The sequence below is a fragment of the Streptomyces sp. NPDC003327 genome, from assembly GCF_053589515.1.
Genome location: NZ_JBSFSA010000002.1, coordinates 284,171 through 339,957 on the forward strand (window position 1 = coordinate 284,171; position 55,787 = coordinate 339,957).

General features: G+C 72.5%; 54 protein-coding genes and 2 riboswitches (2 of these 56 running past the window's edge). Of the genes, 20 read left to right on the top strand and 34 right to left on the bottom strand.

Annotation, left to right across the window (positions count from 1 at the left end):
- From thiE to ACWDVG_RS02880, 3 genes are all read right to left on the bottom strand, one after another.
- Positions 1-380 carry the 5' portion of a thiamine phosphate synthase gene (gene thiE / locus ACWDVG_RS02870; RefSeq protein ID WP_451695519.1) on the bottom strand. 274 nt of this gene lie to the left of the window's left edge, so 380 of the gene's 654 nt are visible here — the first part of the coding sequence; its start codon is at positions 378-380; its stop codon lies off the left edge, out of view.
- Between the two features lie 111 nt (positions 381-491).
- Complete coding sequence (locus tag ACWDVG_RS02875) at positions 492-857, bottom strand: Rv2175c family DNA-binding protein (protein WP_451695521.1); 366 nt, start codon at positions 855-857, stop codon at positions 492-494.
- A gap of 43 nt (positions 858-900) precedes the next feature.
- On the bottom strand, positions 901-2,115 hold the full coding sequence (locus ACWDVG_RS02880) for an NAD(P)/FAD-dependent oxidoreductase (RefSeq protein ID WP_451695523.1): 1,215 nt from the start codon (positions 2,113-2,115) through the stop codon (positions 901-903).
- 151 nt (positions 2,116-2,266) lie between these two features.
- Positions 2,267-2,380: riboswitch (TPP riboswitch) on the top strand.
- Between ACWDVG_RS02880 and thiO the strand changes: the two genes are divergently transcribed.
- The 6 genes from thiO (at position 2,378) to ACWDVG_RS02910 (ending at position 8,130) form a co-directional block, all read left to right on the top strand.
- Complete coding sequence (gene thiO / locus ACWDVG_RS02885; RefSeq protein WP_451695525.1) at positions 2,378-3,562, top strand: glycine oxidase ThiO; 1,185 nt, start codon at positions 2,378-2,380, stop codon at positions 3,560-3,562. (Overlaps the previous riboswitch by 3 nt.)
- Positions 3,559-3,759: a sulfur carrier protein ThiS gene (thiS, locus tag ACWDVG_RS02890; protein ID WP_451695526.1), complete on the top strand. Its 201-nt coding sequence runs from the start codon at positions 3,559-3,561 to the stop codon at positions 3,757-3,759. Before thiO ends, thiS begins: the two co-directional genes overlap by 4 nt.
- A gap of 2 nt (positions 3,760-3,761) precedes the next feature.
- Positions 3,762-4,556, top strand: a complete 795-nt coding sequence (locus tag ACWDVG_RS02895; RefSeq protein WP_451695528.1) for a thiazole synthase — start codon at positions 3,762-3,764, stop codon at positions 4,554-4,556.
- 165 nt (positions 4,557-4,721) lie between these two features.
- Positions 4,722-6,641: a Stk1 family PASTA domain-containing Ser/Thr kinase gene (gene pknB / locus ACWDVG_RS02900; RefSeq protein ID WP_451695530.1), complete on the top strand. Its 1,920-nt coding sequence runs from the start codon at positions 4,722-4,724 to the stop codon at positions 6,639-6,641.
- Between the two features lie 5 nt (positions 6,642-6,646).
- Complete coding sequence (locus tag ACWDVG_RS02905) at positions 6,647-7,498, top strand: deoxyribonuclease IV (protein ID WP_451695531.1); 852 nt, start codon at positions 6,647-6,649, stop codon at positions 7,496-7,498.
- 83 nt (positions 7,499-7,581) lie between these two features.
- Positions 7,582-8,130 (top strand): DUF4396 domain-containing protein, encoded by a 549-nt coding sequence (locus ACWDVG_RS02910; RefSeq protein WP_451695533.1) that lies wholly within the window; start codon positions 7,582-7,584, stop codon positions 8,128-8,130.
- A gap of 4 nt (positions 8,131-8,134) precedes the next feature.
- Here ACWDVG_RS02910 and ACWDVG_RS02915 read toward each other — a convergent pair whose 3' ends face one another.
- Entirely contained in the window at positions 8,135-8,803 is a 669-nt protein-coding gene (locus ACWDVG_RS02915; protein WP_451695534.1) for a sulfite oxidase-like oxidoreductase, read from the bottom strand.
- A gap of 184 nt (positions 8,804-8,987) precedes the next feature.
- On the opposite strand from ACWDVG_RS02915, the gene bfr reads away from it, so the two are divergent.
- Positions 8,988-9,464 carry a bacterioferritin gene (gene bfr, locus ACWDVG_RS02920; RefSeq protein ID WP_015032978.1) on the top strand — a complete coding sequence of 159 codons (477 nt, stop codon included), beginning with the start codon at positions 8,988-8,990 and terminating at the stop codon, positions 9,462-9,464.
- 33 nt (positions 9,465-9,497) lie between these two features.
- On the opposite strand, the gene ACWDVG_RS02925 is transcribed toward bfr, so the two are convergent.
- Both ACWDVG_RS02925 and ACWDVG_RS02930 read right to left on the bottom strand, forming a co-directional pair.
- The gene (locus ACWDVG_RS02925) at positions 9,498-9,746 is read right to left on the bottom strand and encodes a (2Fe-2S)-binding protein (RefSeq protein WP_451695536.1); all 249 of its coding nucleotides are present in this window, start codon (positions 9,744-9,746) and stop codon (positions 9,498-9,500) included.
- A 137-nt stretch (positions 9,747-9,883) separates the two neighbouring features.
- Entirely contained in the window at positions 9,884-11,236 is a 1,353-nt protein-coding gene (locus ACWDVG_RS02930) for a class II 3-deoxy-7-phosphoheptulonate synthase (protein ID WP_451695538.1), read from the bottom strand.
- 209 nt (positions 11,237-11,445) lie between these two features.
- Here ACWDVG_RS02930 and ACWDVG_RS02935 point away from each other — a divergent pair, with 209 nt between their 5' ends.
- From ACWDVG_RS02935 to ACWDVG_RS02945, 3 genes are all read left to right on the top strand, one after another.
- Entirely contained in the window at positions 11,446-14,211 is a 2,766-nt protein-coding gene (locus ACWDVG_RS02935; protein ID WP_451695540.1) for an N-acetylmuramoyl-L-alanine amidase, read from the top strand.
- 95 nt (positions 14,212-14,306) lie between these two features.
- Entirely contained in the window at positions 14,307-14,363 is a 57-nt protein-coding gene (locus ACWDVG_RS02940; RefSeq protein ID WP_071528813.1) for a trp operon leader peptide, read from the top strand.
- Between the two features lie 106 nt (positions 14,364-14,469).
- A complete protein-coding gene (locus tag ACWDVG_RS02945; RefSeq protein ID WP_451695542.1) occupies positions 14,470-16,338 on the top strand; it encodes an anthranilate synthase family protein in 1,869 nt (622 codons plus the stop codon).
- Positions 16,339-16,354: 16 nt separating this feature from the next.
- Here the strand turns inward: ACWDVG_RS02945 and ACWDVG_RS02950 are convergent, their stop codons facing one another.
- From ACWDVG_RS02950 to ACWDVG_RS02965, 4 genes are all read right to left on the bottom strand, one after another.
- Positions 16,355-17,353, bottom strand: a complete 999-nt coding sequence (locus ACWDVG_RS02950; protein ID WP_451695544.1) for a 2-hydroxyacid dehydrogenase — start codon at positions 17,351-17,353, stop codon at positions 16,355-16,357.
- 129 nt (positions 17,354-17,482) lie between these two features.
- Positions 17,483-18,130, bottom strand: coding sequence for a response regulator (locus tag ACWDVG_RS02955; RefSeq protein WP_451695644.1), 648 nt, complete (start codon positions 18,128-18,130; stop codon positions 17,483-17,485).
- Between the two features lie 32 nt (positions 18,131-18,162).
- On the bottom strand, positions 18,163-19,401 hold the full coding sequence (gene macS / locus ACWDVG_RS02960) for a MacS family sensor histidine kinase (RefSeq protein ID WP_451695546.1): 1,239 nt from the start codon (positions 19,399-19,401) through the stop codon (positions 18,163-18,165).
- A gap of 37 nt (positions 19,402-19,438) precedes the next feature.
- On the bottom strand, positions 19,439-20,170 hold the full coding sequence (locus ACWDVG_RS02965; RefSeq protein WP_451695548.1) for a lysophospholipid acyltransferase family protein: 732 nt from the start codon (positions 20,168-20,170) through the stop codon (positions 19,439-19,441).
- Positions 20,171-20,359: 189 nt separating this feature from the next.
- Between ACWDVG_RS02965 and ACWDVG_RS02970 the strand changes: the two genes are divergently transcribed.
- Positions 20,360-21,142: an alpha/beta hydrolase gene (locus ACWDVG_RS02970; RefSeq protein WP_451695549.1), complete on the top strand. Its 783-nt coding sequence runs from the start codon at positions 20,360-20,362 to the stop codon at positions 21,140-21,142.
- Positions 21,135-21,935, top strand: coding sequence for a hypothetical protein (locus ACWDVG_RS02975; protein ID WP_451695550.1), 801 nt, complete (start codon positions 21,135-21,137; stop codon positions 21,933-21,935). The genes ACWDVG_RS02970 and ACWDVG_RS02975 overlap by 8 nt, the downstream gene beginning before the upstream one ends.
- Before the next feature lie 29 nt (positions 21,936-21,964).
- Here ACWDVG_RS02975 and ACWDVG_RS02980 read toward each other — a convergent pair whose 3' ends face one another.
- The 6 genes from ACWDVG_RS02980 to ACWDVG_RS03005 form a co-directional block, all read right to left on the bottom strand.
- The gene (locus ACWDVG_RS02980) at positions 21,965-22,723 is read right to left on the bottom strand and encodes an endonuclease/exonuclease/phosphatase family protein (RefSeq protein WP_451695551.1); all 759 of its coding nucleotides are present in this window, start codon (positions 22,721-22,723) and stop codon (positions 21,965-21,967) included.
- Positions 22,724-22,793: 70 nt separating this feature from the next.
- Complete coding sequence (locus ACWDVG_RS02985; RefSeq protein WP_451695552.1) at positions 22,794-23,735, bottom strand: ROK family glucokinase; 942 nt, start codon at positions 23,733-23,735, stop codon at positions 22,794-22,796.
- Positions 23,736-23,801: 66 nt separating this feature from the next.
- The gene (locus ACWDVG_RS02990) at positions 23,802-24,245 is read right to left on the bottom strand and encodes a DUF5304 domain-containing protein (protein ID WP_451695554.1); all 444 of its coding nucleotides are present in this window, start codon (positions 24,243-24,245) and stop codon (positions 23,802-23,804) included.
- Positions 24,246-24,288: 43 nt separating this feature from the next.
- Positions 24,289-25,587 carry an ArsA family ATPase gene (locus tag ACWDVG_RS02995; protein ID WP_451695556.1) on the bottom strand — a complete coding sequence of 433 codons (1,299 nt, stop codon included), beginning with the start codon at positions 25,585-25,587 and terminating at the stop codon, positions 24,289-24,291.
- 46 nt (positions 25,588-25,633) lie between these two features.
- The gene (locus tag ACWDVG_RS03000; protein WP_451695558.1) at positions 25,634-26,074 is read right to left on the bottom strand and encodes an SRPBCC family protein; all 441 of its coding nucleotides are present in this window, start codon (positions 26,072-26,074) and stop codon (positions 25,634-25,636) included.
- A 113-nt stretch (positions 26,075-26,187) separates the two neighbouring features.
- Positions 26,188-26,955: a metallophosphoesterase family protein gene (locus ACWDVG_RS03005; RefSeq protein WP_451695560.1), complete on the bottom strand. Its 768-nt coding sequence runs from the start codon at positions 26,953-26,955 to the stop codon at positions 26,188-26,190.
- 255 nt (positions 26,956-27,210) lie between these two features.
- On the opposite strand from ACWDVG_RS03005, the gene ACWDVG_RS03010 reads away from it, so the two are divergent.
- A complete protein-coding gene (locus ACWDVG_RS03010; protein ID WP_451695561.1) occupies positions 27,211-29,007 on the top strand; it encodes an AMP-dependent synthetase/ligase in 1,797 nt (598 codons plus the stop codon).
- Positions 29,008-29,118: 111 nt separating this feature from the next.
- On the opposite strand, the gene ACWDVG_RS03015 is transcribed toward ACWDVG_RS03010, so the two are convergent.
- Positions 29,119-30,261: a glycosyltransferase family 4 protein gene (locus ACWDVG_RS03015; RefSeq protein WP_451695563.1), complete on the bottom strand. Its 1,143-nt coding sequence runs from the start codon at positions 30,259-30,261 to the stop codon at positions 29,119-29,121.
- Between the two features lie 94 nt (positions 30,262-30,355).
- Here ACWDVG_RS03015 and ACWDVG_RS03020 point away from each other — a divergent pair, with 94 nt between their 5' ends.
- Entirely contained in the window at positions 30,356-31,612 is a 1,257-nt protein-coding gene (locus ACWDVG_RS03020; protein WP_451695565.1) for a glycosyltransferase 87 family protein, read from the top strand.
- A gap of 70 nt (positions 31,613-31,682) precedes the next feature.
- On the opposite strand, the gene ACWDVG_RS03025 is transcribed toward ACWDVG_RS03020, so the two are convergent.
- From ACWDVG_RS03025 to ACWDVG_RS03045, 5 genes are all read right to left on the bottom strand, one after another.
- Positions 31,683-32,906: a hypothetical protein gene (locus ACWDVG_RS03025; protein WP_451695567.1), complete on the bottom strand. Its 1,224-nt coding sequence runs from the start codon at positions 32,904-32,906 to the stop codon at positions 31,683-31,685.
- 60 nt (positions 32,907-32,966) lie between these two features.
- Complete coding sequence (locus ACWDVG_RS03030) at positions 32,967-33,989, bottom strand: NlpC/P60 family protein (RefSeq protein WP_451695568.1); 1,023 nt, start codon at positions 33,987-33,989, stop codon at positions 32,967-32,969.
- Between the two features lie 198 nt (positions 33,990-34,187).
- Positions 34,188-35,234 carry an NlpC/P60 family protein gene (locus ACWDVG_RS03035; protein WP_451695570.1) on the bottom strand — a complete coding sequence of 349 codons (1,047 nt, stop codon included), beginning with the start codon at positions 35,232-35,234 and terminating at the stop codon, positions 34,188-34,190.
- A gap of 256 nt (positions 35,235-35,490) precedes the next feature.
- Positions 35,491-36,855 (bottom strand): NYN domain-containing protein, encoded by a 1,365-nt coding sequence (locus tag ACWDVG_RS03040; protein WP_451695572.1) that lies wholly within the window; start codon positions 36,853-36,855, stop codon positions 35,491-35,493.
- A 33-nt stretch (positions 36,856-36,888) separates the two neighbouring features.
- Positions 36,889-37,131, bottom strand: coding sequence for a hypothetical protein (locus ACWDVG_RS03045; protein WP_451695574.1), 243 nt, complete (start codon positions 37,129-37,131; stop codon positions 36,889-36,891).
- A gap of 158 nt (positions 37,132-37,289) precedes the next feature.
- On the opposite strand from ACWDVG_RS03045, the gene ACWDVG_RS03050 reads away from it, so the two are divergent.
- Together ACWDVG_RS03050 and ACWDVG_RS03055 are read left to right on the top strand one after the other, a co-directional pair.
- On the top strand, positions 37,290-38,024 hold the full coding sequence (locus ACWDVG_RS03050) for a rhomboid family intramembrane serine protease (RefSeq protein ID WP_451695576.1): 735 nt from the start codon (positions 37,290-37,292) through the stop codon (positions 38,022-38,024).
- Positions 38,021-38,302, top strand: coding sequence for an Lrp/AsnC family transcriptional regulator (locus ACWDVG_RS03055; RefSeq protein ID WP_017238849.1), 282 nt, complete (start codon positions 38,021-38,023; stop codon positions 38,300-38,302). The genes ACWDVG_RS03050 and ACWDVG_RS03055 overlap by 4 nt, the downstream gene beginning before the upstream one ends.
- Positions 38,303-38,404: 102 nt before the next feature.
- On the opposite strand, the gene ACWDVG_RS03060 is transcribed toward ACWDVG_RS03055, so the two are convergent.
- The 6 genes from ACWDVG_RS03060 to ctaE form a co-directional block, all read right to left on the bottom strand.
- Positions 38,405-39,772: an aminotransferase class V-fold PLP-dependent enzyme gene (locus ACWDVG_RS03060; protein WP_451695578.1), complete on the bottom strand. Its 1,368-nt coding sequence runs from the start codon at positions 39,770-39,772 to the stop codon at positions 38,405-38,407.
- 186 nt (positions 39,773-39,958) lie between these two features.
- Positions 39,959-40,075: riboswitch (SAM riboswitch) on the bottom strand.
- 100 nt (positions 40,076-40,175) lie between these two features.
- Positions 40,176-41,240, bottom strand: coding sequence for an anthranilate phosphoribosyltransferase (trpD, locus tag ACWDVG_RS03065; protein WP_451695580.1), 1,065 nt, complete (start codon positions 41,238-41,240; stop codon positions 40,176-40,178).
- 143 nt (positions 41,241-41,383) lie between these two features.
- Positions 41,384-43,009 carry a cytochrome bc1 complex cytochrome b subunit gene (gene qcrB / locus ACWDVG_RS03070; protein WP_451695582.1) on the bottom strand — a complete coding sequence of 542 codons (1,626 nt, stop codon included), beginning with the start codon at positions 43,007-43,009 and terminating at the stop codon, positions 41,384-41,386.
- The gene (gene qcrA, locus ACWDVG_RS03075; RefSeq protein ID WP_451695583.1) at positions 43,006-44,058 is read right to left on the bottom strand and encodes a cytochrome bc1 complex Rieske iron-sulfur subunit; all 1,053 of its coding nucleotides are present in this window, start codon (positions 44,056-44,058) and stop codon (positions 43,006-43,008) included. Before qcrA ends, qcrB begins: the two co-directional genes overlap by 4 nt.
- On the bottom strand, positions 44,055-44,864 hold the full coding sequence (gene qcrC, locus ACWDVG_RS03080) for a cytochrome bc1 complex diheme cytochrome c subunit (RefSeq protein WP_451695585.1): 810 nt from the start codon (positions 44,862-44,864) through the stop codon (positions 44,055-44,057). Before qcrC ends, qcrA begins: the two co-directional genes overlap by 4 nt.
- A 77-nt stretch (positions 44,865-44,941) precedes the next feature.
- On the bottom strand, positions 44,942-45,562 hold the full coding sequence (gene ctaE, locus ACWDVG_RS03085; RefSeq protein ID WP_125658266.1) for an aa3-type cytochrome oxidase subunit III: 621 nt from the start codon (positions 45,560-45,562) through the stop codon (positions 44,942-44,944).
- 191 nt (positions 45,563-45,753) lie between these two features.
- Between ctaE and ACWDVG_RS03090 the strand changes: the two genes are divergently transcribed.
- On the top strand, positions 45,754-46,155 hold the full coding sequence (locus tag ACWDVG_RS03090) for a hypothetical protein (RefSeq protein ID WP_451695587.1): 402 nt from the start codon (positions 45,754-45,756) through the stop codon (positions 46,153-46,155).
- 132 nt (positions 46,156-46,287) lie between these two features.
- Here ACWDVG_RS03090 and ACWDVG_RS03095 read toward each other — a convergent pair whose 3' ends face one another.
- The 4 genes from ACWDVG_RS03095 to ctaC form a co-directional block, all read right to left on the bottom strand.
- Positions 46,288-47,544 (bottom strand): Ig-like domain-containing protein, encoded by a 1,257-nt coding sequence (locus ACWDVG_RS03095; RefSeq protein ID WP_451695589.1) that lies wholly within the window; start codon positions 47,542-47,544, stop codon positions 46,288-46,290.
- A gap of 118 nt (positions 47,545-47,662) precedes the next feature.
- Positions 47,663-48,061 carry a cytochrome c oxidase subunit 4 gene (locus ACWDVG_RS03100; protein WP_451695591.1) on the bottom strand — a complete coding sequence of 133 codons (399 nt, stop codon included), beginning with the start codon at positions 48,059-48,061 and terminating at the stop codon, positions 47,663-47,665.
- A complete protein-coding gene (gene ctaD / locus ACWDVG_RS03105) occupies positions 48,058-49,794 on the bottom strand; it encodes an aa3-type cytochrome oxidase subunit I (protein WP_451695593.1) in 1,737 nt (578 codons plus the stop codon). Before ctaD ends, ACWDVG_RS03100 begins: the two co-directional genes overlap by 4 nt.
- Complete coding sequence (gene ctaC / locus ACWDVG_RS03110) at positions 49,791-50,756, bottom strand: aa3-type cytochrome oxidase subunit II (protein ID WP_451695595.1); 966 nt, start codon at positions 50,754-50,756, stop codon at positions 49,791-49,793. Before ctaC ends, ctaD begins: the two co-directional genes overlap by 4 nt.
- Positions 50,757-51,189: 433 nt before the next feature.
- Here ctaC and ACWDVG_RS03115 point away from each other — a divergent pair, with 433 nt between their 5' ends.
- Positions 51,190-52,578, top strand: coding sequence for an aminotransferase class V-fold PLP-dependent enzyme (locus ACWDVG_RS03115; RefSeq protein WP_451695597.1), 1,389 nt, complete (start codon positions 51,190-51,192; stop codon positions 52,576-52,578).
- Between the two features lie 77 nt (positions 52,579-52,655).
- Here the strand turns inward: ACWDVG_RS03115 and ACWDVG_RS03120 are convergent, their stop codons facing one another.
- Positions 52,656-53,630 (bottom strand): carbohydrate kinase family protein, encoded by a 975-nt coding sequence (locus ACWDVG_RS03120; RefSeq protein WP_451695599.1) that lies wholly within the window; start codon positions 53,628-53,630, stop codon positions 52,656-52,658.
- 131 nt (positions 53,631-53,761) lie between these two features.
- On the opposite strand from ACWDVG_RS03120, the gene ACWDVG_RS03125 reads away from it, so the two are divergent.
- Together ACWDVG_RS03125 and ACWDVG_RS03130 are read left to right on the top strand one after the other, a co-directional pair.
- Positions 53,762-53,968: a hypothetical protein gene (locus ACWDVG_RS03125; protein WP_451695601.1), complete on the top strand. Its 207-nt coding sequence runs from the start codon at positions 53,762-53,764 to the stop codon at positions 53,966-53,968.
- A 70-nt stretch (positions 53,969-54,038) separates the two neighbouring features.
- The gene (locus tag ACWDVG_RS03130) at positions 54,039-55,502 is read left to right on the top strand and encodes a hypothetical protein (protein ID WP_451695604.1); all 1,464 of its coding nucleotides are present in this window, start codon (positions 54,039-54,041) and stop codon (positions 55,500-55,502) included.
- A gap of 104 nt (positions 55,503-55,606) precedes the next feature.
- Here ACWDVG_RS03130 and ACWDVG_RS03135 read toward each other — a convergent pair whose 3' ends face one another.
- Positions 55,607-55,787 carry the 3' portion of an iron-sulfur cluster assembly accessory protein gene (locus tag ACWDVG_RS03135; protein WP_451695606.1) on the bottom strand. 176 nt of this gene lie beyond the right edge of the window, so the window shows 181 of its 357 coding nt (coding positions 177-357); the start codon falls outside the window, past its right edge — the gene reads right to left on this strand; its stop codon occupies positions 55,607-55,609.

Below are 55,787 nucleotides of genomic sequence, written 5' to 3' on the forward strand. Positions count from 1 at the left end.
GGCTCGGCGGCCGCCGCGGCGACCTCCTCCTCGGCGTGGCAGGAGCGGCCGACGAGGACCTCCTCGCCGAGGATCGCGCGGGCGGCGGGGACCGGCAGGTCCCGCTGGCCGAGGTGGAGGACGTCGGAGCCGATGGCGTGGGCGACGTCCGCCCGGTCGTTCACGGCGAGGAGCTTGCCGTGGCGGCGGCAGGCGTCGGCGAACACGGCGAGGTTCTCCAGCTCCTCGCCGGCCTCCATGCCCTTGTCGCGGAGCTGCACGATGTCCACGCCGGAGGAGAGCACGGCGTCGAGGAAGGCCGGCAGGTCGCCCTGGCGCTTCCTGGCGTCGGTGCAGAGGTAGAGCCGGGCGTCGGCGAGTCGCTCACGAGGCGTGGGCATGGATGGGTCCCCCCGTCGGATGGCGCCGGTGCCGGGGCGGCCGCGCGGCCCGGAAGGGCCGGCGGGGTCCGCCACGGCACCCGCGAATGGATCGGTCGCTCTTCGGTCGTGTCAGACGGCGAGCGCCTGGGCGCGGCGCTTCACCTCCGTGCCGCGATTCTCGCCGAGCGCCTGGGCGGGCGTACCCGGAAGGCTCGGGTCCGGAGTGAAGAGCCACTCCAGCATCTCCTCGTCGGTGAAGCCGTCGTCCCGCAGCAGCGTCAGGGTCCCGGAGAGGCCCTTGACGACCTTGTCGCCCTGGATGAAGGCGGCGGGCACCTGCAGCGCGTTGTTCTCTCCGCGGCGCACGGCGATGAGCTGGCCGTCCTTGACCAGCTGCCGCACGCGCGTCACCTCGATGTCGAGCATCTCGGCGATGTCGGGGAGGTAGAGCCACTCGGGGACGAGGGCATCGATCTTTGCGTCAATCTCGGTCACAGGACAAGCCTGCCACCTGCGACTGACACCCGGTAGTCGGGTCCTACGCCACCGCCGCCTTGAGGGGGACGGACGGGTCCGCCGCGCGGGCCGGGTCGACCGGGGTGCCGGTCTCGATCAGCCTGCGGCCCTGGGCCAGGTCGCGGGGCCTGCCGACGGCGAGCAGCGCAACCGGCACCCCGCGGCGCAGCCACAGCACGGACCAGGCGTCCTGCGACTCGTCGCCGCGCCTGACCTGCTCGTCGGCGCCCGCGTGGTGCCCGGCGTACTGGACGAAGCGGCCGAACTGCTCGGACCAGAAGTACGGCACCGGGTCGTACGGCGCGTCGGCGGCGCCCAGGATGTCGGCCGCGACCGTGCGCGGCCCCTGGAGCGCGTTGTCCCAGTGGTGGACGAGGAGCCGGGTGCCGTAGCGGGCCGAGGGGAAGGAGGCGCAGTCGCCGACCGCGTACACGTCGGGCAGGGAGGTGCGGAGCCGGTCGTCGGCGGTGACGGCGCCGCCCGGGTCGAGGGCGATGCCGGATCCGGCCAGCCAGTCGGTGGCCGGGCGGGCGCCGATGCCGACGACGACGGCCTCGGCGGCGAGTTCCCGGCCGTCCTCCAGGGCGACCGCGCCGGGCCGGACGGCGGCCACGCGCGCGTGGGTGAGGAGTTCGGCGCCGCTCTCCCCGTACCAGCCGGCCATGCAGGTGGTGATCTCGGCGGGCAGCGCGTCGGCGAGGGGTCGCTCGGCCGCCTCCACGACGGTGACGGCGCAGCCCGCCGCGCGCGCGGCGGTGGCGAACTCGGCGCCGATCCAGCCGGCGCCGACGACCACGACGGTCTGCCGCCGCTCCAGGACGGGGCCGAGGCGGACGGCGTCGTCGAAGGTGCGCAGCAGGTGGACGCCGGGGACGCCCTCGGAGCCGGGGAGGGTGAGGGGGTGGGCGCCGGTGGCGACGACCAGCGTGTCGTACGGGACGGGCCCCGCCTCGGTGTCGATCTCGTGGTCGGCGGCGCGCAGTCCGGTCACGTCCACGCCGAGCCGGAGCTCGACGTCGAGGTCCTCGAAGTCGATGTCGAAGGCGGAGTGCTCGGCGGTGCCGAGGAGGACCGCCTTGGAGAGCGGGGGCCGGTCGTACGGCTGGTGGGGTTCGGCGCCGAAGAGGGTCACGGGGCCGGAGAAGCCCTGTTCGCGCAGGGCGACGGCGGTCTGCACGCCCGCCATCCCGGCGCCGACGATCACGACGTGCCGCGGTGTCTGCTTCTGCTCGCTCACTCGTCCACCTTACGCACCTGACGCCGCGTCAGGCGGCGTGGGCGGTGGTCTTTCCGCGGCGCCGTAGCGGGACGCGACCGGGAACAGATCCGGCCACGAGCCGGGCTCCCCTACCGGGCGCGGGTGGCCGGGGTTAGTCTGACCGTCAACGTAAAGCACACGCGGGAGCCCGGACGCACCGGGCTGAGAGGGAGGCTGTCGCGGCCTCCGACCGTACGAACCTGATCCGGGTCATGCCGGCGAAGGGAGGGGCTGGACGCCCATGCGTTCTTCCGATGTCCTCGTGGTCGGGGGCGGCATCATCGGCCTGGTCACGGCCTGGCGGGCGGCGCAGCGCGGGCTGCGCACCGCGGTCGTCGACCCGGACCCGGGCGGCGGCGCCGCGCGGGTCGCGGCCGGGATGCTCGCCGCCGTCACCGAACTGCACTACGGCGAGGAGACCCTCCTCGGGCTCAACCTCGCCTCCGCCCGCCGCTACCCCGACTTCGTCGCCGAGCTGGCCGAGGCCACCGGCCACGACGTCGGCTACCGCTCGTGCGGCACGCTCGCCGTCGCCCTCGACGCCGACGACCGGGCCCACCTGCGCGAACTGCACGCCCTGCAGAGCCGGTGCGGCCTGGAGTCCGAATGGCTCAGCGGCCGCGAGTGCCGACGCCTGGAGCCGATGCTCGCGCCGGGCGTCCGGGGCGGGCTCCGGGTCGACGGCGACCACCAGGTCGACCCGCGCCGCCTCGCCGCCGCGCTGGTCACCGCCTGCGAGCGGGCCGGGGTGGTCTTCCACCGGGCGCTCGCGGACCGGCTGACAGTCGTACGGGACCGGGCGCGCGGTGTCCGGCTCGCCGACGGCACCGGTGGCGGCGCCGGGGCGGCCGGGGGCGTCGAGCTGGCGGCCGACCAGGTCGTCCTCGCGGCCGGCAGCCTCAGCGGCCGGCTCGCGGGCGTGCCGGCGGACGTGCTGCCGCCGGTCCGCCCCGTGAAGGGCCAGGTGCTGCGGCTGCGGGTGCCCGCTCCGTACGCCCCCTTCCTGTCCCGGACCGTCCGGGCCGTCGTCCGCGGCAGCCACGTCTACCTCGTGCCGCGCGCGAACGGCGAGCTCGTCGTCGGCGCCACCAGCGAGGAGCTCGGCTGGGACACGACCGTCACCGCGGGCGGGGTCTACGAACTCCTCCGCGACGCGCACGAGCTCGTCCCCGGCATTACCGAGCTGCCGCTGACCGAGACGCTCGCCGGGCTGCGCCCCGGTTCGCCGGACAACGCGCCGCTGCTCGGCCCCAGCACCCTGCCCGGCCTCCAGCTGGCCACCGGCCACTACCGCAACGGCGTGCTGCTGACGCCCGTGACCGGCGACGTCATGGCCGAGGCGCTCGCCACGGGCCTGCTGCCCGACGAGGCACGCCCCTTCTCCCCCCGCCGTTTCTCCTCCGTCCGACTGGAGCAGCCCGCATGAACGTGTCCGTGAACGGCGAGCACCGGGTGCTCTCCGGCCCCCTCTCCCTCGACGCCCTCGTCGCCACCCTGACCGCGGCCCCCTCCGGCGTGGCCGCCGCCCTCAACGAGACCGTCGTACCGCGCGGCGAGTGGGCGTCGACGGTCCTCGGCGAGGGCGACCGGGTCGAGGTCCTCACCGCGGTGCAGGGAGGCTGACGATGTCCGACGACGTGTTCGCCCTCGGCGGTACGGAGTTCTCCTCCCGTCTCATCATGGGCACCGGCGGCGCCCCCAGCCTGGACGTCCTGGAGCGCTCCCTGCTCGCCAGCGGTACGGAGCTGACGACCGTCGCCATGCGGCGCCTGGACCCGACGGTCCAAGGCTCCGTCCTCTCCGTCCTCGAACGGCTCGGCATCCGGGTCCTGCCCAACACCGCGGGCTGCTTCACCGCGGGCGAGGCCGTCCTCACCGCCCGGCTCGCCCGGGAGGCGCTCGGCACCGACTGGATCAAGCTGGAGGTCGTCGCCGACGAGCGGACGCTGCTCCCGGACACGGTGGAGCTCCTCGACGCGGCGGAGACCCTCGTCGACGACGGCTTCACCGTCCTCCCCTACACGAACGACGACCCGGTCGTGGCCCGCAAGCTGGAGGACGTCGGCTGCGCGGCGATCATGCCGCTCGGCTCGCCCATCGGCTCCGGGCTCGGCATCCGCAACCCGCACAACTTCGAGCTCATCGTGGAGCGGGCCGGGGTGCCGGTGATCCTCGACGCGGGCGCGGGTACGGCCTCGGACGCGGCGCTCGCGATGGAGCTGGGGTGCGAGGCGGTCATGCTGGCCTCGGCCGTGACGCGGGCGCAGGAGCCGGTCCTCATGGCGGCGGCCATGCGGCACGCGGTCGAGGCGGGGCGGCTCGCGCGGCGGGCGGGCCGCATCCCGCGCCGCCACTTCGCGGAGGCCTCCTCCCCGACGACCGGCCTGCCGCACCTGGACCCGGAGCGCCCCGCCTTCTGACGGCTCGGCCGTGCCTCCCGTACGGCACGGCCCGGCCGCGGCCGACGGCGGATGTCCGCCGCCGGAGCCCGGTGGGGGGCCGCGCGCGAGGGGATCGTCACAGGTCGGGTGCAGTCGAGGGCGGGCGGGCGGGGGGGCCGCCGGGCGGCTCGTAGACTCGACGGCGTGGACACGACCCTTCAGGACCCCCTCGTCGGGCGGCTGCTCGACGGCCGCTACCGCGTCGACGCGCGCATCGCCGTCGGCGGGATGGCCACGGTCTACCGGGCCGTCGACACCCGCCTCGACCGCGTCCTCGCGCTCAAGGTGATGCACCCCGCCCTCGCCACCGACGCCGCCTTCGTCGAGCGTTTCATCCGCGAGGCGAAGTCGGTCGCCCGGCTCGCGCACCCGAACGTCGTCGGCGTCTTCGACCAGGGCGCCGACGGCGCCTACGTCTACCTCGCGATGGAGTACGTCGCCGGCTGCACCCTCCGCGACGTCCTGCGGGAGCGCGGCGCGCTGCGGCCCCGCGCGGCCCTGGACATCCTGGAGCCGGTGCTCGCCGCGCTCGGCGCCGCGCACCGGGCCGGGTTCGTGCACCGGGACATGAAGCCGGAGAACGTCCTGATAGGGGACGACGGCCGGGTGAAGGTCGCCGACTTCGGCCTCGTGCGCGCCGTGGGCTCGGCGACGGCGACCACCGGCTCGGTCCTCGGCACCGTGTCGTACCTCGCTCCGGAGCAGATCGAGCACGGCACCGCGGACACCCGCGCGGACGTGTACGCCTGCGGTGTCGTCCTGTACGAGATGCTGACCGGCGCCAAGCCGCACGCGGGCGAGACGCCCGCCCAGGTGCTCTACCAGCACCTCCACACCGATGTGCCCGCCCCCTCCGCCGCGGTCCCGGGCCTCGCCCTGGAGCTGGACGAGCTGGTCGCGGCGGCCACCGCCCGCACCCCCGAGGTACGGCCGCACGACGCCGTCGCGCTGCTCGCCCTGGTGCGGGAGGCGCGCGCCGCGCTCACCGAGGAGCAGCTGGACGCGGTGCCGCCGCAGTCGCTCGGCGAGGTCCGGGACACCGCCGAGGACCGTACGAGCGTGATCGCCCGCTCCGTACCGGCGCCGGCCGAGCCGGACGCGCGCGACCCCCGGCCGGTGGAGCACACCAGCCGGCTCGTCGCTCCGGAGGCGCCGCCCGCCGCCCCCCTGTGGCGGGCGCCCCGCGGTCCGCTGGCGATCGTCGTCGCCGTCCTCCTGGCGCTCGGCCTGGGCGCGGGCGTCTGGTACATCAATTCCGGCCAGTTCACCCGCGTCCCCGCCGTCCTCGGCCAGACGGAGGCGGTGGCGACCGAGCGCCTGAAGGACGCCGGCCTCGAGGTCGGCTCGACGAAGCGGGACTTCAGCGAGGTGTACGAGCGCGGCGCGGTGATGGCCGTCGACCCGGCGCCCGGCGAGCGGGTCCGCGGCAACGCCACGGTGACGCTCACGCTCTCCCGGGGCCCGCAGGTCGTGAAGGTCCCGAACCTCCGGAACAAGCCGCTCGCGGAGGCCCGGCGCCTCCTCCGGCAGGAGGGCCTGGCGGCGGGCGTCGTCTCGTCGGCGTTCAGCGACACCGTCGCCCGCGGCGCGGTGATCAGCACCGACCCGGAGCCCGGCACCGAGCGCAGCCCGGACTCCGCGGTCGCGCTCGTCGTCAGCAAGGGCTCCCCGGTGGACGTGCCGGGCGTCACCGGCGAGACGGTGGCCGAGGCCACCGCCACGCTCCGGGAGGCCGGGCTCGACGTCCGGGTCGCCCCGGAGCGCGTCCACTCCCCCGAGGCCGCGGGCGCGGTCGCCGCCCAGTCCCTCGCGGAGGGCAGCCGGGCCGCCGAGGGCGACGCGATCACGCTCACCGTCTCCAAGGGCCCGCGCCCGGTCGAGGTCCCGGACGTCACGGGCGAGTCGACCGCGGACGCCCGGGCGGCCCTGGAGGACGCGGGCTTCGAGGTGAAGGTCGAGAAGTCCTTCCCGTTCCTCGGGGACACCGTGTCGAGCCAGTCCGTGGAGGGCGGCGCGACGGCCCCCGAGGGCTCCACCGTCACGATCAGGATCAAGGGACTGTAGGAAGCATGCGCAACCCCGTCGGCGGCCACGTGCCCGTGGCCGGCGGTCTCGCCTCCGTCGGCCTGGGCTACGCCCGTGAACTGGGCGCCGAGGCCGTGCAGGTCTTCGTCGCCAACCCGCGCGGCTGGGCCACCCCGCCGGGCAGTCCGGCGCAGGACGAGCGGTTCCGTGCCGAGTGCGCCGCCGAGTCGGTCTCGGCCTGGGTCCACGCCCCGTACCTCATCAACTTCGGCTCGCACACCGAGGCCACCGCGGAGCGGTCGGTGGAGTCGATGCGGCACTCCCTGCGCCGCGCCCGCCAGATCGGTGCGCGGGGCGTGGTCGTGCACACGGGCTCGGCGACGGGCGGCCGCCCGCGCGAGGTGGCCCTGGCCCAGGTACGGGAGCGGATGCTGCCGCTCCTGGACGAGCTGACGCACGAGGACGACCCGTATCTGCTCCTCGAATCGACGGCCGGGCAGGGCTCCTCGCTGTGTTCGCTCGCGGAGGACTTCGGTCCGTACATGGACGCCCTCGACCGCCATCCGCGCCTGGGGATCTGTCTGGACACCTGCCACATATTCGCCGCGGGCCACGACCTCGCGGAGCCGGGTGGGGCGGCCCGGACGCTGGACGAGCTGGTGGCGACGGTGGGCGAGGGCCGGCTGAAGCTGATCCACGCCAACGACTCCAAGGACGTGGTGGGCGCGCACAAGGACCGGCACGCGAACATCGGCGCGGGTCACATCGGCGAGGACGGCTTCCGGGCGCTGCTGCGGCATCCGGCGACGGAGGGGGTGCCGCTGATCATCGAGACCCCGGGCGGCAAGGAGGGGCACGTGGCGGACGTGGAGCTGCTGAAGAAACTCCGCGGGTGATCACGTCCCCTTGAGGAATACCCCAGGGGGGTATACGGTTCCTGTGTCGGCAGGAACCGCCACCCGAGTTTGGGGGAGCTCCCATGCAGCGCGACGACCACGCCCACCACGAGGGCCACGACCACCACCAGGGCCACCACGGCCACGAGGGCCACCACGCCCACCACGCCCACCACGCCCACCAAGCCCCCGGCACGGTCTCCTGGTCCATGGCGGCCAAGGCCACGCTCCACTGCCTCACGGGCTGCGCCATCGGCGAGGTCCTCGGCATGATCATCGGTACGGCGCTCGGCTGGGGCAACGCCCCGACGATGGTGCTCGCCATCGCCCTGGCCTTCTTCTTCGGCTACTCGCTGACGCTCTGGGCGGTCGTCCGCGCCGGCGTCGGACTGAAGGCCGCCATCGGCGTCGCGCTCGCGGCCGACACCCTCTCCATCACCGTGATGGAGGTCGTCGACAACGGGGTCCTACTCCTGGTCCCCGGAGCCATGGACGCGCACCTGTCGGACGCCCTCTTCTGGGGCGCCCTGGCCTTCGCCTTCCTCGTCGCCTTCCTGGTCACCACTCCGGTCAACAAGTGGATGATCGGCCGCGGCAAGGGCCACGCGGTGGTCCACCAGTACCACCACTGAGCCGCTACAGCTCCGGGCCGTCGCCCGGTTCCTCCTGGTACGAGTAGCGCTGCTCGGTCCACGGGTCGCCGAGGTTGTGGTAGCCCCGCTCCTCCCAGAAGCCCCGCCGGTCGGCGGCCATGTACTCCACGCCCCGGACCCACTTGGGGCCCTTCCAGGCGTACAGGTGGGGGACGACGAGCCGCAGCGGGAAGCCGTGCTCCGCCGTGAGCAGTTCGCCGTCCTTGTGCGTGGCGAAGATCGTGCCGTCGGCGGCGAAGTCGGAGAGCCGCATGTTGGCGCTGTAGCCGTACTCTGCCCAGACCATCACGTGGGTGACCTGCGGCGCGGGCGGGGCGAGCTCCAGGATCGTGCGGGCGGGGACGCCGCCCCATTCGGCCCCGAGCATGCTGAACTTCGTGACGCAGTGGAGGTCGGCCACGACCGTGGAGAACGGCAGCGCCGAGAACTCCTCGTGGTTCCAGCACCGCTTGTCACCGTCGGCGGTCGCCCCGAAGACCCGGAACTCCCACCGGTCGGGCTTGAACTTGGGCACGGGCCCGTAGTGGGTGACCGGCCAGCCGCGCTGCAGCCGCTGCCCCGGGGGCAGATCGGGCGGAGGGTTCGACGGAAGCCCCGGTGAACGTTCCGGCTGCCCCGTTTCCCGGTGTACTCCGCTCTCCGGCTGACCCATGTCATCCATGGTGACAGACGGCGAGGGGTGGTCATGACCAGCAACCCCCCACGGGCACGCCTACCGGGGCAACTCCCACTAAGCCTGCACTTACTGGACGCCCCCCATTCGGGGTGCGAGGATGCGGCCATCCTGCCCAGTGACGGCACAGACACGCAACGTGGAAGTGGAAGGAGCCTCTGCGATGCAGGGCGACCCCGAGGTCCTCGAGTTCCTCAACGAGCAGCTGACCGGCGAGCTGACGGCGATCAACCAGTACTGGCTGCACTACCGCATTCAGGACAACAAGGGCTGGACGAAGCTCGCGAAGTACACCCGCGAAGAGTCCATCGACGAGATGAAGCACGCGGACAAGCTGACCGAGCGCATCCTGATGCTCGACGGCCTGCCCAACTACCAGCGGCTCTTCCACGTGCGGGTCGGGCAGACGATCACCGAGATGTTCCAGGCGGACCGCCAGGTGGAGGTCGAGGCGATCGACCGCCTGAAGCGCGGCATCGAGGTCATGCGCGCGAAGGGGGACATCACGTCCGCCAACCTCTTCGAGGAGATCCTGGCCGACGAGGAGCACCACATCGACTACCTGGACACGCAGCTGGAGCTGATCGAGTCCCTGGGCGAGGCGCTCTACATCTCGACGCTCATCGAGCAGCCGAGCTGACCCGGGCGGCCCCCGCGGGCGCCCCGGGGCCCGTCAGGCGGCTTCGCCCAGTGCGCTGACGCCCTCGACCGCGAGGGCGGGCATGCCCTGGTCCACCAGCTCACGGCGCGGGCAGTTGCCGCGTCCGAGGATGGCCTGGATGCGACGGACGCAGGAACCGCAGTCCGTGCCCGCCTTGCAGGCCGAGGCGATCTGGCGGGGCGTGCAGGCGCCCGCGTCCGCGTGCTCCTTGACCTGCTTCTCCGTGACACCGAAGCATGAGCAGACGTACACGCGGTTCACCTCCCGCCGAGATCCATTAGGTTAACCTAACCTTACCCGGCGGATCCGGCGGCCAAAAGCCCCGGTCACGACGATGGGGCGCGGATCACAAGGATCCGCGCCCCGTCGTCGTACGAAGCCACCGACTGATCGCTACCTCACTGGTCGCGGTACATCTCCGCCACCAGGAAGGCCAGGTCCAGCGACTGGCTGCGGTTGAGCCGCGGGTCGCAGGCCGTCTCGTAGCGCTGGTGCAGGTCGTCGACGAAGATCTCGTCGCCGCCGCCCACGCACTCCGTCACGTCGTCGCCGGTCAGCTCGACGTGGATGCCGCCGGGGTGGGTGCCGAGCTCCTTGTGGACCTCGAAGAAGCCCTTCACCTCGTCGAGCACGTCGTCGAAGCGGCGGGTCTTGTGCCCGGAGGCCGCCTCGAAGGTGTTGCCGTGCATCGGGTCGGTGACCCAGGCGACCGTCGCGCCCGAGGCGGTGACCTTCTCGACCAGCTCGGGGAGCTTGTCGCGGACCTTGTCGGCGCCCATGCGGACGATGAACGTCAGCCGGCCCGGCTCGCGGTCGGGGTCGAGGCGGTCGATGTAGGTGAGCGCCTCCTCCGCGGTGGTCGTCGGCCCCAGCTTGATGCCGATCGGGTTCGCGATCCGCGAGGCGAACTCGATGTGGGCGTGGTCGAGCTGGCGGGTGCGCTCACCGATCCAGACCATGTGGCCGGAGGTGTCGTACAGCTTGCCGGTGCGCGAGTCCGTACGGGTCAGGGCGCCCTCGTAGTCGAGGAGCAGCGCCTCGTGGGAGGCGTAGAACTCGACCGCGCGGAACTCGGCCGGGTCGGTGCCGCAGGCCTTCATGAAGTTCAGCGCGTTGTCGATCTCGCGCGCCAGCTGCTCGTAGCGCTGGCCCGACGGGGAGGACTTCACGAAGTCCTGGTTCCAGGCGTGCACCTGGCGCAGGTCGGCGTAACCGCCGGTGGTGAAGGCGCGGACGAGGTTGAGCGTGGAGGCGGAGGCGTTGTACATCCGCTTCAGGCGCTCGGGGTCCGGGACACGGGCCTTCTCGTTGAAGTCGAAGCCGTTGACGGAGTCGCCCCGGTAGGTGGGGAGCGTCACGCCGTCCCGGGTCTCGGTCCCCTTGGAGCGGGGCTTCGAGTACTGGCCGGCGATGCGGCCGACCTTCACGACGGGCACGGAGGCCGCGTAGGTGAGGACGGCGCTCATCTGGAGCAGCGTCTTGAGCTTGGCCCTGATGTGGTCGGCGGACACGGCGTCGAAGGCCTCGGCGCAGTCGCCGCCCTGGAGCAGGAACGCCTCGCCACGGGCGACGGCTCCCATCCGGGCGCGCAGCTGGTCGCACTCGCCGGCGAAGACGAGCGGAGGATACGACTCGAGGTCCGCGATCACATCGCGCAGAGCCTCGGCATCGGGGTACTCGGGCTGCTGCGCCGCGGGCAGGTCTCGCCAGGTCGCCTTGGCGACGGCGTGGGAATCAGCGTTCACGGTCACACGGACCACATTACGGGGTTCTTCGTCCGGTCCTGTCCCCTGACCAGTGACTGAGACGGGCGCCCGGAATGTCTCACGGTGATCTTCACGCCATCGAGTGATGTTACCCTGCGCCCCGTTTCGCAAAACACAGGCGAACACACGAACGAAACGACACAGGGGTGGGCGTGACGCAGAGGCACCGCAGGGACCGTAAGAAGAAACGAATCTTGTACGGCGCGGCGGCGGCGGTCGTCGCCACCGCCACGATCGGCACCCTCGCGGTCGCCTCGCCGGGCCTCGTGGGTGCCCCGGGCGGGTCCCCGTCGGCCGGCCCGGGCCTCCAGGCGCAGTTCGCCTCGGCGGCGGCGGAGTTCGACGTGCCGCAGAGCGTGCTGATGGCGGTGTCGTACCAGCAGACGCGGTGGGAGTCGCACGACGGCGAGCCCAGCACCACGGGCGCGTACAACGTCATGGGTCTGACGAAGGTCGACCCGGAGGACGTCGAGCGGACGGTCACGGACGAGCAGATCGACCACGTCAACGGCAGCGGCCGCGACGAGATCGAGAAGACCTTCGACCGCGAGAAGCTCCGCCGCTTCCTGGAGAAGCGGCTCGTCGACACCGACGACCCGCGGCTGCACACCCTGGACCGGGCCGCCGAGCTGATCGACAGCTCCACCGAGGCCGTCCAGAACGACACCGCCGCCTCCATCCGCGCGGGCGCCGCCCTCCTCGTCGAGTACCAGAAGCAGGCGGGCGCCGAGGTGTCGGACGACCCGGGCGACTGGTACCCGGCCGTCGCCCGGTACGGCCAGTCCTCCGACCGGAAGGGCGCCGACCTCTTCGCGAAGCGCGTCTTCGCGTCGATCGAGAAGGGCGAGCGGGCGCTCACCCTCGACGGCGAGCAGGTCTCCCTGCCGGCCGACCCCTCGGTCGAGCCGGTCAGGCCGGCGAACGTGCCGCTGGCCGCCGCCTTCGCGAGCACGACGGAGACCGCCCTCCCCGACTGTCCGGCCGGCCTGAACTGCAACGTCAAGCTGACCGTGCCCGACGCCTCGGGGCGGAAGAACTACACCGCGGCCGACCGCCCCGCCCAGGGCATGGACATCCGCCAGATCGTCATCCACGACACCGAGGGTCCCTACGAGACCTCGCTCGACGTGCTCACCGACCCGACCTGGGGAGGCAGCGCCCACTACCTGATCAAGGCCTCGGACGGTCTGGTCACCCAGATGCTCGAGAACAAGAACCTGGCGTGGCACGCGGGCAACTGGACCCACAACATGCACTCGATCGGCGTGGAGCACGAGGGCTTCGCGATCAAGGAGGGCAGCTGGTACACCGAGCCCCAGTACCGCTCCTCCGCGGAGCTGGTGAAGCACCTCGCCACGACGTACGGCGTGCCGATCGACCGCGAGCACATCATCGGCCACGACGAGGTGGCGCTCCAGACGGACGGCGACCTCGACCAGCTGCACTGGGACGCCGGCCCGTACTGGGACTGGAACTACTACATGTCCCTCCTGGGCGCCCCGCAGGGCGACAAGGGCGCGGGCGGGCTGCTCCGGGCCGGTCAGGTGGTCCGCGTGGTGCCGCCGTTCACCACGGCGAACCAGCCGAAGCTGACCTACTCGGAGAAGGTCGACGGCGTCTGGTACACGAGGGACGCCTCGCCGCGGCCGTCGAACTTCGGCTACCTCTACACGGAGCCCGTGGCCGACCCGGCCAAGACGCTGACCGACCCGTACTTCTCGGCGTTGTGGACGCACGGCTCGAACTACGCCAACAAGGTCCGCGCGGGCGGCCTCTACGTCGTCGCCGAGGCCAGGACCAACTGGACGGCGATCTGGTTCGCGGGCAGGAAGGCCTGGTTCGCCAACCCGGGCGGCCAGTACACCGTCCCGGTGCCGGGCGCCACGACCGTGACGCTGAAGTCCGGCCTCGCCTCGGCGAAGGTCTTCGGCCGCTCCTTCCCGGAGACCGCCGCCTACACCGCGGCCGGTCTCGAAGCGCCGGGCGACGAGAACGACCCGCTGTCGAAGTTCACCTTCGCCGCCGGGCAGGCCTATGTGAAGGCCGGTCCCGCGGTGGCGGGTGACGAGTGGTTCGGCTCCGCCCAGAAGAACGTCGTCGGCACCACGATGTTCGTGCCGCTCCGCTTCCACCACAAGATCACCTGGGTGAAGCAGAGCGACGTCGTCGAGGCGCCCGGCGCCGCCCCCGTCCGCGCCGACAACCGCTACAACCTCCTCGCGCGCGACGCCTCCGGCGTGCTGTGGCAGTACCAGGGCACCGGCAGCTCCACCGCGCCGTTCCTGGCCCGCTACCGGGTCGGGACCGGCTGGCAGATCTACAACACGGTCAGCCCGCTGACCGCCCTTCGGGCGGACGGCACCGGCGACGCGGTCGCCCGGGACACCTCCGGTGTGCTCTGGTACTACCAGGGCAGCGGCAACCCGTCGGCGCCGTTCAAGGGCCGGCTGAAGGTCGGCCCCGGGTGGCAGATCTACGACCAGGTGGTCGGCGTCCGCGACGTGACCGGCGACGGCAGGGCGGACGTCCTCGCCCGCGAGAAGTCCGGCGTGCTGTGGCTCTACAAGGGCACGGGCGTGCCGACCGCCGCGCTCTCGGCCCGGGTCAAGATCGGCACCGGCTGGCAGGCCTACACCATGCTCGTCAGCACCGGCGACCTCACCTCCGACGGCAAGGCGGACCTCATCGGCCGCGACGGCACCGGCGCGCTGTGGCTCTACAAGGGCACGGGCAGCGCCACCGCCCCGTACGCCGCGCGCGTCAAGGTGGGCACGGGCTGGCAGGGCTACAACAGCATCGTCGGTCCGAGCGACCTGACCGGTGACGGCAAGGTCGACTTCGTGGCCCGGGACGGTTCCGGCGTCATGTGGTTCTACCGGGGCACCGGCAGCGCCACCGCCCCGTACGCCACGCGGGCGCAGGTCGGTCCGGGCTGGCAGATCTACAACATGATCTTCTGATCGGACCGCCCTCGCACGGCCCCGGGGCCCGGCGCGCACCGTCCACGGTGCGGACCGGGCCCCGTTTCCGTGCCGGGCTGGGCTACAGTGCTCGCATGTTCGCGCACTCGACCCAGAACTGGTGGTGGACCGCTCATCCGGCGGCCCACTGACTGCGCGTCCACCGAACGACACGCGAAGGCCGCCCGAGGGGCGGCCTTTCTCGTACCCGGGGCCGTTCCTCCTCTCCGTCCACAGCTCGGAAGGAACGCACGCCCCATGGACCTCTCCCGTCTCCTCGACGACTCCTGCCCCCCGTTCGCGCTGCTGCGCCGCCGCACCCCCGGCCGTGACCACGACACCGTCGAGGTCCTGATCGGCCGGGTCCACGAGGCCGAGCGCCTCGCCGAACTGCCGGTCGGCGCGCTGCCGACGCTCGCGCTCGTGCCCTTCCGGCAGATCCGGGAGCGCGGCTTCGACGTGCGGGACGACGGCACCCCGCTCTCCGTGCTCGTCGCCGACGAGGTGTACGAGCTGCCGCTCGCGGAGGCGCTGCGGCAGCTGCCCGCGCACGACGTGACCGTCGAGGGCGGCGGGTTCGACGTCTCCGACGAGGACTACGCGCGGACCGTGCGGCGGGTCGTCGACGAGGAGATCGGCTCCGGCGAGGGCGCCAACTTCGTCGTCCGGCGCACCTACACGGGCGGGATCCCCGGCTTCGGGCGGGCCGACGCGCTCGCGCTCTTCCGGCGGCTGCTCGCGGGCGAGCGGGGCGCGTACTGGACGTTCGTGGTGCACACGGGCGAGCGGACCCTGGTCGGCGCCAGCCCCGAGGTGCACGTGCGGATGGCGGGCGGGACGGTCGTGATGAACCCGATCAGCGGCACGTACCGCTACCCGGCGGGCGCCGCCCCGACCCCCGAGGACCTGCTGGCGTTCCTCGCCGACCGCAAGGAGACCGAGGAGCTCTCCATGGTGGTGGACGAGGAGCTGAAGATGATGTGCACGGTCGGCGACAGGGGCGGTGTGGTGATCGGTCCCCGCCTGAAGGAGATGGCCCATCTCGCGCACACCGAGTACGAGTTGCGGGGGCGCTCCTCGCTGGACGTGCGGGAGGTGCTGCGGGAGACGATGTTCGCCGCCACCGTCACCGGGTCCCCGGTGCAGAACGCCTGCCGGGTGATCGAGCGTCACGAGCGGGGCGGGCGCGGCTACTACGCGGGGGCGCTCGCCCTGCTGGGCACGGACGAGAACGGCGTCCAGACCCTCGACTCCCCCATCCTCATCCGGACCGCCGACATCGCGGCCGACGGCCGGCTGCGGGTCCCCGTCGGGGCGACCCTGGTGCGGGGCTCCGACCCGGCGGGCGAGGTGGCGGAGACCCACGCCAAGGCGGCCGGTGTCCTGACCGCCCTGGGCGTGCGGGAGGGGCGGCCGCTCGACGAGGCGGCGGCGGCGCCCCGGCTGGCCGACGACCCGCGCGTCCGGGCCGCGCTCGACGCGCGCCGGGCGGACCTGGCGCCGTTCTGGCTGAAGATGCAGGTGCGCTCCGCCGAGCTGTCGGGGCACGCCCTGGTGGTCGACGCGGAGGACACCTTCACGGCGATGCTGGCGCACCTGCTGCGCTCCTCGGGCCTCGAGGTGTCGGTGCTGCGCTACGACGAGCCGGGGCTGCGGGAGCTGGCGCTCGCCCACGAGGGGCCGGTGGTCCTCGGGCCCGGCCCCGGGAACCCGGCGGACGCCGCCGACCCGAAGATGCGGTTCCTGCGCGGTCTGACGGCCGAGCTGGTGCGCGGCCACCGGCACGGGCTCCTCGGCGTCTGCCTGGGCCACGAGCTGATCGCGGCCGAGCTGGGGCTGGACATCGTGCGCAAGCGGGTGCCGTTCCAGGGGGCGCAGATGCGGATCGACCTGTTCGGGCAGGAGCGGACGGTCGGGTTCTACAACAGCTTCACGGCCCGCTGCGACGACCGGGAGGCGACCGAGCTGGCCCTGCACCGGATCGAGGTGAGCCGGGATCCGGAGACCGCGGAGGTGCACGCGCTGCGCGGGCCGGGCTTCGCCTCGGTGCAGTTCCACCCGGAGTCGGTCCTGACGCGGGAGGGCGCGGCGGTGACGGCCTCCCTCCTGGCCGGCGTGCTCGTCTGAGGGGCTCCCCGGGCGACTACGCGGCCCTCGGGACCAGGACGTTCTCGCTGCGCCTTCCGGCGGTGTAGTCGAGGACGTTGCGGACCGTGGCGTCGATGATCTGGCCGACCGCGTCGACCGTGTAGTACGCCTGGTGGGAGGTGACGACCACGTTGGGGAAGGTGACGAGGCGGGCCAGGGTGTCGTCCTCGACGACCTCCAGGGACTTGTCGAGGAAGAAGAGCCCGGCCTCCGCCTCGTACACGTCGAGCCCGACCCCGGTGAAGCGGCCCGCGCGCAGTTCCGTGACGAGGGCGTCGGTGTCGACGAGGCCGCCCCGGCTGGAGTTCACCAGGATGGCGTCGTCCTTCATCGCCTTGAGGGCGGTCGCGTCGATGAGGTGCCGGGTCGACGGGAGGAGCGGCACGTGGAGGCTGATGAGGTCGGCCTCCGCGAGGAGCCGTTCCTTGTCGACGTACGTCATGCCGAGGTCGAGGCAGGCGGGGTTCTCGGCCACGTCCCAGCCGAGGAGCCGGGTGCCGAAGCCGTGGGCGATCCGGGTGAAGGCCTCGCCGATCTTCCCGGTGCCGAGGACGCCGACGGTACGGCCCCGCAGGTCGCGGCCCATGAGCCCGTCGAGCCGGAAGTCGAAGTCGCGGGTCCGGTTGGAGGCGCGGACGATCCGGCGGTTGACGGCCATCGCGAGGGTCCAGGCGAACTCGGCGACGGAGTAGGGGGAGTAGGACGAGACGCGGGCGACGGTGAGGCCGAGGCGCTCGGCGACGTCCAGGTCGATGTTGTTGAAGCCGGTGGAGCGCTGGGCGATCAGCTGCGTCCCGCCGGCGGCGAGGGTCTGCAGGACCCGGTGGTTCAGGTCGGCGTTGACGCTGGTGGAGACGGCCTCGTAGCCCGCGGCGATGGGGGCGGTGTCCTCGTTGAGGAAGACGTCCACGCAGCGCACCTCGTGGTGGCCCGCGAACGCCTTCTCCAGGAGGGGCTTCTCGTCCGCCTGTACGCCGAATGCCAGGATCTCCACGGGTGTCCCCTCGCTGCACTGATGGGCCGTATGTCCGCTTCGCTACGTCCGCGAAGAGTACGTCCGCGAATATACGGCCCGCCCCGGCTCCGCGCCGCTCGGCGGCCGGGCGTCGTCGGGGCCGCGCGGTCAGGCGTCGTCGAGGCCGCGCTCGATGGCGTACCGGACGAGTTCGACGCGGTTGTGCAGCTGGAGCTTGCCGAGCGTGTTCTGCACGTGGTTCTGCACCGTGCGGTGCGAGATGACCAGGCGCTCGGCGATCTGCTTGTAGCTCAGGCCCTTGGCGACCAGGCGCAGCACCTCGGTCTCGCGCTCGGTGAGCTGCGGGGCCTTGGGCTCGTCGGCACCCGCGGCCGGGGCGGGTTCGGCGGCCAGGCGGCGGTACTCGCCGAGGACGAGGCCGGCGAGGCCCGGGGTGAAGACGGGGTCGCCGACGGCCGTGCGGCGCACCGCGTCGATCAGCTCCGCGGTGCTGGCCGACTTGAGGAGGTAGCCGGTGGCGCCGGACTTCACGGCCTCCAGGACGTCGGCGTGCTCGCCGCTCGCCGAGAGGACGAGGACCCGCAGCCCCGGCTGGGCGGCGACGAGCTCCTTGCAGACCTGGACCCCCGGCTTGACCGGCAGGTTGAGGTCGAGGACGAGGACGTCGGGCGTGACGGCCAGGGCGCGGCGTACGGCCTGCTCCCCGTCGCCGGCCGTGGCGACGACGTCGAAGTCGGCCTCCGCGAGGTCGCGGGCGACCGCGTCCCGCCACATCGGATGGTCGTCGACGACCATCACCCTGATCCGCCGCTCGGGCTGCTGCTCGCTCACTTCTCTCCTGCCTTCCCCCGGGTGGCCCGCGCGGGACGCGGGACCTTCAACTCGACTTCCGTGCCCTGGCCGGGGACCGAGACCAGCTCGGCCGTGCCGCCCAGATCCCGCAGTCTCCCCCGGATGGACAGGGCGACGCCCATCCGGCCCTCCCCCTCCGCCTGGGCGAGACGGCCCTCGGGGATGCCGGGGCCGTCGTCGCGGACGGTGACGATCACCTCGTCGGGCCAGTCCTCCACCAGGATCCAGGCCCGTGCCTCCTCGCCCGCGTGGACCCGGACGTTGTCCAGGGCGGCGCCGACGGCGGCGGCCAGTTCGCGGGCGGTCGCCGGGGGCAGCAGCACGGGCGCTCCCGGATCGGCGAGGGTGACGCGGGCCCCGGCGCGCGGGGCGAGCAGGGCGCGCAGGTCGACGGGCGCGCCGCCGTCCCCCGCCTCCGCCGGGTCGTCGACCTCGACGACCCGGACGACGGCGCCCTCGGACGCGTCCTCGGAGACGTGGCTCGGCCGGGTCAGGCCGCCCGCGACGAGGGTGCGGAGCGCCACCTCCTGCTCCCCGGCCATCCGGCCGAGCTCCGCCGCCTCGCCGCCGAGCGCGGTGCCGCGCCGCTGGACCATGGCGAGGACCTGGAGGACGCTGTCGTGGATGTCGCGGGCGAGCCGCTCCCGCTCGCGGGTGGCCGCCTCGATCTCCAGGGCCCGGGCGAGGGTGCGCTCGGAGGCGCGGGCGACCTCGACGACGTACCCGATGGCGATGGAGGCCACCCAGACGAGGATGACGTTGTGGACGGTGTCCCGGGTGGGGTGGCCGCGCTCGACGATGTTGGCGACGGCGACCAGCGAGGAGGCGAGCCCGGCCCAGCGCCAGCCGCCCTTGATGGCGTACGCGAGGACGGAGCCGGCGGTCCATATGCTCGGCAGGGTGGGGCCGTCGACGGTCTGGGCGTGGGCGTCGGCGAGCGGGGTGAGGAGGATCCCGGTGAGGGCGAGGGCGAGGTCGGCGCCGAGGAAGCGCTTGGTGCAGCCGGCCGCGTTGGCGACCTTGGGGAGGGTGGCGAGCGTCCAGACGCAGAGCACCGCGAGGTAGACGACGGCGATCCAGGGGCGCTCGTAGCGGTCCCGTCCGGTGACGAAGATCAGGACCGCGTAGCACATGGTCAGCACGCGGTAGCCGGTGAGCGCACGCCACAGCGGCTGCTCCACCGACATGCGCACGACACGCTCGCGCTTGGCCATCTCCCCCACCCCCACCGGCGCCCCCTCGACGGGAGGGTCAGGCGCCGGACTCTTCCCGCGCCGCGATCTCGGCCTTCACGGCCTCCTTGGCGGCCTTCTCGGCCTCCGCGATCTGCCGCTTGGCGGCGGTCGCGTAGATGTCGACGTACTCCTGCCCGGAGAGCTTCATGATCTCGTACATGACCTCGTCGGTCACCGAGCGCAGGATGAAGCGGTCCCCGTCCATGCCGTGGTAGCGGCTGAAGTCCAGCGGCTTGCCGATCCGGATGCCGGGCCGCATCAGCTTCGGGACGATCTTGCCGGGCGGCTGGATCTTCTCGGTGTCGATCATGGCGACGGGGATCACCGGGGCGCCGGTCGCGAGCGCCACCCGGGCGAGGCCACCGGGCTTGCCGCGGTAGAGCCGGCCGTCGGGCGAGCGGGTGCCCTCGGGGTAGATGCCGAAGAGACCGCCGCCCCTGATGACCTCGATGCCGGCCTTGATGGCCGCCTCGCCGGCGCCCCGGCCACCCGAACGGTCCACCGGCAGCTGGCCGACGCCCTTGAAGAAGGCGGCCGTCAGCTTGCCCTTGACGCCGGGAGTGGTGAAGTACTCGGCCTTGGCGATGAAGGTGACCTTGCGGTCGAGGACGGCGGGCAGGAAGAAGGAGTCCGAGAACGACAGGTGGTTGCTCGCCAGGATCGCCGGACCCTCGGCGGGAATGTTCTCCAAACCCTCCACCCAGGGCCGGAAGGCAAGCTTCAGGGACCCTCCGAGGGAGAACTTCATCGCGCCGTAGATCAACTCGTCATGCCTTCCGTGTGCCGTCGTCCCGACTTTATCCCGTACCGGCGTACGCCCCCCGCTGCGGCCCTGGTCGGTGTCGGTCCGGTCGCGTACCGTGAAGGTCCTTCCCCACGTCCCGTCGCTTCGGCGCCCCCGAAGAACGCCGAAGTCGCAACCGAACAGGAGACCCCGGTGCCGGTCCTTCCCGGAGCCGAGCCGTACCGCCATGAGGGCGGAGAGGTCGGCGTCCTTCTCTGTCACGGATTCACCGGTTCCCCGCAGTCGCTGCGCCCGTGGGCCGAGTACCTGGCGGGGCGCGGGCTGACCGTGTCGCTGCCGCTGCTGCCCGGCCACGGCACCCGCTGGCAGGACATGCAGCTCACCACCTGGCACGACTGGTACGCGGAGGTGGACCGGGCCCTGCGCGAGCTGCGGCAGCGCTGCGAGACCGTCTTCGTCTTCGGCCTCTCGATGGGCGGCGCGCTGGCGCTGCGGCTGGCCGCGAAGCACGGCGACGCCGTACGGGGCCTGGTGCTCGTCAACCCGGGCAACAAGGTGCACGGCGTGGCCGCGCACGCGCTGCCGGTGGTCCGGCACCTGGTGCCCACCACGAACGGCATCGCCAGCGACATCGCCAAGGAGGGCGTGAAGGAGATCGGCTACGACCGGGTGCCGCTGCACGCCGCGCACTCGCTGCGCCGCTTCTTCCGCACGGTGGACGCGGAGCTTCCGCAGGTCACGCAGCCGATCCTGCTGCTGCACAGCCCGCAGGACCACGTGGTGCCGCCGGCCGACTCGGCCCGCATCCTCAGCCGGGTCTCCTCGACGGACGTCAGGGAGCTGCTGCTGGAACAGAGCTACCACGTGGCGACGTTGGACCATGACGCGGAGCGGATCTTCGACGAGAGCTGGGGCTTCGTCGAGCGTCTCGCGCCGGGTCTCGTCGGCGGGAAGGGAAGCAGGAGCGGTGGCTGATCAGCAGGACGGCGGCGAGCGGGAGCCGCAGCCCATCGACGAGGAGGCGGCGTGGGCCGCGATCGTCGCCGGATACGGCGAGGAGCCCGCGGACCCTCCGGGGACGAGGCCGTTCCGGCCGATCGAGAACCTGGCACTGCCGGAGGCCGACACCGTGCCCGAGCCCGAGCCGGAGCCTCGGGCGGAGCCGAAGGCCGAGGCGCGGGCCGAGCGCGAGGCGTCCGGGGAACCGGCCCTGGTGAAGGACCGGGCCGGAGCGGACGACCCAGACGACGCGGACGAGGCCGACGACGCGGAAGGACCGAAGGACACGGTCGACGCGGACGGCCCCGACACCGAGGGCGGTGTCGAGGCCCGCGCCGGGGGCGACGACCGGGACGCGGAGCCGGACGACGGGCCGCGGACGCCCCCCGCCCCCGAGGCCGGGACGGACCGGCCCGCGCTCGGCAGCTCCGTCGTGTTCGCTCCCGGCGTGCGCCCGAGCGGCCCCCGCGACTACACGCCCGCCGAGCCGGAGGACGGCCCCGGCGGCGACGAGGGCCACTTCGTCCCGCCGGAGCCGCCGCCGCTCCCCGAGGCGGACGCGGCGACCAAGTTCGCCTGGCTCGGCGTGGTCGGCGGCCCGGTCCTGATGCTGGTGGCGGTACTGCTCCAGTGGGACATGACCTGGTGGCTGACGACGCTGTGCGTCGGTGGCTTCCTGGGCGGGTTCGCGACCCTGGTGGCCCGGATGAAGCACGACGACGAGGACGACGACGGCTTCGACGACCCGGGCCGCGGCGCGGTCGTCTGAGCCTTTTGACGCTCCCCGGCGGGGCGGGCTCACACCGCGGCGGGGACGCGCACCGCCGCCAGGACCGGTAGGTGGTCCGTGGCGGCCCTGAGGTCGGCGGGGTCCAGGTCCTTCGGGACCCCGCAGCCGAGGAACTCGACGCCCGGCGTCGCCAGGATCGCGTCGATGCGCTGGTGCGGGTCGGCGGGCGTCGAGGTGTGCTCGGCGCCCCAGGGGCGTTCCGCCCAGCCGTCCCTGAGCTGCCCGGTGAGCCGGGCGAAGGCGGGCCCCCCGGGCTGTTCGTTGAGGTCCCCGGCGACGATCGCGTACGGCGTGCCGAGCGCGGCGACCCGTTCCAGGACCATCCCGGCCTGGGCGTACCGCTCGGCCGGGCGCAGGCTCAGATGGCAGCTGACGAGGCCGACCCGAGCCCCGGCGAAGCGGACGACGGCGGTCGCGAGGCCCCGGCGGTGCAGCCCGGGGGTGAGCGGGAGCAGCACGTCCTCGGTGCGTTCCACGGTGGCGCGCAGCGAGCAGAGGAGCAGGGGGCCTGCGGCGGTGGCGCCGCCGCTCAGGACGACGAGGTCGCTCGCCGCGGCGAGCCGGGCCGCGTGTTTGCGCCAGCGGAAGAAGCGCGGCGCCTCCTGGACGAAGACCAGGTCGGGGGCGCAGGCCCGGATCACCCGGACGAGGGCGTCCTCGTCGTCGCGCATCGAGCGGATGTTGTAGCTGAGGACCCGTACGACGGCCGAACCGTCCGGTTCCGTACGGGAGTTGGGCAGCTCGCCGGTGAGGGGGGTCGTCGCCATACGGGCCACGATAAGCGCGATGCCCGCCACGCCCCAGAGGGCACGACGGGCATCGCCGGAACGGCTCGGTTCAGCCCTGGCGCGCCAGGTCCGCCGCGCCGACCAGGCCGGCCTTGTTGCCGAGCTGTGCGGCGAGGACCTGCGCGTGCGGCCGCCACTGGCCGCCGATCAGCCAGCGCCGGAAGGACTTGCGGATCGGGTCGAGGACGAGGTCGCCCTCGTCCGAGACGCCGCCGCCGACGATGAACGCCGACGGGTCGAAGAGCGAGGCCAGGTCGGCCAGGCCCGCGCCGGCCCAGCGGGCCAGCTCGCGGAAGGAGTCGATCGCGACCGGGTCGCCCGCGCGGGCGGCCTGGCTGACGTGCTTGCCCTCGATGCCCTCGGGGGTGCCGTCGCCGAGGCCGAGGAGCACCTCGGCCCGCTCCGGGGTGGCGTTGGCGCGCTGCCGGGCGTAGCGGACGAGGGCGCGGCCGGAGGCGTACTGCTCCCAGCAGCCCTGGCTGCCGCAGCCGCAGAGCAGGCCGTCGGGGACGACCCGGATGTGGCCGAACTCGGCGGCGACGCCGAAGCGTCCGCGGCGCAGCTTGTTGCCGATGATGATGCCGCCGCCGAGGCCGGTGCCGAGGGTGATGCAGATGACGTCCTCGTGGCCCTGGCCGGCGCCGAAGCGGTACTCGCCCCAGGCGGCCGCGTTGGCGTCGTTCTCCACGACCACGGGGAGACCGACCCGCTGCTCGACCTTGTCCTTGAGCGGCTCGTGCCGCCAGTCGATGTTCGGCGCGAAGAGGACGGTGGCGCGCTTGTCGTCGACGTAGCCCGCGGCGCCGATGCCGACGGCCTCGATCTGGTGGCCCTTGCCGGCCTCGGAGACCGCGGCGCTGATCGCGTCGACGATGCCTTCGGGGGTCGGCGGGGTGGGCACCTTGTGCGTGTCGAGGATGTTGCCCTCCTCGTCGACCACGCCGGCCGCGATCTTCGTGCCGCCGATGTCGACGCCGATGGTGAGTCCCATGTGTCCCTCAGTTTTCGGTCGAGCCCCGCTAGGGCCCACCGTACCCGAGCGGGGCCGACGTACTGATCAGTCCAGGTCGATGTGCTGGCCCGTTCCGGGGCCTTCGTCGCCCTTGTGCGGCTCGTCCCCGTCGCGGCGGGGGTCGTCCTCGGGGACGGGTTCGCCGCGGGTCCAGCGGGTCTCGTGGCCCTCGACGGCGGAGCGATAGGCGGCGAGCAGTTCGTTCCCGGCGGCGGCGAGGTGGTCGAAGACCTGCGGGTTGCGTTCGATGACGGGCTCGACGACGGCCTTCGCCTGATCGACGAGCTGCTGGACGGTCTGCGCGGCCTGGCCGCCGAGCAGCGGTGCCGCCCCGAGTCCGCCGGAGACCTTGTCGGCGACGGCCTCGAAGAGCTTGCGGAACTCGTCGGCGGCGGAACCGGGCCCGTCCTCGCGCCGCGTCCGGCGGCGGGCCTTCTCCGCCTCCAGGTCCTCGGCGCAGGCCTTGGCCCAGGCGTCCGGATCGCTCATGGCGTACTCCTCAGTGGGCTGGTACTTCGACGGTACACGGGCGTCAGCCGGTGCGGGGCCACAGTCCGGGGTCGGGGGCGAAGCGGACGCGGAGCTCGCCGTCGACGAGGCCCGCGCCGGTGACGGTGCAGCGGCGCAGGGCGCCGGGGAGCGGGAGGGCGCGGCGGAAGGGGCCGACCGCGAGGAGCAGTTCGTCGCCGCGGCGGACGAGCGACAGCTCCTCCTTGACGGCGCCGGGCAGCGGGACGTGCCAGACGAGGACGCCGTCCGTCTCGCGCCGGTCCTCCACGGCCGGCGCGGGCGCGGTCACGGAGGAGGGTGCGGGGGCCGCGGGCGCCAGGAGCGCGAGGTCCTCGGGCCCGCGCGGGTCGCGGCCGAGGTGCGGGAGCTCGTGCACGAGGCCGGGGGCGGCGGTACGGAGGGCGTCGAGGTGCCGGTGCTGCTGGGCGGCGAGTCCGGCGAGCCACGGGTCCTCGGAGGTGGCGGGCAGCAGCCGGTTGGCGACGACGGCGTCGAGGGCGAGTCCCTGGAGCGCGAGGCCGAGGCGCGCGGTGCGCAGGGCGGCCGTGGCGTCGGGGCCGGGTTCGAGGACGAGGCGCACGGCGGTGCCGGGGGCTTCGAGGAGGTCCTGGACGGCGGCGAGCTCGGCCTCCCAGCGGGCGGTGGTCTCGTACAGCCACTGCGCGGGCATGGGGACGCCGGCGAGCTGGGCGAGCATCGGCCGCAGCGCGCGGGCGGCCTGGCGCTCCGGGGGCAGCAGGCGGCGCAGGTAGCGGCGGAGCTGCTCGGGCAGGGCGAGGAGGGCGAGGGCCTCGGTGAGCGGCGGCAGGTCGACGACGACGACATCGTGGTCGCCTGCGGCCGCGTCGCGCAGGGCGCGGAGCAGGGCGAAGGGGCGGCTGCCGGGGAGCTCAGTGAGTTCGGCGTCCTCGAAGGGGGCGGCGCCGAGGAGGTCGAGGGCGGTGCCGACGCGGCTCTGGAGGGCGAGGAACTCGCGCCGGAAGTCGGCGGCGGCGTCGGGCCTGCGGAGGCGGAGGCGCCCGCCGGCCGGGTGCGGGTTGGCCTGGCGGCCCCCGGCCGGATGCGGATCGCCCTGGCGCCCGTCGGCCAGGTGCTCGTCCGCCGGGCGCTCGTCTGACGGGCGCAGGTCGCCCTGGCGGCCCCCGGCCGGGTGCGGATCGACGAGGTCCGGATCGACGAGGTCCGGATCGGCCAGGTGCGGATCCGCGGTCTCGGAGACGAGGAGCACGCGGCGGCCGGCGTGGGCCTCGGCGAGGGCGGTCGCCGAGGCGACGGTGGTGCGCCCGGCGCCGCCGGCCCCGGTGACAAGAATGATCCGCATGCGCGGGAACGTTACCGCCCGCGCCGGGTGTGCTCCCCCGCGGGCGTTACGCGGCCGACTCGACGCGCTTCTTCAGGCCGGCGAGGGCGCGGTCGATGATGACCTTCTCGGCCTTGCGCTTGATCATGCCGAGCATGGGGATCTTGACGTCGACGGTGAGCTGGTACGTCACCTCGGTGCGGTCGGCGCCGAGCGGCTTCAGGAGGTAGGAGCCGTCGAGGGCGCGGAGCATCTGGGACTTGACCAGGGTCCAGCTGACCTCGTGGGCGCCGTTCCAGGTGTAGGCGAGGGTGTGGTCGTCCTTGATGGCGCCGGCGTCGAGGACGAGGCGGACCTTCTCGGCGCGGCCGGCGTCGTCGGTCTCCAGGACCTCGGCGCGCGTGACCTCGCCCGTCCACTCGGGGTAGCGGGCGAAGTCGGAGATCACGCCCATGACGTCGGCCGGCGCCGCCTCGACGGTGATGCTCGAGCTGGTGTGTTCGGCCATCGCGGTGGCTCCTCCACTGTGCGGTCCGGCGGAAGTCAGGCGGCACGGAACGGTGCCGACGGAAGGCTATCGCGCCGCGCGGCCCCCTCCGGGCCCCGCCCCGGGGTGCCCCGTCACCACTCCAGGGCGAAGGGCCGGCCGGTCGACGCGAAGTGCCCGACGTTCACGCACTCGGTGGCGCCGATCCGCATGCGGCGGGCCAGCGGCTGGTGGACGTGACCGAAGAGGGCGTAACGCGGCCGGACGCGGTGGATCGCGTCGAGGAGCGCCCGGCTGCCCCGCTCGAAGCGGCGGGCGACGGTGTCGTACGTCAGCTCGGGGACGTCCGGCGGGATGTGCGAGCAGAGGACGTCGACGTCGCCGAGGGCCTCGACCTTGGCGGCGTACTCCTCGTCGGAGATCTCGTACGGGGTCCGCATGGGGGTGCGCAGGCCGCCGCCGACGAAGCCGACGACGAGGCCGCCGAGCTCGATCCGCTGCCCGTCGAGGACGGTGGTCCCCGGCCGGGCGTACTCGGGCCAGAAGCGGGGGATGTCGACGTTCCCGTAGGTGGCGTACGTGGGGGTGGGGAAGGCGGCGAAGAGTTCCGCGTACTGGCGGCGCACGGCGCCCTCGATGGCGGTGTCCCTGTCGACGGCCAGCTCGGCCCAGAGGCGGCGGCCGAGTTCGCGGGCCTCGTCGAAGCGGCGGGCGGTGCGCAGCTCGACGAGGCGGTCGGCGTTCTCGACGCCGAAGAGGTCGGGGAAGATGCCGCGGCTGTGGTCGGCGTAGTCGAGGAAGAGGACGAGGTCCCCGAGACATATGAGGGCGTCCGCCCCGTCCCCCGCCTTGGCGAGGTCGTCGGCGTTGCCGTGCACGTCACTGACCACATGGACTCGCATGTGCCCACCTTAGGGCGTCGGACCTGCGGTTACTTGGGAGTCGGGAAACCGGTGGATTACTGTGCGCACAGCACCGCCACGCACGTGTGACGCACGGAACATCTGGCCAGGACCCCCTATCGGGAACCACGTACTGATGGGTAACGTCCAGGCAGTCCAGTCGTGCTCACCCCCACTGAGCACCTGCCCGGTCTTGGACTACACCGGTGCATCACACAGAGCCGTGGCGCCGGCGCCCGATGAGGAGCAGCAGTCTTGCGCGAGTTCAGCCTTCCGGCCCTGTACGAGGTCCCCACGGACGGCAACCTGACGGATCTCATCCGCCGCAACGCCTCCCAGCACCCAGACGTCGCCGTGATGGGGCGCAAGGTCGACGGGGTGTGGACCGACGTCACCGCCAAGGAGTTCCTTGCCGAGGTGCGCGGTGCCGCGAAGGGTCTGATCGCGGCGGGCGTGGAGCCGGGCGACCGGGTCGCGCTGCTCTCCCGCACCCGCTACGAGTGGGTGCTGCTCGACTTCGCGATCTGGAGCGCGGGCGCGGTGACCGTGCCGGTGTACGAGACGAGCTCGCCGGAGCAGATCCAGTGGATCCTCGGCGACTCGGGCGCGACCCTGGCGCTGGTCGAGAGCGCGGCGCACGAGGCCTCGGTGGAGTCCGTACGCGGCGAGCTGCCCGCCCTGAAGGGGCTGTGGCAGATCGAGGACGGGGCGATCGCGCGGCTGACCGCGGCGGGTGCGGACGTCTCCGACGAACTGCTCGACGCGCGGATGTCGTCGGCGAACGCGGACGACCCGGCGACGATCGTCTACACCTCGGGCACGACGGGCCGCCCCAAGGGCTGCGTCCTGACCCACCGGGCGTTCTTCGCCGAGTGCGGCAACGTGGTGGAGCGGCTGAAGCCCCTCTTCCGTACGGGCGAGTCGTCCGTGCTGCTCTTCCTGCCGGCCGCGCACGTCTTCGGCCGGCTGATCGAGGTGGCCTCGGTGATGGCGCCGATCCGCCTCGGCTGCCTCCCGGACATCAAGACGCTCACGGACGAGCTGGCCTCGTTCCGGCCGACGCTGATCCTCGGCGTGCCGCGGGTCTTCGAGAAGGTCTACAACTCCGCGCGGGCGAAGGCGCAGGCCGACGGCAAGGGCAAGATCTTCGACAAGGCCGCGCACACGGCCATCGCCTACAGCCGGGCGCTCGCCACCCCGCAGGGCCCGTCCTTCGGCCTGAGGCTGAAGCACAAGGTCTTCGACAAGCTGGTCTTCTCGAAGCTGCGGGCGGTGCTCGGCGGGCGCGGCGAGTACGCGATCTCGGGCGGCGCGCCGCTGGGCGAGCGGCTCGGCCACTTCTTCCGCGGCATCGGTTTCACCGTCCTGGAGGGCTACGGCCTGACGGAGTCGTGCGCGGCGACCGCGTTCAACCCGTGGGACCGTCCGAAGATCGGCACGGTCGGCCAGCCGCTGCCCGGTTCGGTGGTGCGGATCGCCGACGACGGCGAGGTGCTGCTCCACGGCGAGCACGTCTTCTCGCGGTACTGGAACAACGAGACGGCGACGGCCGAGGCCCTCGCGGACGGCTGGTTCCACACCGGTGACATCGGCACGCTCGACGAGGAGGGCTACCTCGCGATCACCGGCCGGAAGAAGGAGATCCTGGTGACGGCGGGCGGCAAGAACGTCGCCCCGGCGGTCATCGAGGACCGCATCCGGGCGCACGCGCTGGTCGCGGAGTGCATGGTGGTCGGCGACGGGCGTCCGTTCGTCGGTGCGCTGGTCACGCTCGACGAGGAGTTCCTGGGCCGCTGGGCGGCCGAGCACGGCAAGCCGGCGGGCGCGACCGCGGCGACGCTGCGGGACGACGCGGAGCTGCTCGCGGAGGTGCAGCGCGCGGTCGACGACGGCAACGCGGCCGTCTCGAAGGCCGAGTCGGTGCGCAAGTTCCGTGTCCTCTCCGCCCAGTTCACGGAGGAGGCGGGCCACATCACGCCGTCCCTGAAGCTCAAGCGGAACGTGGTGGCGAAGGAGTTCGCGGACGAGATCGAGGCGATCTACCGGGCCTGAGCCCCGACGGACGCAGCGCGGAGGCCCGGGACGAGCGATCGTCCCGGGCCTCCGGCCGTTCCTGCGCCCCGCGGTGAAGCGCCCCGGTCGGGCGCCCACGGGGCGCGTCCCCTACAGCAACTCCCGGAGGCGCTCGGCCAGGAGGTCCCAGCGCCACTTCTCCTCGACCCAGGCGCGGCCGCGTCCGCCCATGCGCGCGCGGAGTTCGGGGTCGAGGAGCAGGGTGGCGACGCGGTCGGCGGCGTCCCCCGGGGAACCGCCGGGGACGACCCAGCCGGTCTCGCCGTCCAGGACGGCGTCGGGGGCGCCGCCCGAGTCGCCCGCGACGACGGGGAGTCCGGTCGCGGAGGCCTCCAGGTAGACGATGCCGAGGCCCTCGACGTCGAGGCCGCCGCGGCGGGTGCGGCAGGGCATCGCGAAGACGTCGCCGGCGCCGTAGTGGGCGGGCAGCTCCGACCAGGGGACGGCGCCCGTGAAGCGGACGGAGGCGGCGACGCCGGTCTCCGCGGCGAGGCGGCGCAGCTCCTTCTCGTACGGGCCGCCGCCGACGACCAGCAGGACCGCGTCGGGCACCCTGCGCAGGATCTCGGGCATCGCGAGGATCAGGGTGTCCTGGCCCTTGCGCGGGACGAGCCGGGAGACGCAGACGACGACGGGGCGGTCGCTGAGCCCCAGGCGGGCGCGGACCTCGGCGCCGCCGGAGTCCGGGTGGAAGGTCTTCTCGTCCACGCCGGGCGGCAGCTGCACCATCCGCGCGGCGGCGGCCGGGGTGAGGGCGGCCGCGATCCGGGAGCGGGTGTACTCGCCGAGGTAGGTGATCGTGTCCGTGCCCTCGCCGATGCGGCGGAGCAGCTGCCGGGAGGCGGGGAGCTGGGCCCATCCGGCCTCGTGGCCGTGGGTGGTGGCGACGAGCCGCCGGGCGCCGGCCCTGCGCAGCGCGGGGGCCATGAGTCCGAGCGGGGCGGCGGCGCCGAACCAGACGGACGTACAGCCGTGTTCCCGCAGGAGCGCGGTGGCCCGGGCGGTGACCCTGGGCGTCGGCAGCAACATGGTGGTGCGGTCGCGGACGACCGTGAAAGGCTGTTCGGCGTCGAACGCGGCGGTCGCCTCCGCCCCCTCCTGGCCACGCTTCCAGGTGGAGGCGTAGACCACGATCCGTTCGGGGTCCAGGCGCAACGCCATGTTGTGCAGGAACGCCTGGATTCCGCCGGGGCGCGGCGGGAAGTCGTTGGTTACGATCAGGGTCTTGTGCATCGCGAACGACAGTACGTGATGGGCCGCGATCGCACCCACCGCCCGGCACCACCACCTCCGCGCGAGCGGACCGACAGACGAGGACTGGACAGGGATGACGGGCGCAGTGGGGACCGGATCGCGCACGAGCCTGCGACTGCCGCTCGCCCTGTGGGGCGTGTCACGGGTGCTGCTCCTGCTCTGCGTCTTCAAGATCGTGGTGGTTCCGGGCCCGGACGTCACCAGTGACGTCGAGGACATCTACCAGGGGTGGTTCGAGGTCCTGCGCACGGGCACGTACCCGGTGGACGACGTCACCTGGCAGTACCCGCCGGCCGCCGCGCTGCCGATCCTCGCCCCGGCGCTCCTGCCGTTCCTGGGCTACTCGGCCGCCTTCTTCGTGCTGGCGTTCCTGTGCGACGCCCTCGTCTTCGGCCTGCTCCTGTACACGGGCCGCCGGCCGGGCCGTTCGCCGCGCGGGGCCTGGATCTGGCTCGCGGGCGTGGCGCTCATGGGCCCGACGACGTACGCCCGGTACGACGTGATGGTCACCGCCGTCGCGGTGGCGGCCCTGCTGGCGGCGGTCCGCAGCCCGCGGGTGCTCGGGGCGCTCGCCGGTTTCGGCGCGGTCCTGAAGGTGTGGCCCGCGCTGGTCCTCGTCGGTACGGCGAAGGGGCGGGCGACCTTCCGGTCCTGGTCGACGGCGGCGGGCGCGGGCGCGGCGGTGCTGCTGCTCTGCGTCCTGTGGATGCCCGGGGGCCTCGCCTTCCTGTCGTTCCAGAGCGAGCGGGGCACGGAGGTCGAGTCGCTGGGCGCGATGGTCTTCCACGTCGCCCGGCACCTGGGCTGGGAGGGCGACGTGCGGATGAACTACGGCTCGATCGAGTTCATCGGGCCGTACGTAGCCGTGGTGTCGAAGGGCGCGGTGCTGCTGACGGTCGCCGCCTTCGGCTGGCTGCTGCTGTGGCGGTTCAGGGCGCACCGGTTCACCTCGTCGACGGTGGCGGACGCGGCGTTCGTCGCGGTGCTGCTGTTCACGGCGACGAGCCGGGTGATCAGCCCCCAGTACATGATCTGGCTGGTGGGTCTGGCCGCGGTCTGTCTGGTCTACCGGTCGAGCCGGATGGAGCGGCCCGTGTACCTGGTGGTGTGGGCGACGGCGGTCACGCAGTTCGAGTTCCCGGTGTGGTTCTCGCACGTGACCCAGAGCGACTGGCTGGGCATCGGCGTGCTCTTCCTGCGCAACGGCCTGCTGGTCGCGGCCGCCCTCTCCGCCTGCCGCGTCCTGTGGCGGCACACGGTCGCGCCGCCGCGCCCCACGGCGACGGTTCCGCTGCCCCGGACGGAGCGCGAGAAGGTCCTGTCGGCCTGAGGGACGTCGTCCGGCCCGGGGACGTCCTCGCTGCGGCCCGCGCGCACCGCGTCGGCCGCTGCGCGCCCGGTCAGCCCAACCTCTCGCCCAGGTAGGCGCGCCAGTCGGCCGTGAACTCCTCCGGGGTCGTCTCCAGGACGTCGTGGAGGGCCTTCTCCACCGCGCCCTCGCGCCCGGGGTGCGCGCCCACCGCCCGGTAGAACGCGATCAGCTCCGTCTCACCCCGGCGGTCGGCGATCATCGCGCAGGCGAGCCAGCCGCTCTCGTAGGCGCGGGCCATCGCCTCCGCGTCGCCGCCGAAGGCGAAGTCCTCGTCCTCCGGCAGCCGGTCCGGCCGCTCCCCCGCCGCGACCGCGCGGGCCAGTTCGGGGGCCGCCTGGGCCGGCGTACGGCCGCTGTCGCGGTAGGCCACCCAGTCGGCGAAGCCCTCCGAGAGCCAGACCGGGGTGGCGGCGGTGGTGTGGGCGCGGGTGGCGACGTGGACCGTCTCGTGGGTGAGGACGAACTGCCGGCCGAAGCCGCCGAGCAGGCCGTACGCCTCGGGGTTCACGATCACCCGGTCCGCGGGCGCGTCCGCCCCGGCCCGGGTCTCTCCCGTGGTGACGGCGGCGATGCCCCGGTAGGAGTTCCCCGGCGCCCCCAGGAGCTGCCCCATGGCGTCGAGGGAGGCGGGGACGAGCACCAGGACCCGGCGGGACCAGGGCTCGCTCCAGGCCGCGTCGACGGCGGGCACCGCCCGGTCGGCGGCCGCCGCGATCTCCCGGAGCCGTTCCCGGCGCTGGCCGACCCCCAGGACGAGCGAGCGGGCGCCCCGGACGGCGACGACGTCCCCCTGCTCCCACAGCTGCCGGGAGGCCCCGTCCGCGGGCCGCTCACCGGTCACGTACCAGCGCCCGTTCCGTGCGGTCAGGTCGAGGACGCGGGCGGCGGTGACGGCCCCGCCGTCGTGGCCGCCGATCCGGTAGCCGAGCTCGGCGCGGGCGGTGACCCGGTCCCCCCCGGTGCGGTCGATGTCGGTGAGGCGGTAGCTCCAGGAGGCGAGCGGCACCTCGGCGAGCCGCCGGAACGCGGTGCGGGCGGCCGCCGTCCCGGCCGGGTCGACGGCGGCGAGGAAGCCGGGCTCGTCGCGGTCGAGGAGGGCGCGGGCCCGCCGGTCGAGGAGTTCCTGGACCTCGCGGGCCGCGGTGTCTGGGGGTGCGGCGCTGGTGCAGCCGACGAGTCCCGTGAGCGCGAGGAGCAGGGCGAGCAGGCAGGCCGCGGCCGGCCGCCGTCCTCCGCTCCGCTGGTTCGCCACGCCCTCGATCGTACGGTCGAGGGCGCGGAAGCGGACCGGCCCCCGGGAGCCGCGGGCGGGTCAGACCCTGGTCACGGTCACGTTCGACATCATGTTCACCGGGTCGTAGCGGACCCGCGCCCCCGGGTAGGGGGCGTGGATGACCTGGCCGTTCCCGGCGTAGATCCCGACGTGGCTGGCGTCGCCGCGGTACGTGACGAGGTCGCCGGGCCGGGCCTGGGAGAGCGGCACCTGGCGGCCCGCGTTCCGCTGCGCCGCCGAGGTGCGGGGCAGGCTGATCCCGGCCTGGCGGTACGACCAGACCATGAGGCCCGAGCAGTCGAAGCCGGAGGGGCCGGTGGCGCCCCACACGTACGGCTTGCCGATCGCGCTGCGCGCCGCGATCACCGCGGCGGCGGCCCGCGAGGAGCCGGGGGGCACGTCGCCGAGGGCCGGCAGCTGCTCCCCGGGGCCTTCGGCGCGCCCGCCGGTGCGGGAGGCCCGCTCGTAGTCGGCGCGCTCGTCGGCGGTGAGCGCGGCCAGCACGCGCCGGGCCTCGGCCAGCTTGCGTTCGACGGCGCGCTTGTGGCGGGCGACGTCGGCCCGGCTGCGCTCCAGCTCGGCGAGGATCGCGCGGGCCTCGGTCCGTTCCTGCGTCAGCCGGTGCTGCTCCCTGCGGACCTCGGCGAGGGCGGCGCCCTGGCGGGCGGTGACCCGGTCGAGGGCGGAGGCGCGGTCGAGGTAGCTGTCCGGGTCGGCGGAGAGCAGCAGGGCGAGGGCGGGGTCGAGGCCGCCGGAGCGGTACTGGGCGCCGGCGACGGAGCCGAGCATGCCGCGCATGCGGTTGAGGCGTTCCTGCCCGCGGGCGAGGCTGTCCTGCGCGCGGGAGACCCGGGCGCGCAGGTCGTCCGCCCGCTCGTCGGCCCGGTTGTAGCCCTCGGTGGCCTTCTCGGCCTCCTCGAAGAGCCGGTCGACGGTGGCCCGGGTGCCCTCGGGGGTGGCGCCGGGGTCGGCGCTCGCGGGGACGGCCCCGAGGGAGGCCGCCGCGGTGGCCGCGGCGGCGGTCAGCACGGTGACCCTCGCGGGTCGGCGGTGGGAGGCCACGAGTCACGCTCCGTTCGGCTCGACGCAGACAGGCGGCAGACAGTAGCCGCTGATCAGTCGTCGTCCAACGAACCCGCCGGGCACACAAAGTGACGCCCCGCCGGAGAACACAGGTCACCGGCGGGGCGTCGGGTCAGCGGGGCTCGTCGCGAACCACCCGTTCGGGCGGCAGGGCGGAGCGGACCGGAGGGGGCTGCGTCAGCCGGCGATCCGGACGCCGAACTGGAACGTGCCCATGTAGTCCATCGACTCGTAGCGGACGCTGGCGCCCGGCTTCGGGGCGTGCAGGATCGTGTTGTTGCCCGCGTACAGGCCCACGTGCGAAAGGCCGTTGAAGAAGACCAGGTCGCCGGGCTTGAGCTGGCTGCGGCCGATCTTCACGCCGTCGTTCTGCTGGGTGTACGTGGTGCGGGTGAGCGTGACGCCGGCCTGGCGGTAGGCCCACATGGTGAGGCCGGAGCAGTCGTACGAGTTGGGGCCCTCGGCGCCGGAGACGTACGGCTTGCCGATCTGGGTGGCGGCGTAGGACAGGGCCGCGGCGCCGAAGCCGTTGGCGGGGGCCTCGTTGCCGAGGTCCATGCGCTCGCCGGCGGCGCGGCTCGCGCGCTGCTCCTTGGCGCGCTCCTCGGCCTCCAGCTTGGCCTTCTCCTCCGCGTTCAGCGTGTTGAGGAGCTTCTGGGCCTCGGCCAGCTTGCCCTGGTACTTCTTCTTCTTCTCGCCGAGCGTCTTGCGGACGTCCTCGAGGTCGGCCAGCTTCGCGGTGGCCTCCGCCCGCTGCTGGGCGAGGGTGCGCTGCTTGCCCTGGATGGTGCTGAGGACGTCGGCCTGCTGGGCGCTCAGCTGGTCGATGGCGGACGCCTTGTCGAGGTAGGTGTCCGGGTCGGCGGAGAGGAAGAGCTGGAGCGCCGGGTCGATGCCGCCGGAGCGGTACTGGGCGCTGGCGACCGAACCGATCTGGTCGCGCAGGGTGTTGAGCTCCTGCTGGCCGCGGGCCACCTTGTCCTGGAGGTCGCCGACCTCCTTCTGGAGCTTGCCGCGGCGCTCCTCCGCGAGGTTGTACTGCTCCGTGGCCTCCTCGGCCTCGTGGTGCAGTGCGTCGACCTTCGCCTTGACCTCGTCGATCTTCGGCTTGGGGGCCGCCTGGGCTCCGGTCTGGGCGGAGAGCGCGACGGCGGCGGCCGCGGTGGCCGTGAGCACGGTCACGCGGGTGCGGCTCGGCTGCTTGGGTCGACGGTGGGACGCCACGAAGGCGAGCTCCTTCTTCCTCGAGCCGCCCATCCGGTCACGGGCAGGCGGTTCCTCCGCTGTCACCCCGGATGAGTGATCAACCGCGCGAAGGTTCGAGGCCCGACCCTAGTGACCGAGTTGTGATCAGTTCAAATCCCGCTGAGCAAAATCTCGCTCGCACAACACATTATTTACACGCATCACACGCGCTGTAGCGGTCACTTGACGGTGCGCCGTCCAGAATTCGGGCATACGACCCAGAAGTTGCCAGAGGTCACGAGAGCCGCGAAAGCCGCTTCAGCAACAAGGCGGACGACACCGGCCGCGCACCGGCCTTCGCCACTCCGTCGGCCACCTCGCGGTCGGTGGAGACCACCACGACGGGCCGCCCCGGCGGCTCCGCCCGCACCAGCTGGCGGATCAGCTCGTCCGCCGTCACACCGGGCTTGGAGAACAGCACCCGCACCCCGCGCGGCGGCGCGAGCAGCACCGGCGCCGCCAGCTCCGCCCCGTCGAAGACGCAGGTGACCTCCGCGCCCGACCGGGCCGCGAGCGCCGAGAGGCTGCCGAGCAGCCGCAGCCGCTGCTTCTCCAGCGGCATCGTCGGATAGCCGGTCTTGGTGACGTTGTAGCCGTCGACGACCAGATGCGTCTGCGGCAGCGACAGCAACTGGTCGAGCAGCGCCGGGTCCGTCTCCGACAGCGCGCGCGTGGCGATGTCCTTCGGGGACATCCGCCCCGGCTCCACGGCGTCCACGGTGTCCGCGGGATGCACCGAGACCGGCGGCAGGGCGAGTTCGCGCCGCAGCCCCTGGGCCGCGTCGAGAACCGTGTCGAGGAGCAGCCGCAGCCGCATGTCCTCCACCGAACGACCCTCGCGCGCCGACCTGCGGCTCGCCTCCAGGGCCGCCTCGACCTCGCCGAGCCGGGACTTCAGGCGCCGGCTCTCGCTCTCGGCCGCGGAGACCTGCGCCGCCGCCTCGGCCCGTACGGCGTCCATCTCGCCCTGGGCGCGCCGCAGGGCCGCCTCGCCGCGCTTCACGTCGCTCTGGGCGCTGCGCAGCTTGCGCTGAAGCGATTCCGCTTCACGCTTGGCGGACTCCAGCTCGTGGCGGAGCTGTTCCGTCTCCCCGCGGGAGCGCTCACGGGCGGCGGCGAGCTCCTCGCGCAGCCGCTCCAGCTCGCGCCGCCCGGCCTCGTCGGCCCGCTCGGCGTCCGCCCGCTCGACCTCCTCGCCGGCGGCGGCGACCAGCTTGACCCAGCCGGCCGGGCGCAGCACGTAGGCCGCCGCGGCCACGTCGACGGGGTCGGCGGCGGCCGGCAGGGCGCCGGACTCCACGGCGGCCGCCAGCTCGGGCTGGGCCTGCTTGAACCGCTCGCCGATCCGCTGCCGGAAGAGCGGGTCGCTCTCCAGGGCGGCCGCCATCGCGTTCCCGGCGAACTTGGCCCGCCGGGACGCGGTGAACCGGGCGTACTGCCGCAGGGGCGCGGGCAGCTCGGCGACCGTCAGCCCGCCGAAGGCGTCCGCGACCAGCGCGACGACCCTCCGCCGCACGCCGTCCGGCAGCGGGTGGTCGAGCGTCTCGGCAGCGTCACCTGCCGCGCCGGTCGGCTCACCACCGTGCGCGGGCTGCTCCACGATCCGTCACCCCTATGTCGTCCGCGCCGTCCGTCAGGAAGCGGCGCCCGGCCTGTCCACCAGTTCGATCTGGTCCACCGCGTTGCACCAGCGGCAGCGGACCGACTCGATGGTCTCACTGACCACCTGGCGCTCCTCGACGGTCGGCTCCCCGGCGAGGTCCAGATGGACGTACTCGACGACCTTGGACGAGCGCGTCACGTCGAAGCGGGTCAGGTTCCCGCAGAGGGTGCAGCGCCAGCGGGTCGTGTCCGTCGGCAGGGGGACCGTCGTCATCGTGCCGTCCTTCTTTCCTGGTGCGGTGGTGCGAGGGCGGGACCGCGGTGCGCCGTCGAACTGCGGTGGTTCTGCCCGCAACCCTACGGCCTCACCGGTACGCCGTGGCACGGCGAGGCACTCTGTCCACTTCGTCCCTGTTGCGCCATGATCAGCCCATGATCGAGTGGCGAGGAGCGGCCCTCGGCGCCTGGCGGGGCGCCCGGCACGGGCCCACGGTGACCTACGGACTGATCGCCGCCTGCTGTCTGCTCTTCCTCGTCAGTCCGGTCTCCGGTTTCAACCCGGTGTACGGCACCGGGGACGCGCTCCTGGCGGCGCAGGGCACGTACTTCCGGCGTTGGGGAGTCGTCCCCGCCGAGCTGCTCGGCGGGGATCCGCGCGCCCTGCTCACCCCGCTCACCGCGCTCTTCGTCCACGGCAGCTGGCTGCACCTGCTCGGGAACATGCTGTTCCTGTACGTCTTCGGCGCCATGGCCGAGGAGCGGATGGGGCCGGTCGAGTTCGCGCTCTTCTACCTGGGCACCGGCTATCTGGCGCTGCTCGGGTACGCGGTCGCGCACGCGCACAGCGAGCAGACGCTGGTGGGGGCTTCGGGGGCGATCTCCGGGGTGCTGGGGGCGTTCCTCTTCCTCTTCCCCCGCACCCGCGTGACCAGCCTCTTCCCGTTCCTGTTCTTCCTGCCGCTGCGCTTCCCCGCCTGGATCGTGCTGATCTTCTGGTTCGTGCTCCAGTGGCTGGCGGCGCGGGCCGCGGGGCCCGGCCCCGGGGTCGCCTATCTGGCGCACGTGGTGGGGTTCTCGGTCGGCTTCCTCTACGCCTGGGGGCGCTTCCGCGGTGGGGATAGAGTGAAACTCCCAGCCGCGGCGACCGAGGGAGAAAGCCAGCCGTGATCACCGCGATCGTGCTCATCAAGACCAGCGTGGACCGCATCCCCGAGATCGCGGAGTCGATCGCCGCGCTCGACAGCGTCAGCGAGGTCTTCTCGGTCACCGGCACGTACGACCTGATCGCCATGGTCCGGGTGCCGCGCCACGACGACCTGGCGGACGTGATCCCCGGCCGGATCAGCAAGATCCCGGGCGTGGAGGCCACGGACACGCACGTCGCGTTCCGCACGTACTCCCAGCACGACCTGGAGGCGGCCTTCGCCATCGGCCTGGAGTCCTGAGGCCGGGCCCGTCCCGGGGCCGCGCACGGACACGAGGAAGGGGGCCTCCCGGGTCGGGAGGCCCCCTTCACCCGTACGAGTGAGCGGCGGTGGGCCGAAGGGTCAGCCGCGGTCCGGGACGCAGCGGCCGTCCTCGGTGCGGTACGTCCACCGGGCGCCGTCCCGCACCAGCTCCTTGACGGCGCCGAGGAACCGCTCCACGTGCTCGTCCGGCGTACCGGCGCCGAAGCTCACCCGGATCGCGTTGAGGGACCGCTCTCCCGGGTTCGCCTCGGGGGCGCCGCACTCCCCCGGGTCGCGGGGGTCGCTGCCGAGCAGGGTGCGGACCAGCGGGTGGGCGCAGAAGAGGCCGTCGCGGACGCCGATGCCGTACTCGGCGGAGAGCGCGGCGGCGAAGTGAGAGCTGTTCCAGCCGTCCACGACGAAGGAGATCACGCCGACGCGCGGGGCGTCGTCGCCGAAGAGGGAGAGCACCCTGACCTCGGGAACCTCGGCGAGGCCCGCGCGGACCGTGTCGACGAGGTGCTGCTCGCGGGCGACGAGGGAGTCGAAGCCGGCCTCGGTGAGGGCCTTGCAGGCGGAGGCGAGGGCATGGACCCCGATCACGTTCGGGGAGCCGGCCTCGTGCCGGGCCGCGGTGGTGTGCCACTCCACGTCCACACCACCGTCGGCCCGGCGGGCCACCTTGCGGGAGGCTCCGCCGCCCGCGAGGTAGGGCTCGGCGTCCCGCAGCCAGTCGGCGCGCCCCGCGAGCACGCCGGAGCCGAAGGGCGCGTACAGCTTGTGCCCGGAGAAGGCGACCCAGTCCACGTCCAACTCCCGTACGGATACGGGGTGGTGGGGCGCCAGCTGAGCGGCGTCGAGGACGATCCGCGCCCCGTGGGCGTGCGCCGCGGCGGCCAGCTCCCTCACCGGCCACAGCTCGCCGGTGACGTTGGAGGCGCCGGTGACGCAGACGAGGGCGGGGCCGTACGGGTCGCGGCCGGCGAGCGCCCGCTCCAGGGTCTCGACGGCCTGGGCCGGGGTCCGCGGCGCGTCGAGGTGGGTGACGCGGGAGTCCCCCCAGGGCAGCAGGGAGGCGTGGTGCTCGGTCTCGAAGACGAAGACCTGGCAGTCGGCCGGGAGCGCCCGGGCCAGCAGGTTGAGGGAGTCGGTGGTCGAGCGGGTGAAGACGACCTGGTCGCCGGGGCGGCAGTCGAGGAACTCGGCGACGGTGACGCGGCTGTTCTCGAAGAGGTCGGTGGAGAGCTGCGAGAGGTATCCGGCGCCGCGGTGGACGCTGCCGTAGTACGGGGCGTAGGCGGCGACGTCGTCCCAGACGCTCTGGAGCGCCGGGGCGCTGGCCGCGTAGTCGAGCGCCGCGTAGGTCACCTCGCCCCCGGTGACGAGCGGGACGGTGATGTCCCGGCCGAGGACCGGCAGCGGCTCACGGACGACGGCAGCGGAGGGGGCGACGGCGGCAACAGACATGGCGAACTCCCTTACGGGGCAGGCGAATTCGTCGCCTCGACACGACGGGACGCGGGGGCGCGTCACCCGTGGAGGCGTACGACGAGAACAGAAGGGGGATGCGGAGAAGGGGCCGGAAAGCCCTATCGCATTCGCTTGCTCACGAGACTGCTCCCTTGAGGACCAGGACCCCAGGGATGGCGCAGGGGTCCGCGCTTGCCGTCGACCTTGCTGCCGACGGCCTGGTCTTCACCCGGGGCACCCCGCCACGGACGGAGGGTTGCCGGACAGCCAGCCGGGGCTTCGAGGCTGTCACTCATGACCTGTGGCTGAACGTATGTCACCCCTCGCGTTCCGCGCAACCCCGTCCGGATGCCGGACGGGGTCGCGGGGACGCGGGTTCGCCGGGACGCGGGGGCGGGGACTAGGCGTTGCTGGCGGCGATCCAGCGTTCCAGGGCGTGGCGGGCCGCACCGGAGTCGATCGACTCGGCGGCCCTGTCGATGCCGGCCCGGATCTGCTCCGCGAGGGTGCCGCCACCGGGCTCCAGGGCGGTGAGCGCCGCCGCCGAGTTGAGCAGCACCGCGTCACGTACGGGCCCGGTCTCGCCCGCGAGGAGGCGCCGGGCCACGTCCGCGTTGTACGACGCGTCCGCGCCGCGCAGGGCCTCCACGGGCACCAGGTCGATGCCGACGTCCCGGGGGTCGAAGGCCTCTTCCCGTACGGCTCCCTCGCGGACGACCCAGACGCGCGAGGTGGCCGTCGTGGTCAGCTCGTCGAGGCCGTCGTCGCCGCGGAAGACGAGCGCGGAGGAGCCGCGCTCGGCGAGGACTCCGGCGACGATGGGGGCCATCCGGGGGTCGGCGACGCCGGTCGCCTGGGCGCGCACCCGGGCCGGGTTGGTCAGCGGCCCCAGGAAGTTGAAGACCGTGCGGATGCCGAGCTCCTTGCGGGCCATGGCCACGTGCCGCAGCGCCGGGTGGAACTTCACGGCGAAGCAGAAGGTGATCCCGGCCTCCTCGGCCACCTCGGCGACCCGCCGCGGGGTCAGCTCCAGGTTGACGCCGAGCTTCTCCAGGACGTCGGAGGCGCCGGAGGCGGAGGAGGCGGCCCGGTTGCCGTGCTTGACGACCTTGGCGCCGGTGCCGGCGACCACGATCGCCGACATGGTGGAGATGTTGACGGTCTTGGCGCCGTCGCCGCCGGTGCCGACGATGTCGACGGTGGCGCCGGGCACCTCGATCGTGTTGGCGTGCTCGTACATCGTCCGGACGAGTCCGGTGATCTCCTCGACGGTCTCGCCCTTGGCGCGCAGGGCGACGACGAAGCCGGCGATCTGGGCGTCGGTGGCCTCGCCGCGCAGGATGCGGTCCATGGCCCAGGCGGTGTCCTCGGCGCTCTGGTCGCGACCGGTCAGCAGGCCGTCCAGGACGGTGGGCCAGGAGCGGCCCGCCGTGGTAGGTCCTCCAGCGGGGTTCGCAGCGCTCATGGCAGCTCCTGGTCTCTGGCGCGTCACGCACACAAGGGGTACGGCCTCACCCTATCGACCTCCGGCGACGGCAAAGAGCCCCGTCCAGCGAATGGACGGGGCTCTCGCCGTGGCGACCTTGCAAGGTCAGGAGGGGAAGGCGATCAGTGGTGGCCGTGGCCGCTCTGGATCTCCTTGTACTCCTCGACCGTGGGCTTGGCGACCTGGTTGTCGGCGCCGTAGTAGCCCTTGTTGAGCTTGACCCGGAGCTTCTCCATCGCGCCGATCTTCCGCTTGACGCCGTTCTCGTCGACGGCCGGCGGCAGCTCGGCGGGCTCGTACTGCTCGTGCGCCGTGAGGCGGTGCAGCTCGCCCTGGCTGAGCGGCTCGTGGACCTCGACGAACTCACCGTGCGGCAGGCGCTTGATGATGCCCGACTCGCGGCCGTGCAGCACCTTGTCCTTGTCGCGGCGCTGGAGGCCGAGGCAGATCCGCTTGGTGACGATGAACGCGATGACCGGGCCGACGAAGAAGAAGATCCGGACGAACCAGGTGATCGAGTTGATCGACAGGTGGAAGTGGGTCGCCCAGAGGTCGTTTCCACCACCCACGAGCATGATCATGTACGCGGTGATCCAGGCGACACCGAAGGCGGTGCGCGTCGGAGCGTTGCGCGGGCGCTGCGCGATGTGGTGCTCGCGCTTGTCGCCGGTGATCCAGGACTCGATGAACGGGTAGACCGCGATCGCGCCGAGCACCGCCGGGAAGATCGCCAGCGGGATCATCACGCCCAGGACCAGGGTGTGGCCCCAGAGGTTGATCTCCCAGCCCGGCATGACACGGATCAGACCCTCGGCGAAGCCCATGTACCAGTCGGGCTGGGCGCCGGTGGACACCTGGTCCGGGCGGTACGGGCCGAGGGCCCAGATCGGGTTGATCGAGGCGATCGCCGCGATGATCGTGATGACGCCGAAGACCAGGAAGAAGAAGCCTCCGGCCTTCGCCATGTACACGGGCAGCAGCGGCATGCCGACGACGTTCTTGTTGGTGCGGCCGGGGCCCTCGAAGTGCGTGTGCTTGTGCACGAACACCAGGATCAGGTGGGCGACCACCAGGCCCAGCATGATGCCGGGGAGCAGCAGCACGTGCGCCGAGTAGAACCGGGCGACGAAGTCGCCGCCGGGGAACTCGCCGCCGAACAGGAACATCGAGAGGTACGTGCCGATGACCGGCACGGACAGGATCGCGCCCTGCATGAAGCGGACACCGGTGCCGGAGAGCAGGTCGTCCGGGAGCGAGTAACCGGTGAAACCGGTGAACATGCCCAGGAAGAACAGCAGGAAGCCGAACAGCCAGTTGATCTCACGCGGCTTGCGGAACGCGCCGGTGAAGAAGACGCGCATCATGTGCACGAACATGCCGGCGAGGAAGATCAGCGCCGCCCAGTGGTGGATCTGCCGGATGAGCAGACCACCGCGCACCTCGAAGGAGATGTGCATGGTCGAGTTGAACGCCTCGGACATCAGCTGTCCCTGGAGCGGGACGTACGGTCCGGCGTACTCCACCTCGTTCATCGACGGGTGGAAGAACATCGTCAGGTAGACGCCCGTCAGGATGATGATGAGGAAGCTGTAGAGGCAGACCTCGCCCAGCATGAAGGACCAGTGGTCCGGGAAGATCTTCCGCATGTTGGCCTTGGCCAGCGTGTAGATCCCCAGGCGTCCGTCGGCCCAGTCGGCGACCCGCTCACCGGCGGGCGCCTTCTTCTGCGTGTTGGTCACGGTGCTCATCCGCGCTCCCAGAATGCCGGGCCGACGGGCTCGTCGAAGTCGCCGAGCGCCTCCAGGAAGCCCTTCTCGTTCACGCCGATCCGCAGCTGCGGGAGGGCGTGACCGGCCGGGCCGAAGATGACGCGGGCGCCGTCGGAGAGGTCGAAGGTGGACTGGTGGCACGGGCAGAGCACGTGGTGCGTCTGCTGCTCGTACAGGGAGATCGGGCAGCCCACATGGGTGCAGATCTTCGAGAAGGCGACGATGCCCTCGTGCGACCACTCGAGCTCGCGCTTGTCCTTGATGTCCTCCGGCTGGATCCGGACGATCATCAGGGCGGCCTTGGCGATCTCGGTCTGGAAGTGGTGGTCGTGCTCCGAGAGGCCCTCGGGCATCGCGAAGGTCAGCGAACCGACCGCGACGTCCTCGGGACGCAGCGGCTCGTGCGTGTTCATGTTGATGAGCTGCTTGCCCTTGGCCCACAGGGTGGACCGGAGCTTCTTCTCGGGCAGCGGGCCCATGTCACGCAGGAGGACGATGCCGGAGAGCGGTACGAGCGCCAGCGCGCCGAACATCGTGTTGCGGATCAGCTTGCGGCGGCCGAAGCCGGACTCGGCGGCACCGGCCGCGAAGTCCGCCATGACCTGCGCCTTGACCTCGGGGGACGCCGCGATCGGGTGACGCTCGTCGGCGACCTCCACGTCGGACATCAGGGTGCGGGCCCAGTGGACCGCGCCCGCGCCGATGAAGAAGAGGGCGAGGCCGAGGGTCCAGCCGAGCGCGAAGTTGAGCGCGGACACCCGGCCGAACGGCCAGATGTACACGATCTGGTCGACCGGGAAGATCACGTACGACGCGATGAAGGCGACGGTGGCCAGCATCGACAGCGTGAACATGAAGGCGACCGCGCGCTCGGACCGCTTGGCGGCCCGCTCGTCGATGTCCTGGATACGCGGCTTGTGGGGCGGAAGGCCCGGGTCGGCGAACGGGTCGTCGGCGACCTTCACCGCGCCGTGCGCGGTGTCCTGCCCAGTCGGCAGGTTCTCTTCTGGAATCTCTTGGGTACTCATGACTTCTTGGCCTTAGCGGTGTGGGCCGCGACCCAGATGGCAACTGCGATCAGCGCACCCAGACCGAAGATCCAGGCGAACAGGCCCTCACTGACGGGGCCGAGGCCACCGAGCGAGAGACCGCCCGGGCTGTCGGCCTTCTCGCCGTTGACGGCCTGGACGTACGCGATGATGTCCTTCTTCTCCTGCTCCGGCATGGTGGTGTCCGGGAAGGAGGGCATGTTCTGCGGGCCGGTCTGCATGGCCTCGTAGAGGTGCTTCGGGCTCACGCCTTCGAGGCTGGGCGCGTACTTGCCGTGCGTCAGCGCGCCGCCCTCGCCGGTGAAGTTGTGGCACTGGGCACAGTTGGTGCGGAACAGCTCGCCACCCTTGGCGGCGTTGGCACCCGCGGGGTCGTACTGCTTCTCGGTCGGCGTGATGGGGCCGGCACCGAGGGAGGCCACGTACGCGGCGAGCTGGTCGATCTCGGCCTGCGAGTAGATGTTCTTCTTCTTCGGGACCTGGGCACCCGGCTGCTGGGCCGGCATGCGGCCCGTGCCGACCTGGAAGTCCACGGAGGCCGAGCCGACGCCGACCAGGGACGGGCCGTCAGAGGTGCCCTGACCGCCGGTTCCGTGGCAGCTGGCGCAGCCGACGGAGTAGAGCTTCTTGCCCTCCTCGATGGCGAGGGACTGGGCGGTCTCATCGGCCTTCGCCGTGCCCGCGGGTGCGAACGCGGCGTACAGCCCCCCAGTGGCCGCCAGCGCGAGAAGTAGGACGACGACCGCCGCCAGCGGATGGCGTCGTCGTGCGGAGAGCTTTTTCACGGATTACCCCGGTGTCAGGATCTTCTGCGTCGATGCTTGCTGGATGTGTCTCGGGTCCGCCGGTGCGGCGGGCCCGATTACTTGATCATGTAGATCGTGGCGAAGAGGCCGATCCAGACGACATCGACGAAGTGCCAGTAGTAGGACACGACGATGGCGGCGGTTGCCTGCTCGTGAGTGAACCTCTTGGCGGCGTACGTCCGGCCGAGGACCAGCAGGAAGGCGATGAGTCCGCCCGTCACGTGCAGGCCGTGGAAGCCGGTGGTCAGGTAGAACACGGAGCCGTAGGGGTCCGACGAGAGCGAGAGGCCCTCGTGCTTGACCAGCTCGGTGTACTCGAAGACCTGGCCGCCGATGAAGATCGCACCCATCACGAACGTGATGATGAACCACGTGCGGAGCTTCTTCACGTCGCCCCGCTCGGCGGCGAAGACGCCGAGCTGGCAGGTGAGTGAGGAGAGCACCAGGATCGTGGTGTTGGTCGCCGAGAACGGGAAGTTGAGGGCCGAGGCCTTTTCCGCCCAGAAGTCGGCACCCGTCACCGATCGCAGGGTGAAGTACATCGCGAAGAGGGCCGCGAAGAACATCAGCTCGGAACTCAGCCAGATGATGGTTCCGACGCTGGTGAGGTTCGGTCGATTGACCGACGGGTGCGCGTGCCCGGTTTCTACTGTCGTTACTGTCGCCACGACCGACATTATGTCGGTCGCTTATCCCGCCCTCACTCCGGGGGGTGCCGTTCGGAGTGTCAGGCCCCCCTGTCCAGCCCGAACGGCCCAGCGGCGGGGGCCACCGGCACCCTTCGAACAGGTGTTGAACGGGTGTTGACGGGCTGTGGAGCGGAGTAGCATCCGCCGCATCGGTGGACGCCCTTCCCTACGGAGGAACGATGCAGTCGAGTGCCACGGTCCTGGTCTACAGCGACGACGCGAACACCCGCGCGCAGGTCCGCCTCGCGGCGGGGCGCAGGCCCGCGGCGGACGTCCCTCCGGTGGAGTTCGTGGAGTGCGCCACGCTTCCGGCGGTCCTGAAGGCCCTGGACGAGGGCGGGATCGACGTGTGCGTGCTCGACGGCGAGGCCGTGCCGGCGGGCGGCATGGGCGTGTGCCGCCAGATCAAGGACGAGGTCTTCCGCTGCCCGCCGGTGCTGCTGCTCATGGGCCGCCCGCAGGACGCCTGGCTGGCCACCTGGAGCCGCGCGGACGCCGCCGTCACCCTTCCGGTGGATCCGGTCGAGTTCGCGGCCTCCCTGGCGGACCTCCTGCGCTCCCGCCTCTCGCTCGACGCCTGACCCGGGGCGAGTGAGCCGAAGGGAGCGGCCGGGGGAACAGGTCCGGACGCGCGGAGGCCCGCGAGGAACGAGCGGGTCGAGCACGTACGGGGCTGTGAGCCCGGCGCAAGCGACCGGAGGCGAACCGAGCCCCTAGAAGAGCGGCCTCAGGCGGGCCTTGGCGTCCTCGGTGGCCGTGGGGTTGCCCTTCTCGGCCACCAGGGCGCTGCCGGTGCGCCACTTGTCCCAGGAGAGGTTCCAGTCGCCGAAGCCGTTGCCGAAGGCGTCCATGGTGTTGCCGTGGCTGTTGACGGTCTTCACGATGTCGCCGGGGCGGACGGTCCGGTAGAACCAGGCGGCGTTGCTGGTGGACATGCCCACGCAGCCGTGGCTGACGTTGGCGACGCCCTGGGAGCCGACGGACCAGGGGGCGGCGTGGACGTACTCGCCGCTCCAGGTGACGCGGGTGGCGTAGTAGACGGGCAGGTCGTAGGACTCGGAGCTGCCTTCGGCGATGCCGATGCTGGTGCCGCGCATGCGGACGTAGTACTCCTTGCCGAGCACCACTTTGATCCCGTTTCGCGTGGAGAAGCCCGGTTTTCCGGTGGTCACCGGGATGGTGTTGATCACTTCTCCGTTGCGCCGCACGGTCATGTAGTGGGTCCCGGCGTCGGCCACGGCCTCAATCCGGTCGCCGATCTTCAGTTCGAGCGGCTTGGAGGGGCCGCCGTAGAGCTTGTCGTCGACCTTGACGCCGTTGAGGTTGCCGCTGACCGAGACGAGCGCGCCGGCGGGCCAGTAGTCCTTGGGGCGGAAGTGGAGCTTCTTGTCGTCCACCCAGTACCAGGAGCCCTCCACCGCCGGGGTGGAGCGGACCTTGAGGCCCCGTTCGACGACGGCGCGGGCCGCGCGGTCCTTGACCGGGACGCTGAGGTCGGCGGTGATCGGCTGCCCGACGCCGTACGTGCCCGCCTGCGGCCCGAACGTCACGGTGAGGCCCCCTTTGGCGGGTGCCGTGTCGAACGTGAACGTACGGGTGCCCGGAGCGCCCTCCTTGTCCTCCGTGGCGACCCGGACGGTGTAGCGGGCTCCGGCGGCCAGGGCGGCCGTGGAGCGCCAGCGACGGCCGTCGGCGGTGAGTTCGCCGGCCAGGTGGCGCCCGGCGGCGTCGGTGACGGTGACGTCGGTGATCCGGCCGTTCTCGCCCTTGGCGGTGATCTCCAGGGGCTTCTGGGGGTCCGCCTTGGCGCTGCCCGAAGGGCCGTTGAACGCGATCTGCTCCGCCGCGTCGAAGGGCCTCGCCGACAGGGGATGGCGGTCGGGGCCGCCGCAGGCGGTCACGCCGGCGGTGACGGCGAGGACCAGAAAGGTGCAGCTCAGAACAGTCCGAATGCGCGGCGTGTCGTTCATGACTTCACGCTAAGGACATTCCCCGGAGCCAGCGCGCCGAGTGCTGCAAACGAGGGGCCCGGACACCTCGCTGTCGAAGTGTCCGGGCCCCTCGGGGTGTTGCGGGGTACTGCCGGTGCTACTGGTTCTGGTTCTCACCGCGGTAGAACTCGAACACCCAGCCGAAGAGACCGACCAGGATCAGCGGCGCCGAGAAGTACAGCAGCCACCAGCCCATCGCGACGGCGAGGAAGGCGAGCGAGCCGCCGATGGCCAGCGAGAGCGGCTGCCAGCTGTGCGGGGCGAAGAAGCCCACCTCACCGGCTTCGTCCGCGACGTCGGCCTCCTTGTCGTCCTGCGCCATGGCATCGACACGCTTGGCCGTGAAGGCCAGGTAGTAGCCGATCATGATGGCGAGGCCGAAGGCCAGGAAGAGCGCCGTCGTACCGACCGGCTCCTTGGACCAGACGCCGTACAGGATCGCCATGGCAAGGATGAAGACGCTCAGCCAGATGAACATCTTGCCCTGGATCTTCACTTGCCGGCCTCCTTGCCGCCGGTGAGGGCCTCCACCTCGTGAGGCTTGTTCTCGAGCTGGTCGAGAGCCGCGATCTCAGGGTGGTGCAGGTCGAACGCCGGGGATTCGGAGCGGATCCGCGGCAAGGTGAGGAAGTTGTGCCGCGGCGGCGGGCAGGAGGTCGCCCACTCGAGCGAGCGGCCGTAGCCCCACGGGTCGTCGACCTCGACCTTCTTGCCGTACTTGGCGGTCTTCCAGACGTTGTAGAAGAACGGCAGGATCGACATGCCCAGCAGGAACGAGGAGATCGTCGAGATCGTGTTCAGCGCGGTGAAGCCGTCGGCGTCCAGGTAGTCCGCGTAACGACGCGGCATGCCCTCGGCGCCCAGCCAGTGCTGCACCAGGAACGTGCCGTGGAAGCCGATGAACAGCGTCCAGAACGTGATCTTGCCGAGCCGCTCGTCCAGCATCTTGCCGGTGAACTTCGGCCACCAGAAGTGGAAGCCGGCGAACATCGCGAAGACCACGGTGCCGAAGACGACGTAGTGGAAGTGCGCCACGACGAAGTACGAGTCGGAGACGTGGAAGTCCATCGGCGGCGAGGCCAGGATGACACCGGTCAGACCACCGAAGGTGAAGGTGACCAGGAAGCCGATCGTCCAGAGCATCGGCGTCTCGAAGGACAACGACCCCTTCCACATCGTTCCGATCCAGTTGAAGAACTTCACGCCGGTCGGTACGGCGATGAGGAACGTCATGAAGGAGAAGAACGGAAGGAGCACGCCACCGGTGACGTACATGTGGTGGGCCCACACGGTCACGGAGAGACCGGCGATCGCGATGGTCGCGGCCACCAGACCGATGTAGCCGAACATCGGCTTGCGGCTGAAGACCGGGATCACTTCGGAGACGATGCCGAAGAACGGCAGGGCGATGATGTACACCTCTGGGTGTCCGAAGAACCAGAAGAGGTGCTGCCACAGCAGGGCGCCGCCGTTGGCCGCGTCGAAGACGTGGGCGCCGAACTTGCGGTCCGCCTCCAGGGCGAACAGCGCGGCCGCGAGGACCGGGAACGCGAGCAGGACCAGGACACCGGTCAGGAGCACGTTCCAGGTGAAGATCGGCATGCGGAACATCGTCATGCCGGGTGCGCGCATGCAGATGATCGTGGTGATGAAGTTGACCGAGCCGAGGATCGTGCCGAAGCCGGAGAAGGCCAGACCCATGATCCACATGTCGGCGCCGACGCCCGGCGAGCGGACGGCGTCCGACAGCGGGGAGTAGGCGAACCAGCCGAAGTCGGCCGCACCCTGCGGGGTGAGGAAGCCGGCCACCGCGATGATCGAGCCGAAGAGGTACAGCCAGTACGCGAACATGTTCAGCCGCGGGAACGCCACGTCGGGCGCGCCGATCTGCAGCGGCATGATCCAGTTCGCGAATCCGGCGAACAGCGGCGTCGCGAACATCAGCAGCATGATCGTGCCGTGCATCGTGAACGCCTGGTTGAACTGCTCGTTCGACATGATCTGCGTACCCGGACGGGCCAGCTCGGCGCGCATGAAGAGCGCCATGAGTCCGCCGATGCAGAAGAAGACGAACGACGTGACCAGGTAGAGCGTGCCGATCGTCTTGTGGTCGGTGGTGGTCAGCCACTTCACCACGACATTGCCGGGCTGCTTGCGCCGTACGGGCAGCTCGTTCTCGTACGAGTCCTCAGCTGCGGCGGCACCCTGGGTTTCGTTGGGGATGCTCACAGTTGGTTCTTCTCCGCATTCCTGGCCGGGTCCGTCTGCTCGATGCCGGACGGGATGTAGCCGGTCTGCCCCTTCGCCGCAAGCTCCTTCAGGTGCGCCTGGTAGCGCTCCGGGGAGACCACCTTGACGTTGAAGAGCATCCGGGAGTGGTCGACACCGCACAGCTCGGCGCACTTGCCGAGGAAGGTGCCCTCCTGGGTCGCCGTGACCTCGAAGGCGTTGGTGTGACCCGGGATGACGTCCTGCTTCATCAGGAAGGGGACCACCCAGAAGGAGTGGATGACGTCACGGGAGGTCAGGACGAACCGGACCTTCTCGCCCTTGGGCAGCCACAGGGTCGGGCCCGGGTTGCCGGTCTGCGGGTTCCGGTCGCCCGGAATGCCCGCGTCGTAGACACCGCCCGCGTTCTCCGGGAAGTCGTTGATGAACTTGTCCGGAATCGCGGCGAGGTTCTTGTCCGTCTTGGCGTCGCCCTGCACACCGGGCACGTTCTCGACGTAGTTGAAGCCCCAGCTCCACTGGTAGCCGACCACGTTGATGGTGTGGGCCGGCTTGGCGGTGAGCTCGAGGAGCTTGGACTCGTCGCGCGCGGTGAAGTAGAAGAGCACCGAGACGATGATGAGCGGAGTGACCGTGTACAGCGCCTCGATGGGCATGTTGTACCGGGTCTGCGGAGGTACCTCGACCTTGGTGCGGCTGCGCCGGTGGAAGATGACGGACCAGAGGATCAGGCCCCACACCAGGATGCCCGTCACGAGGGCAGCAGCCCACGAGCCCTGCCAGAGGGAGAGGATCCGAGGCGCCTCTTCCGTGACCGGGGTGGGCATGCCAAGGCGAGGGAAGTCTTCCCAGTTGTACGAGCAGCCGGTGGCTGTCGCCAGGATCAGGCCCGCAGTCAGCACCTGCGGCAGCTTCCGCCGCATCGGGCGCCGCGACGAGCGGTCGGAGCCGTTGGGACTCACGTAGCGCCTTCCCGAGAGTCTCGGCCCGCGTACGTCGGCTGCCACGGCCGTCCGTCTCGCTGGTCGGTCGCCGCCCCGGCCGCGGGCAGGGGTTTGGATGTTTATGCGGACCAAACCCTACTGGACGCTATTTGGGGTCGCGCGGGGAGGGTGCCCAACGCGCCGACCGAGCCCCCGAAGGGGTGGACTCGGGGGTTCCGCGCGGGCCCGCCCCGCCTCGGCCCGCCCCCTTCGCACCCTGCCCCGGCGGGCTCCTGACGAGGGCTCACGGCGGTCCGCCGGGGGTGGAGCGGAGAGCCCGGCGGGGCCCGGACGGGAGCCGCGGCAGAGGCGGCGGGGGCCGGGCGGGGGCCGTGGCGGAGGCGGCGGTGGGCCCCCGGGGGCCGGGCGGGGCGGCTCCCGCCGGGCGGCGGGCAGGACCTACCGTGGGCGGATGCCGTACTTCGACGCCGCGTCCGCCGCTCCCCTGCACCCCGTCGCCCGCCAGGCCCTGCTGGCCGCCCTCGACGAGGGCTGGGCCGACCCCGCCCGGCTGTACCGGGAGGGCCGGCGGGCCCGGCTGCTGCTCGACGCGGCGCGGGAGGCCGTCGCGGAGGCGGTGGGCTGTCGCCCGGACGAGCTCGTGTTCACTCCTTCGGGGACGCGCGCGGTCCACGCCGGGGTCGCGGGGGCGCTCGCGGGGCGGCGGCGGGTCGGTGACCGGCTCGTCGTCTCGGCCGTCGAGCACTCCTCCGTCCTGCACGCGGGCGAGGCGCACGCCGCGGCCGGCGGCACGGTGGCCGAGGTGCCGGTGGACCGGTCCGGCGCCGTCGACCCGGACGTGTTCGCGGCGGCCCTGACGGAGGGGACCGCGCTGGCCTGCCTCCAGTCCGCCAACCACGAGGTCGGGACCGAGCAGCCCGTCGCAGAGGTCGCCGGGGCGTGCCGGGCGGCGGGCGTGCCGCTCCTCGTCGACGCGGCCCAGTCGCTGGGCTGGGGCCCGGTCCCGGAGGGCTGGTCGCTGCTCGCGGCGAGCGCGCACAAGTGGGGCGGTCCGGCGGGCGTGGGGCTCCTCGCCGTACGGAAGGGCGTGCGGTTCGCCCCGCAGGGGCCGGGCGACGAGCGGGAGTCGGGGCGGGCCCCCGGGTTCGAGAACCTGCCGGCGATCGTGGCTGCCGCGGCCTCGCTCCGCGCCGTACGGGCCGAGGCGGCGGCGGAGGCGGCGCGGCTGCGGGCGCTGGTGGACCGGATCAGGGCGCGCGTGCCGGAACTGGTCGCGGACGTGGAGGTGGTGGGCGATCCGGTCCGGCGGCTGCCCCACGTCGTCACGTTCTCCTGTCTGTACGTCGACGGGGAGGCGCTCCTGCACGAGCTGGACCGGGAGGGTTTCTCCGTTTCGTCCGGTTCGTCGTGTACGAGTTCGACGCTGACGCCCAGCCATGTGCTGCGGGCCATGGGCGTCCTGAGCGAGGGCAACGTCCGGGTGTCGCTGCCCGTCGGCACCCCGGAGGAGGACGTGGACCGTTTCCTCGCGCTGCTGCCCGGGGTCGTCGCGGGCGTACGGGAGCGGCTCGGCGCGCCGGCGTCCGGGGCCGCGGCTCCGGCCGGCGACCCGGGGGCGCTGGTCGTGGACGCGCTGGGGAAGCGGTGCCCGATCCCGGTGATCGAACTGGCGAAGGTGTTCGGGGGGGTACCGGTGGGCGGCACGGTGACGGTGCTGTCGGACGACGAGGCGGCGCGGCTCGACGTGCCGGCGTGGTGCGAGATGCGGGGCCAGGAGTACGTGGGCGAGGCCCCGTCCGCCCGGGGCGGCACGGCCTACACCGTCCGCCGCCTCTCCTGACCCGGTGGAACCGGCCCGGGCCCCCGGGCCCCCGTCGGAGGGCGCGCGGGGGGCCCGGGCGGGTCCCTCGGAGGGGGTCAGGCCAGGTAGGGCCGGAGGGAGGCGGCGGCCTCGGGGCCGTACGCCTTGGTGAAGCGCTCCATGAAGTTGGCGCGGCGCAGGGTGTACTCCTGCGTGCCGAGGGTCTCGATCACCAGCGTGGCGAGCATGCAGCCGACCTGCGCGGCCCGCTCCAGGCCGACGCCCCAGGAGAGGCCGGTGAGGAAGCCCGCGCGGAACGCGTCGCCGACGCCGGTCGGGTCGACCTTGGCCTGCTCCTCCGGGCAGCCGACCTCGATCGGGGTGTCGCCGACGCGCTCGATGCGGACGCCGCGGGAGCCGAGGGTGGTGACGCGGTGGCCGACGCGGGAGAGGATCTCCTCGTCGGTCCAGCCGGTCTTCGACTCGATGAGGCCCTTCTCGTACTCGTTCGAGAAGAGGTAGGTGGCGCCGTCGAGCAGCGTGCGGATCTCGTCGCCGTCCATGCGGGCGATCTGCTGCGAGAAGTCGGCGGCGAAGGGGATCCCGCGGGTCTTGCACTCCTCGGTGTGGCGGAGCATCGCCTCGGGGTCGTCCGCGCCGATGAGGACGAGGTCGAGCCCGCCGACGCGGTCGGCGACGGCCTTCAGCTCGATGAGCCGGGCCTCGCTCATGGCGCCGGTGTAGAAGGAGCCGATCTGGTTGTGGTCCCGGTCCGTGGTGCAGACGAAGCGGGCCGTGTGGAGCACCTCGGAGATGCGGACCGAGGCGGTGTCGACGCCGTGCCGGTCGAGCCAGGCGCGGTACTCGTCGAAGTCGTAGCCGGCCGCGCCGACGAGGATCGGGCTGCCGCCGAGCTGGCCCATGCCGAAGCAGATGTTCGGGCCGACGCCGCCCCGGCGGACGTCGAGGTTGTCGACGAGGAAGGAGAGGGACACCGTGTGGAGCTGGTCGGCCACGAGCTGGTCGGCGAACCGGCCGGGGAAGGTCATGAGGTGGTCGGTGGCGATGGAGCCGGTGACTGCGATACGCACGGCGGGGGTGCTCCTGCGGGGTGTGGGTAAGGACAGTTCACGCTACCCGCTGGGAAGCGCGCTGCCGAACAGTGGAAACTACCCCAGAGTAGGTCTTTTCCCCGGAGCGGTGCGGTGCATACGGTGCGGCCATGACGACGTATCCCGCTCCCGGCGAGCGACACGAGTCCGAGTTCAGCCTCGCCCAGCTGCGCGGCGACAGCGCGCGGATGGTCCCGCACTGGGTGGCTCCCGTCGCCCCCGCGCCCGCTCCGGTCTCCCCCGCCTCGATCCACGGCGTGGTCGTGCCCGCGGCCTCGGCGCGGCTGATTGCGGCGACGGCCGAGTACGGCGGCTGAGGGACGTACGGAACCGTCCGCGGGCCCGCTCCGTCCCACCGGTGTCCGATCGACACGAGGGAGCGTTGCGGTGAGCGGTACGGAGAACGGGCGGAAGCGGCGGCACCTGCTCACCGCCTCGGTGGCGGCGGGAGTGCTGCTGGCCGGTGGCGGTGGGGTGTACGTGGCGGCCACGGCGGCCGGTGACGACACGGGTGCCGGTGCCGGTGAGGGCGTCGGTGCCCCGGCGCGGGACGTGGGCGGGCCACCGCCGCTGCGCCTGGAGAGCGGGCCGACGGGGCCGGGCATCGCTCCCGGCGAACCGGACCCGGGCGGCGGCCCGAGCGGCACCGTCTACACAGCCAAGGGCCCACTCCCCCAAGGGCCCTCCTCGGCCGCGGTCCACCGGCCCGAGGGCCTGGTCACCTCGGCGGAGGTGACCAGGCTGGCCGAGGCGCTCGGGATGGAGGGCCGTCCCGCGCTGGTCGGCGACGTGTGGACGATCCGTCCGGAGAAGGACGGGCAGGGCCCGCGCCTGGACGTGGCGAAGGCGGCGCCGGGGAACTGGACGTACTCCTGGTACGACGGCGGGCCGGTCGGCGACACCTGCCTCAAGGGCAAGGCGTGCCCGCCGCCGGGCGAGGCGAAGCCCCCGGTCGCCGGCGGTACGCCGCTGAGCGAGGCGGCGGCGAAGGCGGCGGCCGCGCCGGTCCTGAAGGCGCTCGGGCAGGACGACGCGAAGCTGACGGCGGCGCAGGTCATGAACGGCTCGGTGCGGGTGGTCAACGCCGATCCGGTGGTGGGCGGGCTGCCCACGTACGGCTGGTCGACGGGGCTGCACATCGGCGCGGACGGGCGGCCGGTGGCCGGGAGCGGGATGCTCAAGGAGCCGGCGAAGGGCGACGCGTATCCGGTGATCGGGGCGGAGAAGGCGCTCGCCGCGCTGAACGAGGCCTCGAAGGGCACCGGACCGATCGGCATCGGCGGGTGTGCGACGGACCCGCCGGCCGGGGTCGACGGGGGCGGCCCGGACGTGCCGGCGCCGGACGTGCCCTGCCGGACGACCGTGGACGCGGCGCCGCCCGCGGAGGTGCCGGTGACCGGCGCGGTGCTGGGCCTGGCGGCCCGGGACGTGGCGGGCGAGCGGCTGCTCGTGCCGACCTGGCTGTTCACGGCGGACCCGGTGGACGCGGCGCCGCACACGGTGACGCAGACGGCGGTGGCCCCGGAGTTCCTGACGCCTCCCGCGGCGCCCTCGCCCGAGCCGACGCCCGAGACGGGTACGGCTCCGGTGCGGCAGGTGGAGTCGTACCGCGTGGAGGGGGACGGCCGGAAGCTGGCGGTCACCTTCTGGGGCGGGGTGTGCAGCACGTACACGGCGACGGCGGAGGAGAGCGCGCGGCAGGTGACCGTGCGGATCGACGAGAAGTCCGACCCGGGCCGGGCGTGCGTCGCGATGGCCAAGGAGATCACGCTGACGGTGACCCTGCGGGGCCCGCTGGGTGACCGGCCCGTGGTGGACGGGGCGAGCGGCCAGGCCGTGCCCCGGCGCTGACGCGGGCATGCGTGAGGGCGGTGGCCCCGGGGATTCCCGGGGCCACCGCCCTCGCGCGTACGCCTGCGGACGGCCCGGCCGCAGGGGCCGGGCCGGTCACGGGCCTAGCTGAACGAGTCGCCGCAGGCGCAGGAGCCCGTGGCGTTCGGGTTGTCGATCGTGAAGCCCTGCTTCTCGATCGTGTCGACGAAGTCGATCGACGCGCCGCCCAGGTACGGGGCACTCATGCGGTCGGTGACGACCTTGACGCCGCCGAAGTCCTTGACGACGTCGCCGTCGAGCGAG

Coding starts and splice junctions, on each gene's coding strand:
- thiO (WP_451695525.1), top strand. CDS start 2,378: ATGCGTTCTTCCGATGTCCTCGTGGTCGGGGGCGGCATCATCGGCCTG.
- thiS (WP_451695526.1), top strand. CDS start 3,559: ATGAACGTGTCCGTGAACGGCGAGCACCGGGTGCTCTCCGGCCCCCTC.
- ACWDVG_RS02895 (WP_451695528.1), top strand. CDS start 3,762: ATGTCCGACGACGTGTTCGCCCTCGGCGGTACGGAGTTCTCCTCCCGT.
- ACWDVG_RS02905 (WP_451695531.1), top strand. CDS start 6,647: ATGCGCAACCCCGTCGGCGGCCACGTGCCCGTGGCCGGCGGTCTCGCC.
- ACWDVG_RS02910 (WP_451695533.1), top strand. CDS start 7,582: ATGCAGCGCGACGACCACGCCCACCACGAGGGCCACGACCACCACCAG.
- ACWDVG_RS02915 (WP_451695534.1), bottom strand. CDS start 8,803: ATGGGTCAGCCGGAGAGCGGAGTACACCGGGAAACGGGGCAGCCGGAA.
- bfr (WP_015032978.1), top strand. CDS start 8,988: ATGCAGGGCGACCCCGAGGTCCTCGAGTTCCTCAACGAGCAGCTGACC.
- ACWDVG_RS02945 (WP_451695542.1), top strand. CDS start 14,470: ATGGACCTCTCCCGTCTCCTCGACGACTCCTGCCCCCCGTTCGCGCTG.
- ACWDVG_RS02955 (WP_451695644.1), bottom strand. CDS start 18,130: ATGGTCGTCGACGACCATCCGATGTGGCGGGACGCGGTCGCCCGCGAC.
- macS (WP_451695546.1), bottom strand. CDS start 19,401: ATGGCCAAGCGCGAGCGTGTCGTGCGCATGTCGGTGGAGCAGCCGCTG.
- ACWDVG_RS02965 (WP_451695548.1), bottom strand. CDS start 20,170: ATGAAGTTCTCCCTCGGAGGGTCCCTGAAGCTTGCCTTCCGGCCCTGG.
- ACWDVG_RS02980 (WP_451695551.1), bottom strand. CDS start 22,723: ATGGCGACGACCCCCCTCACCGGCGAGCTGCCCAACTCCCGTACGGAA.
- ACWDVG_RS02985 (WP_451695552.1), bottom strand. CDS start 23,735: ATGGGACTCACCATCGGCGTCGACATCGGCGGCACGAAGATCGCGGCC.
- ACWDVG_RS02990 (WP_451695554.1), bottom strand. CDS start 24,245: ATGAGCGATCCGGACGCCTGGGCCAAGGCCTGCGCCGAGGACCTGGAG.
- ACWDVG_RS02995 (WP_451695556.1), bottom strand. CDS start 25,587: ATGCGGATCATTCTTGTCACCGGGGCCGGCGGCGCCGGGCGCACCACC.
- ACWDVG_RS03000 (WP_451695558.1), bottom strand. CDS start 26,074: ATGGCCGAACACACCAGCTCGAGCATCACCGTCGAGGCGGCGCCGGCC.
- ACWDVG_RS03005 (WP_451695560.1), bottom strand. CDS start 26,955: ATGCGAGTCCATGTGGTCAGTGACGTGCACGGCAACGCCGACGACCTC.
- ACWDVG_RS03015 (WP_451695563.1), bottom strand. CDS start 30,261: ATGCACAAGACCCTGATCGTAACCAACGACTTCCCGCCGCGCCCCGGC.
- ACWDVG_RS03020 (WP_451695565.1), top strand. CDS start 30,356: ATGACGGGCGCAGTGGGGACCGGATCGCGCACGAGCCTGCGACTGCCG.
- ACWDVG_RS03045 (WP_451695574.1), bottom strand. CDS start 37,131: ATGACGACGGTCCCCCTGCCGACGGACACGACCCGCTGGCGCTGCACC.
- ACWDVG_RS03050 (WP_451695576.1), top strand. CDS start 37,290: ATGATCGAGTGGCGAGGAGCGGCCCTCGGCGCCTGGCGGGGCGCCCGG.
- ACWDVG_RS03060 (WP_451695578.1), bottom strand. CDS start 39,772: ATGTCTGTTGCCGCCGTCGCCCCCTCCGCTGCCGTCGTCCGTGAGCCG.
- trpD (WP_451695580.1), bottom strand. CDS start 41,240: ATGAGCGCTGCGAACCCCGCTGGAGGACCTACCACGGCGGGCCGCTCC.
- qcrB (WP_451695582.1), bottom strand. CDS start 43,009: ATGAGCACCGTGACCAACACGCAGAAGAAGGCGCCCGCCGGTGAGCGG.
- qcrA (WP_451695583.1), bottom strand. CDS start 44,058: ATGAGTACCCAAGAGATTCCAGAAGAGAACCTGCCGACTGGGCAGGAC.
- ctaE (WP_125658266.1), bottom strand. CDS start 45,562: ATGTCGGTCGTGGCGACAGTAACGACAGTAGAAACCGGGCACGCGCAC.
- ACWDVG_RS03090 (WP_451695587.1), top strand. CDS start 45,754: ATGCAGTCGAGTGCCACGGTCCTGGTCTACAGCGACGACGCGAACACC.
- ACWDVG_RS03095 (WP_451695589.1), bottom strand. CDS start 47,544: ATGAACGACACGCCGCGCATTCGGACTGTTCTGAGCTGCACCTTTCTG.
- ACWDVG_RS03115 (WP_451695597.1), top strand. CDS start 51,190: ATGCCGTACTTCGACGCCGCGTCCGCCGCTCCCCTGCACCCCGTCGCC.
- ACWDVG_RS03125 (WP_451695601.1), top strand. CDS start 53,762: ATGACGACGTATCCCGCTCCCGGCGAGCGACACGAGTCCGAGTTCAGC.